General features: G+C 41.0%; 54 protein-coding genes (2 of these 54 running past the window's edge). 30 read left to right on the top strand and 24 right to left on the bottom strand.

Features of this window, described 5'->3' with window-relative positions:
* The 6 genes from pstA to OQE68_RS10015 form a co-directional block, all read left to right on the top strand.
* Positions 1-1,623, top strand: the 3' portion of a protein-coding gene (gene pstA / locus OQE68_RS10040; RefSeq protein ID WP_266195878.1) for a phosphate ABC transporter permease PstA. The gene continues 48 nt to the left of window position 1, outside the view; only the last 1,623 of its 1,671 coding nucleotides appear in the window; its start codon lies off the left edge, out of view; the stop codon is at positions 1,621-1,623.
* A gap of 180 nt (positions 1,624-1,803) precedes the next feature.
* Positions 1,804-2,604, top strand: a complete 801-nt coding sequence (gene pstB / locus OQE68_RS10035) for a phosphate ABC transporter ATP-binding protein PstB (RefSeq protein ID WP_219339892.1) — start codon at positions 1,804-1,806, stop codon at positions 2,602-2,604.
* Positions 2,605-2,804: 200 nt separating this feature from the next.
* The gene (phoU, locus tag OQE68_RS10030) at positions 2,805-3,527 is read left to right on the top strand and encodes a phosphate signaling complex protein PhoU (protein WP_180566431.1); all 723 of its coding nucleotides are present in this window, start codon (positions 2,805-2,807) and stop codon (positions 3,525-3,527) included.
* A gap of 210 nt (positions 3,528-3,737) precedes the next feature.
* Positions 3,738-4,802, top strand: coding sequence for an ABC transporter substrate-binding protein (locus tag OQE68_RS10025; protein ID WP_180566430.1), 1,065 nt, complete (start codon positions 3,738-3,740; stop codon positions 4,800-4,802).
* A 228-nt stretch (positions 4,803-5,030) separates the two neighbouring features.
* Positions 5,031-7,472, top strand: coding sequence for an EAL domain-containing protein (locus OQE68_RS10020; RefSeq protein ID WP_180566429.1), 2,442 nt, complete (start codon positions 5,031-5,033; stop codon positions 7,470-7,472).
* 107 nt (positions 7,473-7,579) lie between these two features.
* A complete protein-coding gene (locus OQE68_RS10015) occupies positions 7,580-8,497 on the top strand; it encodes a response regulator (RefSeq protein ID WP_180566428.1) in 918 nt (305 codons plus the stop codon).
* Positions 8,498-8,772: 275 nt separating this feature from the next.
* On the opposite strand, the gene phoR is transcribed toward OQE68_RS10015, so the two are convergent.
* From phoR to OQE68_RS09995, 4 genes are all read right to left on the bottom strand, one after another.
* Positions 8,773-10,098, bottom strand: coding sequence for a phosphate regulon sensor histidine kinase PhoR (gene phoR, locus OQE68_RS10010; RefSeq protein ID WP_180566427.1), 1,326 nt, complete (start codon positions 10,096-10,098; stop codon positions 8,773-8,775).
* Between the two features lie 2 nt (positions 10,099-10,100).
* The gene (gene phoB / locus OQE68_RS10005; protein ID WP_180566672.1) at positions 10,101-10,790 is read right to left on the bottom strand and encodes a phosphate regulon transcriptional regulator PhoB; all 690 of its coding nucleotides are present in this window, start codon (positions 10,788-10,790) and stop codon (positions 10,101-10,103) included.
* A 210-nt stretch (positions 10,791-11,000) separates the two neighbouring features.
* Positions 11,001-11,876 carry a 4-hydroxybenzoate octaprenyltransferase gene (gene ubiA / locus OQE68_RS10000; protein ID WP_180566426.1) on the bottom strand — a complete coding sequence of 292 codons (876 nt, stop codon included), beginning with the start codon at positions 11,874-11,876 and terminating at the stop codon, positions 11,001-11,003.
* A gap of 27 nt (positions 11,877-11,903) precedes the next feature.
* Positions 11,904-12,467, bottom strand: coding sequence for a chorismate--pyruvate lyase family protein (locus OQE68_RS09995; RefSeq protein ID WP_180566425.1), 564 nt, complete (start codon positions 12,465-12,467; stop codon positions 11,904-11,906).
* Between the two features lie 135 nt (positions 12,468-12,602).
* Here OQE68_RS09995 and OQE68_RS09990 point away from each other — a divergent pair, with 135 nt between their 5' ends.
* The 4 genes from OQE68_RS09990 (at position 12,603) to OQE68_RS09975 (ending at position 14,618) form a co-directional block, all read left to right on the top strand.
* A complete protein-coding gene (locus OQE68_RS09990) occupies positions 12,603-12,770 on the top strand; it encodes a rubredoxin (protein ID WP_180566424.1) in 168 nt (55 codons plus the stop codon).
* Positions 12,771-13,296: 526 nt separating this feature from the next.
* The gene (locus tag OQE68_RS09985) at positions 13,297-13,572 is read left to right on the top strand and encodes an HU family DNA-binding protein (protein ID WP_180566423.1); all 276 of its coding nucleotides are present in this window, start codon (positions 13,297-13,299) and stop codon (positions 13,570-13,572) included.
* Positions 13,573-13,609: 37 nt separating this feature from the next.
* Positions 13,610-13,993 (top strand): SCP2 sterol-binding domain-containing protein, encoded by a 384-nt coding sequence (locus tag OQE68_RS09980; RefSeq protein WP_180566422.1) that lies wholly within the window; start codon positions 13,610-13,612, stop codon positions 13,991-13,993.
* Between the two features lie 109 nt (positions 13,994-14,102).
* Entirely contained in the window at positions 14,103-14,618 is a 516-nt protein-coding gene (locus OQE68_RS09975) for a hypothetical protein (RefSeq protein WP_180566421.1), read from the top strand.
* Positions 14,619-14,629: 11 nt separating this feature from the next.
* Here OQE68_RS09975 and OQE68_RS09970 read toward each other — a convergent pair whose 3' ends face one another.
* Positions 14,630-16,012, bottom strand: a complete 1,383-nt coding sequence (locus tag OQE68_RS09970; protein ID WP_180566420.1) for an HDOD domain-containing protein — start codon at positions 16,010-16,012, stop codon at positions 14,630-14,632.
* A gap of 138 nt (positions 16,013-16,150) precedes the next feature.
* On the opposite strand from OQE68_RS09970, the gene OQE68_RS09965 reads away from it, so the two are divergent.
* From OQE68_RS09965 to nadS, 5 genes are all read left to right on the top strand, one after another.
* Complete coding sequence (locus tag OQE68_RS09965) at positions 16,151-16,342, top strand: type II toxin-antitoxin system VapB family antitoxin (RefSeq protein WP_180566419.1); 192 nt, start codon at positions 16,151-16,153, stop codon at positions 16,340-16,342.
* A complete protein-coding gene (gene vapC / locus OQE68_RS09960) occupies positions 16,342-16,746 on the top strand; it encodes a type II toxin-antitoxin system VapC family toxin (RefSeq protein ID WP_180566418.1) in 405 nt (134 codons plus the stop codon). Before OQE68_RS09965 ends, vapC begins: the two co-directional genes overlap by 1 nt.
* A 185-nt stretch (positions 16,747-16,931) precedes the next feature.
* Complete coding sequence (locus OQE68_RS09955; protein ID WP_180566417.1) at positions 16,932-17,189, top strand: hypothetical protein; 258 nt, start codon at positions 16,932-16,934, stop codon at positions 17,187-17,189.
* Between the two features lie 51 nt (positions 17,190-17,240).
* Complete coding sequence (locus OQE68_RS09950; protein WP_180566416.1) at positions 17,241-17,432, top strand: hypothetical protein; 192 nt, start codon at positions 17,241-17,243, stop codon at positions 17,430-17,432.
* Positions 17,432-17,716, top strand: coding sequence for a NadS family protein (gene nadS, locus OQE68_RS09945; RefSeq protein ID WP_180566415.1), 285 nt, complete (start codon positions 17,432-17,434; stop codon positions 17,714-17,716). Before OQE68_RS09950 ends, nadS begins: the two co-directional genes overlap by 1 nt.
* An 8-nt stretch (positions 17,717-17,724) precedes the next feature.
* On the opposite strand, the gene OQE68_RS09940 is transcribed toward nadS, so the two are convergent.
* Positions 17,725-17,937 (bottom strand): FitA-like ribbon-helix-helix domain-containing protein, encoded by a 213-nt coding sequence (locus OQE68_RS09940; protein ID WP_180566414.1) that lies wholly within the window; start codon positions 17,935-17,937, stop codon positions 17,725-17,727.
* 892 nt (positions 17,938-18,829) lie between these two features.
* On the opposite strand from OQE68_RS09940, the gene OQE68_RS09930 reads away from it, so the two are divergent.
* Positions 18,830-19,294: a pilin gene (locus tag OQE68_RS09930; RefSeq protein ID WP_180566413.1), complete on the top strand. Its 465-nt coding sequence runs from the start codon at positions 18,830-18,832 to the stop codon at positions 19,292-19,294.
* 118 nt (positions 19,295-19,412) lie between these two features.
* On the opposite strand, the gene OQE68_RS09925 is transcribed toward OQE68_RS09930, so the two are convergent.
* Together OQE68_RS09925 and OQE68_RS09920 are read right to left on the bottom strand one after the other, a co-directional pair.
* A complete protein-coding gene (locus OQE68_RS09925) occupies positions 19,413-22,145 on the bottom strand; it encodes a calcium-binding protein (protein ID WP_266195595.1) in 2,733 nt (910 codons plus the stop codon).
* 573 nt (positions 22,146-22,718) lie between these two features.
* A complete protein-coding gene (locus tag OQE68_RS09920; protein WP_180566411.1) occupies positions 22,719-23,747 on the bottom strand; it encodes an Rpn family recombination-promoting nuclease/putative transposase in 1,029 nt (342 codons plus the stop codon).
* Positions 23,748-24,105: 358 nt separating this feature from the next.
* Between OQE68_RS09920 and OQE68_RS09915 the strand changes: the two genes are divergently transcribed.
* Entirely contained in the window at positions 24,106-26,631 is a 2,526-nt protein-coding gene (locus OQE68_RS09915) for an esterase-like activity of phytase family protein (protein ID WP_180566410.1), read from the top strand.
* A gap of 740 nt (positions 26,632-27,371) precedes the next feature.
* Positions 27,372-27,887, top strand: a complete 516-nt coding sequence (locus OQE68_RS09910) for a hypothetical protein (protein WP_180566409.1) — start codon at positions 27,372-27,374, stop codon at positions 27,885-27,887.
* Here the strand turns inward: OQE68_RS09910 and OQE68_RS09905 are convergent, their stop codons facing one another.
* Positions 27,888-28,958 (bottom strand): IS630 family transposase, encoded by a 1,071-nt coding sequence (locus tag OQE68_RS09905; RefSeq protein ID WP_266195515.1) that lies wholly within the window; start codon positions 28,956-28,958, stop codon positions 27,888-27,890.
* 250 nt (positions 28,959-29,208) lie between these two features.
* Between OQE68_RS09905 and OQE68_RS09900 the strand changes: the two genes are divergently transcribed.
* Positions 29,209-29,388 carry a hypothetical protein gene (locus tag OQE68_RS09900; RefSeq protein ID WP_180568924.1) on the top strand — a complete coding sequence of 60 codons (180 nt, stop codon included), beginning with the start codon at positions 29,209-29,211 and terminating at the stop codon, positions 29,386-29,388.
* 105 nt (positions 29,389-29,493) lie between these two features.
* Positions 29,494-32,625 (top strand): calcium-binding protein, encoded by a 3,132-nt coding sequence (locus OQE68_RS09895; protein ID WP_180568923.1) that lies wholly within the window; start codon positions 29,494-29,496, stop codon positions 32,623-32,625.
* A gap of 82 nt (positions 32,626-32,707) precedes the next feature.
* Here the strand turns inward: OQE68_RS09895 and OQE68_RS09890 are convergent, their stop codons facing one another.
* Complete coding sequence (locus tag OQE68_RS09890) at positions 32,708-33,520, bottom strand: Fic family protein (protein ID WP_180568922.1); 813 nt, start codon at positions 33,518-33,520, stop codon at positions 32,708-32,710.
* Positions 33,521-33,837: 317 nt separating this feature from the next.
* Here OQE68_RS09890 and OQE68_RS09885 point away from each other — a divergent pair, with 317 nt between their 5' ends.
* On the top strand, positions 33,838-34,695 hold the full coding sequence (locus OQE68_RS09885) for a hypothetical protein (RefSeq protein WP_180568921.1): 858 nt from the start codon (positions 33,838-33,840) through the stop codon (positions 34,693-34,695).
* On the opposite strand, the gene OQE68_RS09880 is transcribed toward OQE68_RS09885, so the two are convergent.
* Together OQE68_RS09880 and OQE68_RS09875 are read right to left on the bottom strand one after the other, a co-directional pair.
* Positions 34,662-35,369, bottom strand: a complete 708-nt coding sequence (locus OQE68_RS09880) for an alpha/beta fold hydrolase (RefSeq protein WP_180568920.1) — start codon at positions 35,367-35,369, stop codon at positions 34,662-34,664. The genes OQE68_RS09885 and OQE68_RS09880 overlap by 34 nt on opposite strands.
* Before the next feature lie 227 nt (positions 35,370-35,596).
* Positions 35,597-36,160: an HD domain-containing protein gene (locus OQE68_RS09875; RefSeq protein ID WP_255490879.1), complete on the bottom strand. Its 564-nt coding sequence runs from the start codon at positions 36,158-36,160 to the stop codon at positions 35,597-35,599.
* Positions 36,161-36,960: 800 nt separating this feature from the next.
* Here OQE68_RS09875 and OQE68_RS09870 point away from each other — a divergent pair.
* The gene (locus tag OQE68_RS09870) at positions 36,961-38,463 is read left to right on the top strand and encodes a ricin-type beta-trefoil lectin domain protein (protein WP_180568919.1); all 1,503 of its coding nucleotides are present in this window, start codon (positions 36,961-36,963) and stop codon (positions 38,461-38,463) included.
* 47 nt (positions 38,464-38,510) lie between these two features.
* On the opposite strand, the gene OQE68_RS09865 is transcribed toward OQE68_RS09870, so the two are convergent.
* From OQE68_RS09865 to OQE68_RS09855, 3 genes are all read right to left on the bottom strand, one after another.
* Positions 38,511-38,879 (bottom strand): hypothetical protein, encoded by a 369-nt coding sequence (locus tag OQE68_RS09865; RefSeq protein WP_180568918.1) that lies wholly within the window; start codon positions 38,877-38,879, stop codon positions 38,511-38,513.
* A gap of 149 nt (positions 38,880-39,028) precedes the next feature.
* Positions 39,029-39,487 carry a macro domain-containing protein gene (locus OQE68_RS09860; protein ID WP_180568917.1) on the bottom strand — a complete coding sequence of 153 codons (459 nt, stop codon included), beginning with the start codon at positions 39,485-39,487 and terminating at the stop codon, positions 39,029-39,031.
* 228 nt (positions 39,488-39,715) lie between these two features.
* Positions 39,716-40,318, bottom strand: coding sequence for an FMN-dependent NADH-azoreductase (locus tag OQE68_RS09855; RefSeq protein WP_266195594.1), 603 nt, complete (start codon positions 40,316-40,318; stop codon positions 39,716-39,718).
* A gap of 180 nt (positions 40,319-40,498) precedes the next feature.
* Here OQE68_RS09855 and OQE68_RS09850 point away from each other — a divergent pair, with 180 nt between their 5' ends.
* Entirely contained in the window at positions 40,499-41,392 is an 894-nt protein-coding gene (locus tag OQE68_RS09850; protein WP_180568915.1) for a LysR family transcriptional regulator, read from the top strand.
* Positions 41,393-41,399: 7 nt separating this feature from the next.
* Here the strand turns inward: OQE68_RS09850 and OQE68_RS09845 are convergent, their stop codons facing one another.
* The gene (locus OQE68_RS09845; protein WP_180568914.1) at positions 41,400-42,209 is read right to left on the bottom strand and encodes a membrane-bound lytic murein transglycosylase MltF; all 810 of its coding nucleotides are present in this window, start codon (positions 42,207-42,209) and stop codon (positions 41,400-41,402) included.
* A gap of 238 nt (positions 42,210-42,447) precedes the next feature.
* Between OQE68_RS09845 and OQE68_RS09840 the strand changes: the two genes are divergently transcribed.
* Both OQE68_RS09840 and OQE68_RS09835 read left to right on the top strand, forming a co-directional pair.
* Positions 42,448-42,888: a hypothetical protein gene (locus OQE68_RS09840; protein ID WP_180568913.1), complete on the top strand. Its 441-nt coding sequence runs from the start codon at positions 42,448-42,450 to the stop codon at positions 42,886-42,888.
* A gap of 284 nt (positions 42,889-43,172) precedes the next feature.
* Positions 43,173-43,523, top strand: coding sequence for an STAS domain-containing protein (locus tag OQE68_RS09835; protein ID WP_180568912.1), 351 nt, complete (start codon positions 43,173-43,175; stop codon positions 43,521-43,523).
* A 40-nt stretch (positions 43,524-43,563) separates the two neighbouring features.
* On the opposite strand, the gene OQE68_RS09830 is transcribed toward OQE68_RS09835, so the two are convergent.
* Positions 43,564-44,262, bottom strand: coding sequence for an alpha/beta fold hydrolase (locus OQE68_RS09830; RefSeq protein ID WP_180568911.1), 699 nt, complete (start codon positions 44,260-44,262; stop codon positions 43,564-43,566).
* Between the two features lie 124 nt (positions 44,263-44,386).
* Between OQE68_RS09830 and pdxH the strand changes: the two genes are divergently transcribed.
* Entirely contained in the window at positions 44,387-45,025 is a 639-nt protein-coding gene (gene pdxH, locus OQE68_RS09825) for a pyridoxamine 5'-phosphate oxidase (protein ID WP_180568910.1), read from the top strand.
* A gap of 22 nt (positions 45,026-45,047) precedes the next feature.
* Here the strand turns inward: pdxH and ntrC are convergent, their stop codons facing one another.
* The 6 genes from ntrC to glnA form a co-directional block, all read right to left on the bottom strand.
* The gene (gene ntrC, locus OQE68_RS09820) at positions 45,048-46,475 is read right to left on the bottom strand and encodes a nitrogen regulation protein NR(I) (protein ID WP_180568909.1); all 1,428 of its coding nucleotides are present in this window, start codon (positions 46,473-46,475) and stop codon (positions 45,048-45,050) included.
* Complete coding sequence (gene glnL, locus OQE68_RS09815) at positions 46,462-47,589, bottom strand: nitrogen regulation protein NR(II) (protein ID WP_180568908.1); 1,128 nt, start codon at positions 47,587-47,589, stop codon at positions 46,462-46,464. Before glnL ends, ntrC begins: the two co-directional genes overlap by 14 nt.
* Positions 47,590-47,859: 270 nt before the next feature.
* Complete coding sequence (locus OQE68_RS09810) at positions 47,860-48,459, bottom strand: DUF4124 domain-containing protein (protein ID WP_180568907.1); 600 nt, start codon at positions 48,457-48,459, stop codon at positions 47,860-47,862.
* Between the two features lie 178 nt (positions 48,460-48,637).
* The gene (locus OQE68_RS09805) at positions 48,638-49,192 is read right to left on the bottom strand and encodes a DUF4124 domain-containing protein (protein WP_180568906.1); all 555 of its coding nucleotides are present in this window, start codon (positions 49,190-49,192) and stop codon (positions 48,638-48,640) included.
* A gap of 116 nt (positions 49,193-49,308) precedes the next feature.
* Positions 49,309-49,938 (bottom strand): DUF4124 domain-containing protein, encoded by a 630-nt coding sequence (locus OQE68_RS09800; RefSeq protein WP_180568905.1) that lies wholly within the window; start codon positions 49,936-49,938, stop codon positions 49,309-49,311.
* A gap of 279 nt (positions 49,939-50,217) precedes the next feature.
* Positions 50,218-51,624, bottom strand: a complete 1,407-nt coding sequence (glnA, locus tag OQE68_RS09795; protein ID WP_180568904.1) for a glutamate--ammonia ligase — start codon at positions 51,622-51,624, stop codon at positions 50,218-50,220.
* Positions 51,625-52,158: 534 nt separating this feature from the next.
* Between glnA and thiI the strand changes: the two genes are divergently transcribed.
* Positions 52,159-53,610 (top strand): tRNA uracil 4-sulfurtransferase ThiI, encoded by a 1,452-nt coding sequence (gene thiI, locus OQE68_RS09790; protein WP_180568903.1) that lies wholly within the window; start codon positions 52,159-52,161, stop codon positions 53,608-53,610.
* A 197-nt stretch (positions 53,611-53,807) separates the two neighbouring features.
* On the top strand, positions 53,808-55,622 hold the full coding sequence (gene typA / locus OQE68_RS09785; protein ID WP_180568902.1) for a translational GTPase TypA: 1,815 nt from the start codon (positions 53,808-53,810) through the stop codon (positions 55,620-55,622).
* A 51-nt stretch (positions 55,623-55,673) separates the two neighbouring features.
* Here typA and OQE68_RS09780 read toward each other — a convergent pair whose 3' ends face one another.
* Positions 55,674-56,132, bottom strand: coding sequence for a hypothetical protein (locus OQE68_RS09780; protein WP_180568901.1), 459 nt, complete (start codon positions 56,130-56,132; stop codon positions 55,674-55,676).
* 56 nt (positions 56,133-56,188) lie between these two features.
* Between OQE68_RS09780 and pip the strand changes: the two genes are divergently transcribed.
* Positions 56,189-57,163, top strand: coding sequence for a prolyl aminopeptidase (gene pip, locus OQE68_RS09775; protein WP_180568900.1), 975 nt, complete (start codon positions 56,189-56,191; stop codon positions 57,161-57,163).
* Positions 57,164-57,451: 288 nt separating this feature from the next.
* Positions 57,452-57,671, top strand: partial view of a hypothetical protein gene (locus OQE68_RS09770; protein ID WP_180568899.1) — the 5' portion only. 203 nt of this gene lie beyond the right edge of the window; only the first 220 of its 423 coding nucleotides appear in the window; the start codon lies at positions 57,452-57,454; its stop codon lies beyond the right edge, outside the window.

The following is a 57,671-nucleotide window of genomic DNA, read 5'->3' as shown; positions in this document are numbered from 1 at the left end:
TGGTTGAACGCCGGTGCCGTCTCCATCAGCATTGTTATGGTGGTGGGGTTATTAGCATTAATTGCCGTAAGAGGCATGGGGCATTTTTGGCCTGGTGCTATTATGCAAGCCAATTACGAGTTACCAGGCTCTGAAAGCCGATTAGTTGCAGGCGAAGAAGTTGATCACGAAGAAGTACCCATAAAGCAGCTTAAAAATGCAGGTGTACCCATCATAGAGGGTATTGAAACCATGCAACGGACGCTGTTAAAAGTGGGTAACCGCGACTTAACGAATGCTGATTTTCAGTGGGTAGTGGCCAATTATTTAACCAACATGGAATACCCTGAAGAGATTATGGCGATAGAGCGCCGAGAGTGGGGTAATTTTTATGGCTACTTAAGAGCCGTTAAGCAAGACGGAGAATTAATAGCAGGTGCCAATGATGCAGAACTGTGGAATATTTTTCAGCAGCGGATTGAGCGGGCATTAACGATATACAACGATATTTATGAAATTGAAAAACATGATATTGGCGCCATAAACTCTGAACTGGAAAGGTTAAGGTTACAACAGCGTCGATTGGAGCTGAATGATGAATTAACGTCCACTCAATTAGCTGATATCAGAGCTCAGGAAGCAGAGCTACAAGCACAATATAAGCAGCTTGAGAAGAAACTAGCTAAATTACATATTTCTTTTCAGCGTGACAGTATTGTTGTTGATTCTGTTGATGGAAATACCACGGAAATATCACTGGCGAAAGTCGTTCGGGCATATCAACCTAATGCCATGAACCTTTGGCAAAAAATAGCCTTTTATGGTGAGAAAGTGTGGGAGTTTGTCAGCGATGAGCCCCGTGAAGCTAATACCGAAGGCGGCATTTTTCCGGCCATTTTTGGCACAGTGATGATGGTTATTCTGATGTCAGTTATGGTAACGCCATTTGGCGTTATCGCTGCAGTTTACTTACGAGAATATGCTAGCCAAGGTGTAATTACCCGAACGATTCGAATAGCTGTGAATAATTTGGCTGGTGTGCCATCTATTGTTTATGGCGTGTTTGGTTTAGGCTTTTTTGTTTATTTTCTTGGTTCTAATATCGATCAGATATTTTTTGCTGAGGCATTGCCTTCGCCAACATATGGTACCCCAGGGTTGCTATGGGCTTCTATTACTTTGGCGTTACTTACTTTACCGGTTGTGATTGTTGCAACGGAAGAAGGCTTATCACGCATTCCACGAGCTGTGCGTGAAGGTAGCCTGGCATTAGGAGCAACCAAGGCCGAAACTTTGTGGCGAGTTGTACTACCAATGGCTAGTCCTGCTATGATGACGGGCTTGATCCTAGCTGTAGCAAGGGCTGCAGGCGAGGTGGCACCGTTAATGTTGGTGGGGGTGGTAAAATTAGCCCCTTCACTGCCGCTGGATGGCAACTATCCTTATTTACATCTCGACCAGAAGTTTATGCATCTGGGCTTCCATATTTTTGATGTAGGCTTTCAAAGTCCCAACGTGGAAGCAGCCCGTCCATTGGTATATGCCACAGCGTTGTTATTGGTCATTGTGATTGCTGTTTTAAATTTATCAGCTGTCGCAATTCGTAATCATTTACGTGAAAAATATAAAGCGTTAGAAGTTTAACTGTCGCATTCTTAAATTATTATTGGATACGACACTGGCTATATGAAATTAATTTATATATAGCTAGTATTAAAGCATTTATTATTAAAATAGTGAGAGTATGTTATGACGGCCCTCGCAACCCTTGAAGTACAGAAAACTAACCAACAGGGAAACCAGCCATTGACTCATGGTGTAGATATGGCAACCCTCGGGCGTGGGAGGCAAAGTCTTGATTTAAGTCAGGAGCAGCTTTGTCTTGAAATTGCCAATGTAAATTTATTTTATAGTGAGAAACAGGCGCTATTTGACATCAATATGTCAATTCCGCAAAAAAGAGTAACCGCTTTTATTGGCCCCTCTGGTTGTGGTAAATCCACGCTATTAAGAAGCCTAAACCGAATGAATGATTTGGTTGACGGCTGTCGGGTAGAGGGTCGCATAGCTTTAGATAATCAAAATATTTATGATCGCTCTGTGAATGTGGCGGATCTTCGCAGACGAGTGGGAATGGTGTTTCAAAAGCCTAATCCATTTCCAAAAAGTATTTATGAAAATGTTGCTTATGGGTTAAGAATCCAGGGCATTAATAAAAAACGGGTGTTGGATGAAGTGGTTGAATGGGCTTTAAAAGGCGCTGCATTATGGGATGAAGTGAAAGACCGACTTCATGAAAGCGCCTTAGGTATGTCAGGTGGGCAACAACAGCGATTAGTTATTGCCAGAACTATTGCGGTAGAACCTGAAGTATTGCTGCTGGATGAACCTGCATCAGCGCTAGACCCTATCTCTACATTAAAGATCGAAGAGCTGATTAATGAGTTAAAGTCAAAATACACTATTGTGATTGTTACTCATAATATGCAGCAGGCTGCTCGAGTTTCCGATTACACTGCATTTATGTATATGGGTAAATTAGTAGAATTTGACGACACAGATACACTGTTTACCAACCCAGCACAAAAGCAAACAGAGGACTATATTACAGGGCGTTATGGCTAATTTTTATGCCCTGAGAATTAATATAAAGGACATAAACATCAAGTGTCGTTTTTGAGGAATGATCTCAGCTATTATTAAAGTAAGCTGTGTAATGGTAAAGTAAACTTACCAAGCTGACATACCATAAGTATTCATAAGTATCGCCTAGGCTGTTTAACGAGCCTGGATGCTACTGAACCACAACAAGGTTGCAAGCAGTAATGGACATCAATTCAGACGCGCACACTCAACATATTTCCCAGCAATTTAATGCCGAACTTGAAGAAGTAAGAAATAGCTTGCTGGCAATGGGAGGCTCCGTTGAAAAGCAAGTAAGTGATGCAATTAGAGCGCTTATTGATGCGGATAGTGAGCTAGGCAAACAAGTGCGTAAAAATGATGACCAAATCAATGCAATGGAACTCTCCATTGATGAAGAGTGTGCACGTATTTTAGCGAGAAGACAGCCAGCAGCTAGTGATTTACGGCTAGTTATAGCCTGTTCAAAAATGTCGACGGACTTAGAACGTATTGGTGATGAAGCAGCTAAAATTGCTGGCCATGCGATTGAGCTAACCGAGGAAGGTGAAGCGCCAAAAGGGTATATTGAAACCCGTCATATTGGTGCCCGGGTACGCCGTATGGTACAAGAATCACTAACCGCTTTTGCCCGCTTTGATACCGAAATGGCTTTGAGAGTGGCGCAAGAAGATAAATCTGTTGATTTAGAGTACCAAAGTGCCATGCGAGAGTTGGTTACTTTTATGATGGAAGACCCAAGAAGTATTACCAGGGTATTAAATATTATGTGGGTACTAAGGTCTTTAGAGCGTATAGGCGACCATGCTAGAAATATAGCCGAGCATGTTATTTATTTAGTCAAAGGGACGGATGTTCGGCATATTGGTTTAAAGCGGATGAAAGAAGAAGTAATGGAAAAGTAGTTTTTCTTCATTTCACTCTTTCTCTCAGAGGATGTTGCAGAAGTACTCTAAGCTAAGCCCCTTCTAAAGTAAATATACCCTCACCCCAGCCCTCGCCTAGAGGGAGAGGGGGCTAAAGCGACATCCTACTTTGAATGAAGCTCTCCCCCTTTAAATAAAATACTAATAAAACCTGCTACTTAACTTATTGAAAGCTATTATTAACACATAATGCGATTCAATATATTCTGCCTAATCATTATTTTGCTTGGTTGTAACTATGGTATTTTAGCTCGTGCTGCAGTCAGTAACACAGTTAAAACAGAGCAGACTGAGTTGAGTGTTCTTATTCGTTATAATTATCTATCTCCTGCTGTATATAAGCGGTTTGAGCAAGAATATAATGTAAAAATTAAGTTGGTATATTATAACAGTGATGATGATAGGAATTTGTTATTGCTGGAGAGTGATGGGCGAGGGGTCGATATTGTTTGTGTTGACTCAACAACAGCAACAGCTTATATCGCAAGTGGCTGGATAACTCCGCTTACCCGTTTTCAGTTAAAAAATACTCAACATATTGATGGTCGCTGGTTAACACAGCATAATTTGCTAGAAAAATTTGCAGTTCCCTATTTTTGGAAGGTATTAGGAATCGCTTTTCATAATGAAAGGTTAAAAGAGCCTATTAGGCATTGGGATAATATTATTAATCCAACCCCTTCGCTTTATAGTAAAATTTTAATGCCACCTACGGCTCATGAAACGGTGGCAATTACTTTGCTTAGTTTAGGATATTCAGCTAATAGTACCAGTATCAATGCTTTACAAAAAGCAGAATTAACGTTAACCAAACAACGGCCGTTTGTGTTATGGACGAGTGATATTCGTTTTCCTGCTACAGGTGCTATCAACGAAAACTTATGGGTAAGTGCGGTTTATAATGGAGAAGCCTATGCGTTAATGCGTAGTGGTATGCCTATAGATTTTACTATACCAGCTGAAGGTTCAGTGATGATATTAGATTATTTAGCAGTGGCTGAGGAATCTGAACAAAAACAACTAGCAGCTAAATTTATCGACTTTCTAAATGAGCCACATAATGCGGCAGAAAATGCTCACTATGTAGCGTACTCCAGCCCAAATGCTGCCGCGAAAACATTGCTTCCAGAGTCCATGCAACGGAGCCCATGGCTATATCCATCTCTTCAAGTAATGAACAAGCTTGAGTTATTATTGCCGTTGCCAAGCACTGCAACAAAGAAAATCAGTCAGATTTATTTCCATTTACAATAAACGGGCTTTTTAACAGAACACCTGCATACCTTCAAAACAGCATCTTGATTGCGAATTTACCAGAAGGCTTGGAGCTGTAAACAATTATTAGAGGTGTCCTATGTCTAAAAATGATATGTTCTGCTGAAGTATTCGGGCTAATATACTGAATATAATGTTTTTTAATAGTTATTTTAGTAAATAGTACCTGTCAGTATGAAGTTAAGGGCGAAAATAATTCTGTTGCTGATGCCCACGGTAGTTTTACCCGTTCTACTGCTGGGCTTTTTAGCTTATAAAGAAATAAAGCGGCTTTATGAGCATCAAACCCTCGATCAAATGACCCTCAAGATTAAAGAGGTAAAAACTCAGGTTAATCATTTGCAACGAGTAAGTATCGGCAATATCAGTTTATTAGCTTCCACCAATTTACTAAAGCGGTATTTTCAGTTGGATGAAAATAAGCGTTATCAATTGCTTTACCGCCCGTTATTACAAGTTTTTCAAAATTATCAAAATACATACTCAGATCATTTTGAAATTCGTCTGCTGTTGCCAGATGGTTATGAGGATGTGCGATCTACCTGGGAGCCAGTGGCTAACCAAACTGACCAGGAGGGAGGGGAGCCTTGGTTTCGTCGCTTAAAGGAGAGTGATCAGGAAACCCAGGCATTTTTCATGCTCCACCCAGATACTGAAAGCCTGACATTATTAGTGTCTAAAGCGGTACGGTTAGCTGACCAATCGATGGATCCCTTATTTGCAGAAGCTAAATTACGTGGCTATTTAGTCATCTCAGTAGATACCAGCGAACTCTTGCAATATTTGCAGCAGGCGCGGATTGGCAACAATGGCTATATGTTTTTGGTTGATAGCCAGGGACAAACGTTATTTAGCCCAAAATCAGATAAAATAACAATGGATAAAGCGTTATTCAGTCGACTGAATAATCAGGTTAATGAAACCCTGAAAGCACCATTTAATAATAATGAGTCTTACCTGTCGTTAGTTCCACTGGCGGAAAACTTAAGTCTTGTAGCTGTCTGGCCAGAGGCTGATGTTCATGTGATTACTGAGCGAGTTGAAGTCGTGGTGGCAGTAATTACTTTTGGCACTATGTTGGTGGGTGGCTTTTTACTGTATTGGATTTTAAATTCATTAATTGTTAACCCCATTGTCTATCTCAAACAAGCGGCTTTAGATATTGCTGAAGGCAATATGAAAGTGGCCATTGATACCAGGCAGTCAGATGAAATTGGTGATTTAGCCAAAGCTTTCAATGATATGCGTGATAGTTTGCGAGAGACAGGTGTTGCGCTACATAAAATTGCTTATCAGGATAGCCTTACTGGGCTTTCCAATCGCAACATGTTTATTGAATCGTTAAATAGAGCCATAGCCCACTGTAAGCGGCAAAAGCTTTGTTTTGCATTACTCTTTATTGACTTAGATGGGTTTAAGGTGGTTAACGACACCTTAGGGCATGATGCGGGAGATGAGCTGCTAAAAACTTTTGCTAATCGACTACGGCTTTGTTTACGTACAGAAGATTTAATTTCTCGCAATATTGCAGACTTTTCTGATAGCACCATTGAGCCTGATGAAGGAGTTTCTCGACTGGGTGGAGATGAATTTACCATTTTGCTTAATGGGGTAGCCAAAGGAGAAGATGCTAGCCTGGTTGCAGAACGGATTCTGGAGGCTCTATCTCACCCATTTATATTAAAAGGCCAGCGTTATCACTTAGGGGCAAGCATTGGTATAACGGTTTATCCTGATGATGGTGAAGAAGCTGGGGAGCTATTAAAGCACGCAGATACAGCGATGTATCACGCTAAAAATGTGGGTAAAAACACTTATCAGTTTTACCATAACGCAATGACAACCAAGGCAATGGAGCGCCATGAACTATTAACCGACTTACGTAAAGCCATTGAGCAAGGGCAAATGGTGCTCCACTATCAACCACAGCTAGAACTCAAAACAGGTGAGCTAATTGGTTGTGAAGCACTGGTTCGTTGGGAGCACCCAGAAAAAGGTTTGATTCCCCCTTTCCACTTTATTCCATTAGCTGAGGAATCTGGGCTAATTGTGCCGTTAGGTGAGTGGGTGTTAGAAGAAGCTTGCCGCCAAGCAAGGGAGTGGCAGTTAGCAGGCTTTAAGCCGCTTAAAGTGGCAGTAAATGTATCAAATATACAATTTAATCGGATGGACATATGCCAACTAGTAACGAACAAGTTGTTGTTAACAGAACTAGAAGCTAAATACCTGTCAATTGAGTTAACTGAAACCAGCATTATGCAGTCTGGTGATGTGTCCTTTGAGATGCTGCAGGCTATTAAGGGCCAAGGAGTAGGGATAGCCATGGATGATTTTGGTACGGGTTATTCATCGCTAGGCGCACTAAAAAAACTACCTATTGATAACCTGAAAGTAGATAAAAGCTTTATTGATGAAATTCCTGAGAACAGTGAAAGTAAGGTGATTTTTAAGGCGATTGTTGCAATGACCAAACAGTTTGGTATTAGCCTAACGGCAGAGGGAGTAGAGACAAGCGAACAGTGTGACTTTCTACAAATTCATGGTTGTGACTTTATTCAGGGGTATTTGCTGAGCAAACCACTCCCGCCTAAAGAAATGGAACAATTTTTGGCTAAACATAGTGAGCCTATGTTGATTAAGTCTGGCTAAGATTTTTAATTATAGACAGGCCATTTCATTCAATGGTCATTGACTATTTAGTCTATATTCTCATTAGACAAGCTTTTTGGGTGTAGCCCAAAGGGGCTGGCATAACGATGAAAAAAGTAAAGCTATTAGTTGTTGATGACGCATCCTTTATCAGGGACCTGGTAAAAAAAGCAGTGAAAGACCGCTTTCCTCACTTTATTTTTGAAGAAGCGATTAATGGCAAAAAAGCCATGTCCATGCTAGAGAAAAGCGAATACGACTTGGTGTTGTGTGACTGGGAAATGCCAGAGTTAAGTGGGCTGGAGTTGTTGCAGTGGATGCGTAATGAGTATCAGTACAATAAAACGCCTTTTATTATGGTGACCAGTCGGGGCGATAAAGAAAATGTTGTCCAAGCGATTCAAGCGGGTGTGAGTGAGTACATTGGTAAACCATTCTCTAATGACCAGCTGGTGAAAAAAGTCATTAAAGTACTATCCAAGCGACTACCCCGTGATGTGCTAGAAGGGAAAGCCACCAAAAGTGCCCTTGAGAGCAGTGTTTCCCAAGGCTCAATATCTGCACTCGGCGCTAAAGCAGTTGGAGGGGCACCAGCTAAGGCACCTCCTCAAAAAGCCGCTCCTGCTCAATCAGGCTCTGTTGCAGCTTTAACTGGAGGTACATCAGCAGCAGCTAAGCCTCAGGCAGGTAAAAAACCAACAAAAGGCCCTGCACAGTTACGAGTGCACGATAAAACCATCCCTTGTGAAATTCAGGATATTAGCTTAAAAGAAGCAAAAGTCATTGCTAGCCGTGAGCATGGTATTCCCCAGTTACTGGATACGGCGGTTATTGATTTGCAGCAAAATGATAGTGCAGGTGATGTAGCCAGAATCAACTGTCTGATTCATACGCTGCAGGCACCTGAAAAAAATATCAATGCAGGCAATATTGTCATTTCAGTGGTCTTTGTGGATGAAGACCCACAGAAATTTGATTATTTATCGAAGTTTATTGCTTCAGGGTCTGGAAAAAAATACTGGTGATATACTCTTCGCGAATGATTTTTATACCCCTAGGGCACAAGGGCTTTGTTACCGTCGTTAAGCACCAAGGATGGTGTGAATGCAGTTTATGCAGGAGCAATAAACTGTCTTCACCCCAGTCATTTAGTTTATCTAAACTCCTGGGGCTTCATCGCTCGGTGGCCTCGCCTAAATAATCCTTCGCTTTGAGTATATACCACTTTATTTTTACACCTAAAAGTGATTCATCCCTTCGCTTTGGGTATTATTGTTTATTACGAATTTCTTTTAGGGGATTATTCCACTAGCTCTGGGCTGTTTTCGCTAGCGATTATTGTGGGAGGGAAGTGACAAATAAAACAGCTGCCCTTACCGAGTTCACTTTGTATTTCTAAGTGAGCGTTATGTCTGATCAGTACATGCTTCACAATAGCCAGGCCAAGCCCTGTACCACCAGTGTTAATTGAGCGACTAGGGTCTGCTCGATAAAACCGCTCGGTGAGACGTGGGATATGCTTGGGATCAATACCAATTCCATCATCCATCACCGAAAGGTGCCCGCCATCCTCATCTTCCCACCAATGTACATTAATTTGCCCAGCAGCAGGTGTGTATTTAACGCTATTAAAGATTAGGTTCGAGATAGCACTATGCAGCTCGCGGTCATGTCCTAACAGTGTTGCACCTTCTGGACAAACCAATTGGATATGATGGCAACGGTCACCACTGAGCGCCTTGGCATCACTAATGATGTTTGACAAGATCTTCTGTAAGTAAATTGGCTTTAAGTCAGCCTGTCGATCGCTGGTTTCTAGACGTGATAACAGGAGTAAGTCACTGACCAGATTTTCCATTCGATCTGACTGCTGCTGCATTTGCTGCAAAGCACGTATCCAGCGTTCAGGTAAAATATCAGCGTTATCCAGCAAGGTTTCCAGATAACCTCTGATCACTGTGAGAGGGGTTCTTAGCTCGTGGGACACATTTGCTACAAAGTCTTTTCGCATTTGCTCCAGATTATGCAGCCGGGTAATGTCCCGTACTAACAACAAGCGATCATTGCGACCAAACAGCGTAATATTGAATTGTAAGATGAGCTGGTCATTGATGGGGGAGGGAACTTCCAGCGCTTCTTGGTACTCTTTTCTGTCGAAATACCTGGAGAATGCTGGCTCTCTGATCAGGTTTGTGATTAGCTGCCCTTGATCTACAGGGCTCTTAAAACCGAGCATGGTTTCAGCAGCTTGGTTCCACCACTCCAGGTTGCCCTGATTATCAACCATAATCACAGCATCATTCAGTGCTGCAGTAGACTCTTGAACACGGTCAATCACTGCTTGTAGCCGGGCACGCGCTTTTTGGTCGCGGCGCTGCAGCCGGTAGATAGCATCAAAAATATCTCCCCAGATACCACGACTTTCTGGTGGCTCTAGGTGATTGTGCTCACTCTCTTGAAGCCAATGGCTGAGGCGAAAAACCTGTAACAATGTCCAGCTAAGGTATCCAGCTAAGACAATTGCTAAAACCCAGGCTACTTCTCCGATAGCTACTCCAAACAACACACTGACTATTACAGTGATAGCGAGTCGCTGAATAATTTCGCCTTGCCAGTTAACTTTCACCGCTAAGCCTTAGTTGAGAACCTATAGCCAGTGCCCCTAACAGTCTGAATAAAGCGGTCATGGCCGGTGCCTAATGCTTTACGCAGCCGCCTGATATGGACATCAACGGTACGCTCTTCAACGTACACATTGCCGCCCCACACTTGGTCCAATAACTGGCCTCGGGTATAGGCTCGCTCTTGATGTGTCATAAAGAACTGCAACAGACGGTACTCAGTAGGTCCCATTTCAGTCGGCTTACCGTTAATACTTACCCGGTGACTGATTGGGTCCAGCTCAAGTCCTTCAACCCTGATGGGCTCTTGAGGTTCGTGAGCGCCAGAACGTCTCAATACTGCTTTCAAACGGGCAACCAGTTCTCTGGGGGAGAATGGTTTGGTGATGTAGTCATCTGCTCCCACTTCCAGGCCCTGAATTTTATTATCTTCTTCACCTTTGGCGGTTAACATGATGATGGGAATATTGGCCGTAATTTCATCACGGCGGAGCCGTCTAGCCAATTCAATCCCACTGGTTCCTGGTAGCATCCAATCAAGCAAAATCAGATCGGGTTTCTTGTCGATCATGATGCTATGAGCATCTTGCGTGTTATCTGCTTCCAGACATTCGTAGCCAGCCATTTCGAGTGCGACTGCAATCATTTCTCGGATGGGGGCCTCATCGTCCACTATGAGTATTTTTTTGCCAACCATTTTCAAGCCTTCTCTCGCTTTCAAGTTGTCAGCAGAGCATTACACAGTCTTTATGTTACATTTGAATGACATTCGTGTGGCTCTGCCCTGAAAGTGTTTCCAATCCATGAGTTTTATGACTGTGGCTCAATACCACAGTGAGAAGTTTTCCTAGTGATTACCTGCTATTAATTCCTCCTTCCTGAGGAAGAGGGAGCTAATAAGGTAAAACTAAGAAACAGCACTATCACAAACTATTCCAACAAAGACAAACATGCCTGCCCAGTGATTGTTTAAAAATGCTTTAAAGCATTGGGACCGGTCACGATCTTTGATTAAGTACTGCTGATAGATAAACAGCCCAGCCATTAAACCGATGCCAATAAAGAACAGCCAACCACGCTGAAATAAATAGCCTACCCCTGATAACAAAGCTAGAGTAATTATTTGTAATAAGCCAATCATAAGTTTATCAGCTTTCCCAAATAAAATAGCAGTAGATTTGACGCCTATTTTTAAATCATCGTCTCTATCTACCATGGCATAAGCCGTATCGTAGGCTACTGTCCATGCTAAATTAGCCCAGAAAAGTAACCAGATAGCGTGGTTTAGCTCTCCAGTTTGAGCAGTATAGGCCATAGGAATCGACCAGGAAAAAGCAGCCCCTAATACAATTTGTGGAAAATGAGTGTAGCGCTTCATAAAGGGGTAACTAATGGCTAAAGCCAAGGCACCAAAGCTTAGTAAAATCGTCAGCTGATTGGTAAATAGCACCAGTATCAGCGCAATAATACAAAGGGCTACAAAGCAACCCATTGCTTCCTTCAGCGTCATCGCACCAGTAACCAGTGGCCGATTTTGGGTTCGCTTAACATGACCATCAAAGTGACGATCAGCAATATCGTTAATTACACAACCTGCGCTGCGCATCACTGTGACACCTAAGCAAAAAATAATAATCAGGTGCCAATCTGGCAGGCCATCAGCAGCTAGCCATAAACTCCAAAGGGTTGGCCAAAGCAGCAAGTAAATACCAATGGGGCGGTTTAAGCGGGTGATACTCAGAAATGCATTGAGTTTGTTAGAAGAGCTACTGGTTAGTTCCATCCTGTTAGTCACTATCAATAAGCATTGTTATGTTAGTTGCTGTAATGAAAAAATCGTAGGTAAAAATAGTTCGCTTACAGCTAGTTGCCGCTGGTTAATGATAAATACAGATTGCCTGCCCCAACAGTCTTGATTAATAGTTGAGTGCGTTATTGTTGAGGGTATGGGTAATGTTTGCAATTGCTCATGACTAAAGTGAGCGTACTGAAAGTTAGGGTTACGTTTGCTACTGGCATGAGTAAACAATAGTTTACCGAGTGGCTCTGTATCGAGGCTGAGCAGTGGCCGGCAGCTTAGTAAACCAGTAAATGCGGGTATCACGGTGCGTGCATAGATCACTGGCTGCTGGCAGGCACAAAGAATCACTTCACGAACAAATGCTGACTGCTGTTTTGGAATACCCAACAACTTTTGTTCAGAAAGAAGAGCAGGTTGCCACTGTTGGCTGATCAACTTGACTGACAGGGATTGAAAGGTATCCTGCAAGCGTTGTGAGAGAGAGCCCGTGAATGTCAGCCAGTCATGCCAGGGTGTAGGTATGTTAAGATGAGGCTGCCACTGAGCAGTTTCAAAGATAGATAGTGCGCTCACAATGAAGTTTTTACTTAATACTGATTAGTTGTCTGGCGCGCAGAATGCGATATCTTGCTATCAGTTGCAAGTTTTGAGTAAAGGTAAGTGAACTATAACTGATTAGCCCTTATTGGTGAGTGAGGAGCCTGATACATGAAAAAATGGCAATGTGTAGTTTGTGGATTTATTTATGATGAGGCAGCAGGCTGGCCCGAAGAAGGAATAGCGCCAGGCACCCGCTGGGAAGATGTACCAGAAGACTGGTTATGTCCAGATTGTGGTGTGAGTAAGCTGGATTTTGAAATGATTGCAATTGGCTAGTGTTTGCTCGCCAATGGTTGGGTGTCATTGTGAGCTAAATGTAATCAAACGCTTCCGTTTTTACGATATGAAATAAATTATAAAATAGCCGACTTATTTGAAAAAATTTGCTAGGGTGAACGTTTGTTTAAACTTCATTGATCTAAAGTTATCAGGAATTGAAGAAAACAAGCAATAAAGTAAGTGATTACTAGAAATATGGTTTAAAAAAATATAAGTATAAGGCGCATAGAGATTTAATAAGTACGCAATAAATAAGAAATAAAAACAATTGATGTGAAAAACAATTGGTGTATAAGTAAAACACCTTTCTGACTGATCAGACATATTAAAAGGCAGTTGCAGGCTATTATTGCGCAACTAATTCTGATAATCAGTAAGCCTAATTAAGTAACAGTCTGTTCTAGGACTTGCTTCCATTTGTCTGAAATAGTACTTAGCAGTAATTTTTATACAAATAGCAGCAGGCCTAAACTTGTACTTTTCTTCAACGTGCACTGAATAACTATTGAGTTAGGGGGGAACCATGCGCAAACCAGATCTTGTTGCCGCAATAGCTGATAAAGCAGATTTAACTAAAGAGCAGGCAGGCCAGGTATTAACATCCATTCTTGATGAAATTACCCACGCCCTTAATCGACAAGATAAAGTAACACTTATTGGGTTTGGTACGTTTGAACAACGTCACCGTGGAGCTAGAACAGGAAAAAACCCACAAACAGGTGAAACCATAGAAATTAAGGCCAGTAATACGGTTGCATTTAAACCAGGTAAAGCGTTTAAGGATGTAGTTAACGGGTAACTAGTCTGGATGGTCTGAACCAGCCACAGGAGCGGCTATGAAATTTAGGTTTCTGCTCTGGATGATGGGGTTTTTAATGGCGAGAGCCAGTAAAAAAGAACAAAAAATGCGAGAAAAAATAGCTGATAAACAGCTTAGTTTTCAAATTAAAACCCGTGATGGTCATGTTGCCAGGCATTTTATTGTAAGTAATGGCTTAATTAAGAGTCATGCTGGAGAGTGCGAAACACCAGCCTTTACCCTGGAGTTTGCTGATCCCAATACAGGTTTTACTACATTTACTGCTGCAAATGCCCAAGAGGCATTTATGAAGGCAATTCAAAAACAGACCTTGAGAATTACTGGCGATACCAAAGAAGTGATGTGGTTCCAAGGGTTAACGAAATACTGGATGCCTAAGGGTAAAAAGAAGCAGTCCTAAGTGTCTAGGAAGTAAGAATTTCAGGCTAAGCTGTGACAGGCTCAGCGGGTAATGCTGGCCTGTTGTTTTAAGATGAAGTCAAATTAGCGGTTGGTATTTTTACGACACGATGACTTCATTGCCAAAACTCATCATAGCCTTGTTGTTGGTGGCTTGTATCAGCTTGGTCAGCTTTCCCTACTTGATGTATTGGTATGGTTTGCTGCAGTTGCCTGAGCTCCCGAAGCCCGTCACAAAATCTCTATCTGCAGCAGCTAAGGCAAGTGTTTGGCGACACTATAATGGCAAAGGGCAAGCCCATGTTAAGCCTTTTGGCCCCTACGATTATTTAGAAATTTTAACCTGTATTGCTAATATCCCCAGCACTGATGAAAAGCCTGCTGTTATTTCTGGTTGTTATCAGCAGTTTTCAGGGTTTGAGCATGTTATGAGCTTGGTTGAACAGTCGATGGGAAAGCCTTTGCAGAAAAATGCAAAAGCCAGGGCTTCCAAGTCAAGTCAAGTGAAAGGGCAAGAATGGCTTAAATTCAACGATATCAGACAAATTATAATGTTTTCTTCCCAAGCAATTTGGATTAGCCAAAACTGGACCACTGACCAAATTCTGGCTGCTTTAAAAAAATAGACCTACAAAGGCTAGCCTAGAGAGTTAAAAGACTTATACAGGTTTTCAACGGCTTCGCTTTTCTCAATTAAGCTACTGATAGCCTCTTCAGCTTCACCTGGCGTTAACGACAGGGTTTCGTACATATTCTCAGGTATTGGCTCATCCATCCCCTCACCAATCCCATGCTTGCACAATAGTTGTGAGGCAATATAAAGCAAGTAGGCATATTCAGCATGTTGAGAAACATATTCAATATCGTTCTGATAGCGAATAGCCTTAGCCACTTCATCAGGCATGTCCCATATCTGCATCAACCAGCCACCAATTTGATCTCGCGAAACTCCTAGTACATGGCGTTCAATATCCACATAGCTGACATGAGGGTTGGCTTCACGATACCGATTAATCAGCTCTAAATGTGGCGGAAATACAAAGGACAGCACCAAGTACCCAAAGTTATGTAACAACCCAGCTAAGTAAGCTAACCCTAGTTCTGGCCGCTGTTTGGGAGGAATTTTTCGAACCATAGCCTCAACCCCCAATGAACAGTAAGCGGCTTGTTTCCAATAGGGGGTGAACCCTTCTGGCTCATTTTTGGGAGGGGTTAAGGTTTTACCGAGTGATAGGCCAATAGCCAGATTTATGACCAAGTCAAAGCCAAGTACTCTAATCACGGCATCTTCAATCGAGCGAATTTTTCCAGGGGCCGCATAATAGGGAGATGCTGCCCAGCTGACTACCTGTGCTGCTAAGCTTGGGTCTTTTTCCACCACTTCAATTAAATGGCGGATATCAGCATTAGGATCTACCCGCAGCTGAATAATTTTCTGTGCGGTTTCTGGCAAGGGCGGAATCTCAATAGTTTGCTCTAACCGTTGTTTAATTCTTAGGGAAGTGAAGTTTTCAACCGCGTTGGTTATATCCTGTATATCATCCTCAGCATTAGAGTTGCGCTGATGGACTTCACTGAGTGGTAACGTAATGTCCAAATAGGTTGCAGTGCCGGTGATGCGCTTGAACTCATCATTTTTAACCCGGATATATTGATGCTGGATGCCTGAGTCAATATAAATAGTTTCGTTTTTTAGCAAGCTGTTTTCTACTAGAGTTGGTAAGCCGGTTAGTTGGGGAATAGCGGGTAATGCTTGCAGGCCATGATTGCTGTAAAGCTTTTGCATATTTCGATAAGAAGTAGCTACCAGCTTACGCCCTAGCTTTTCATTCATCTTTTCCAGATCAATCATATGGTCACGAGGACAGATAATCTGCAGCTGACCAGCATCATCTTCTAATACAACAGAAACAGCAGTAGCACTTTTGGGAGGATGCTCATGGTTATCACTAACACTGGAAAGCCGGTAACGGATTTGCTCGTTATCCAAGATTTGCTGCACCTGTTGCGGAATAGCCATGTTTGATCCTCTTGCTAGGTAGTGATCTCCAGTAACATAAGTGTAGACGGGTATAAGGCTCAGGTTATGGGGAGTTTACTTGCGGCAGCTGCGATGTGTATAATTTAAAATATTTATACACATGAAAGGGTTGTAAACATGAGAACAAATATCAATATTGATGATGAATTAATGAGTGAAGCTTTAAGGCTGACGGGGTTGACAACCAAGAAAGATGCTGTTGAAGCTGGTCTTAGGATGCTGGTTAAGCTTAAAAAGCAGGAAAAGATTAAACAGTTTCGTGGCAAGCTAGCATGGGAAGGAGACCTTGATGAGATGAGAGCAAACTAGTGGTTCTTGTTGATACAAGTGTTTGGATTGATTATTTTAATGGAAAAGAGACTGCTCATACAGATAGACTAGATAGCCTGTTATCAACAGATATAGTGGTAATAGGCGACTTAATTCTTGCTGAAATACTTCAAGGCTTTCGTGAGGATAAGAGCTTCAAAAAAGCTAAAGAGCTGTTAACAACACTTGATGTTTGTTCTATTTGTAGCCCAGAACTAGCAATTAAAAGTGCTCAAAACTATCGAGTTTTAAGAAAAAAAGGCATTACTGTCAGAAAAACAATTGACTGTATCATTGCAACTTACTGTATCGAAAACAGCATACCTCTACTTTATTCAGATAAAGATTTTGAAGGTTTTAAATCCCATTTAAAGCTAAAGCCAGCTATACAGCTGCCCAACTAAAACTCTCCTTATTGACATATAGCCAAAGTGAATGGCTTTTAGAGAAGGCCGTCGAGAGCTGGGGTCCATGAGTTTATGGTTTATAAATGATTGGAGCTAAGCGCGAAGACAACAAACCCTAAAAGTCATTCGGAAAGGCTATATGCTAAACTTAAAGAAGTTGCGCCGCTAAGGAGGTAGTCGCGATGATGCTGAAAACACTGGCCACAATGATCTTGCTATTTGGCGCATTGGCACTATTCCAAGGAGCATCATGGGGGCTACCGATCATTTTAGTCTCTCTGGTTATATTTCAAACCGCAGGCGAAATAGGCGATAAATTCAATAATCTACCCAAATACAACCTGGCCAAGCTAAAAGGCGCCTGGGTGCAACAGCCCACTACTAAATCAAGCCCCAAACGGCAGAAAAGAAGAGCAGCCAAGCCTGTCCATGCGCATTGAATGTAAATTTGGTTCCCTTTAATTAGCAGCAGGATGCTTAGTCTGTGTCATATGCAGACGATTGTTGAGCTACCAGAATTCCAGCGTAGAGCTTCTAGCTTACTAAGTGATAATGAGAAAGTTAGTGTTATCAATTATTTAGCTAGTCATCCTGCAGCTGGAGATATTATGAGTGGCACAGGTGGTATTCGAAAGCTTAGCGAAGCTGACAGACCTGTAGCTAAAAACATATGGAGATTGTAATGAGTGATATATTTGAAAGTATTAAACAAGGCTTAGAAGAGGCTATTGAGTTTTCTCAAGGCAACCCCCAAAAAGCTGTTGTACATGAGTTTACGTCAGTTGATGTAAAAAGAATTCGTGCTGATATTGGTATGAGCCAGGCAGAATTTGCCACAGCTTTTGGTATTAGTGTGAGCACATTACGCCACTGGGAGCGAGGAGATAGAAAACCTCAAGGTCCGGCATTAGTTTTATTGAACGTAGTGGCTAAAGAACCGCAAGCCGTATTAAGAGCATTATCTTAAAGCAACTATCAGTTGATACGCTCAAAATCTTCATCCTTCCTAATATTTGGCATGGAATCCAAAAACTCAATAAAACACTTTTTTTGAGGCTCAGCTGGTTTTAGTGCTGCTTCTAAAATTCTTCGGTGCTCAATTTCTGGACTAGTGCCGTTTTGCTCTGCTAAGTTACCGAGAGCTCCTACTATTTCTTCATCAACATCGTGAATCACTAAACTACTCATAAATCACCTCCTGTGTACTTCAAGTCTGATGATAGTAACAACCTTAGACTAATTGGTTAATTATTACTAACAAAAACCGCTCAGCTGCTAAAAACAAGTTAAAAAATAACCGAGAATACGCCGAGATGAGTGTTTGATAACCAAATAGGATGGATTCTGCCGTATTTTTATACAACAAAAAATGTACAGCTTAAGTAGAATGAATGCCAGCTAGTTCATATTTGCTTTAAGAAATGCTTCAACAAATTGCAAAGCGTGAGTTAATTAATGCATAATAATTGGCACGTGTTGTATAAATGATAGGCAGTTGTAGGACAGGTCGACACTATCCTTTTGTCGGAAAATAATTGTGCTAGAAAACTGTGAACTATTCTACATTTTCTGTCGTATATTTCAACATGTATGGTATTGAATAGGTTAAATAAGTATTAGGTGATCAAAAATAAAGCAAAATTAACACAAGCTGATGGGCTAACAGGTTTTTGTTTATATCTTTAACTGGTTAAAGGCTATACAAATTAAGTTTCCCCTTTTTTATGGAGGAGCTTGAGTGTAGTACTGTGCTGGTCCCTTCTCCCACTTGGGGGAGAAGGAATTTGTTGTAAGCAGCATGCGAAATCATCAACCACAAAAGATGTACAAAACACACCGTTAATCTTGCTAAAAAATAATCACCACAAAAATGGCTTATTAACTATAGCCAAAGTGTAGGGTTTTTAGAGGCGGCGCCAAGTGATAAAGCCTAGGAGCCTATAAAAATAGGTGACTAGGGTGAAGAGTGCAGGTAACAAACTCTAAAAAGCATTCACAAAGGCTATATTCAATCCGTTGTAGTGCATAAATGCACTTATAAAAAAGATGTTGGTTGTTTATTAAACGGAGTGAGACTCAAATGAAAAAACAGCAAAGTGGTTTTACGCTGATTGAATTAATGATTGTAGTAGCGATTATTGGTATTTTGTCTGCAGTTGCTATTCCTGCTTACCAAGACTATACGGTTAGAGCAAAAGTAACAGAAGGTCTTTCAGTTGCTCATGCTTTAAAATTAGGGGTTTCAGAAGCATTCAATGATAATGGATTAGCAGCAATTGCAACATATAAAGGTGAGGTTACAACTAATAAAGCAAATATTTTAACAGACAAAGTCACTGACATTGCTATTGGTGATGCAGGGGATATAACTATAACTCTTGGTGGTATTGCAAAGCTTGCTTCAAATAATGTAATCGTATTGAAGCCAACTATTAATGATGGAGTTCTTACTGATACAGTTTCAGCAGGTACTATAGAATGGAACTGTAAGGCCGCTGCGGGTACAACAGTCGAATCACGTTATCTTCCTGGTGCTTGTAAGTAAAAATACTAGAGGACAAACAAGATAAGACTTGTCAATTAAAAAGCATAATTTAAATTTTCAATGATTGATTAGTTTTATTTTTACTTTAGAGCTCCCCTGGCAAGGGGAGCTTATTTAATCAGCTATTTAAGCTAGGGGCTACCATTGTTATAACCGAAGGTCTGTTTTCCAAAGTTACCTCTAAACTTCCATCATTACTTCCAGCAAACCCTGCCATAGCATGTATTAGTTCATCAACTTGACTAGCACTAACTACTCCATCACTGGTTTTAATTTGATCTAACTGGTTACTTTCTCCTCCAAACCAGTTTTCAACACTAACTTGATCAGAACCGTCTTTTACATTAATAACTAAAGTGTTGTCTTTGCGGGAAAAGCTAAGTTCATCTTTAGCAATATTGGACAATACTAATTGATCAAACTCTTCAGGATTATACTGGTTGTTAACAATGGTATCTTTTCCATCGCCTTTACCAAAAATATAAGTATCGTTGCCTTCTCCACCATTTAGTGTGTCATTGCCAGTGCCACCGACTAAAACATCATTGCCTTGGCCGCCTTCTAGGAAATCATTCCCAGCCATGCCATACAGCTTGTCATCCCCTTCATGGCCATTGAGGGTGTCATCGCCTTCGTGACCGGTGAGCACATCGCGGTACGGGGTACCAGAGCCATGACTACGGGTTTCATAACGCTGACGCATGTCTTCATAGCTCAGCTGCTCATCACCAATTTGGAAAACTTGGATCGCATCGTGGTTAAAGCTGATGGAATCACTGGAGTTACCAAAGTGAAGGGTGTCTTGGTCATCAAACCAAGCGCCTTTGGCGATCAATTTCGGGTCAAGGACTAGCGTGTTGATATTGGCCTCTTCACCGGGATAAGGTGCGCTCGCGAGACTGCCGCTATCATCAATTCGGTCATGACCATCGCCTTCACTAAAGTAGTAAGTGTCGCTGCCCGCACCGCCATTGAGGTGATCATTGCCAGCACCACCGACTAAAACATCATTGCCTTGGCCGCCTTCTAGGAAATCATTCCCAGCCATGCCATACAGCTTGTCATCCCCTTCATGGCCATTGAGGGTGTCATCGCCTTCGTGACCGGTGAGCACATCGCGGTACGGGGTACCAGAGCCATGACTACGGGTTTCATAACGTTGACGCATGTCTTCATAGCTCAACTGCTCATCACCAATTTGGAAAACTTGGATCGCATCGTGGTTAAAGCTGATGGAATCACTGGAGTTACCAAAGTGAAGGGTGTCTTGCTCATCAAACCAAGCGCCTTTGGCGATCAATTTCGGGTCAAGGACTAGCGTGTTGATATTGGCTTCTTCACCGGGATAAGGTGCGCTCGCGAGACTGCTGCTATCATCAATTCGGTCATGGCCATCGCCTTCACTAAAGTAGTAAGTGTCGCTGCCATCACCGCCATTGAGGTGATCATTGCCAGCACCACCGACTAAAACATCATTGCCTTGGCCGCCTTCTAGGAAATCATTCCCAGCCATGCCATACAGCTTGTCATCCCCTTCATGGCCATTGAGGGTGTCATCGCCTTCGTGACCGGTGAGCACATCACGGTACGGGGTACCAGAGCCATGACTACGGGTTTCATAACGCTGACGCATGTCTTCATAGCTCAGCTGCGCATCACCAATTTGGAAAACTTGGATCGCATCGTGGTTAAAGCTGATGGAATCACTGGAGTTACCAAAGTGAAGGGTGTCTTGCTCATCAAACCAAGCGCCTTTGGCGATCAATTTCGGGTCAAGGACTAGCGTGTTGATATTGGCTTCTTCACCGGGATAAGGTGCGCTCGCGAGACTGCTGCTATCATCAATTCGGTCATGGCCATCGCCTTCACTAAAGTAGTAAGTGTCGCTGCCATCACCGCCATTGAGGTGATCATTGCCAGCACCACCGACTAAAACATCATTGCCTTGGCCGCCTTCTAGGAAATCATTCCCAGCCATGCCATACAGCTTGTCATCCCCTTCATGGCCATTGAGGGTGTCATCGCCTTCGTGACCGGTGAGCACATCGCGGTACGGGGTACCAGAGCCATGGCTGCGGGTTTCATAACGCTGACGCATGTCTTCATAGCTCAGCTGTTCCTCACCAATTTGGAAGACCTGAATGCTGTCTCTATCTAACGTAATGGCATCGCCAGTATTACCAAAGTGGATGGTTAACTCAGGCCCGCCTTGGTTTTGTTCCAGCCAAATATCTTCAGCTAGCAAACGCTTATCAATAACCAGCGTATTGGTATCTTGGTTTTCGCTAGACATGCTAGAACTAGATGGTGTGTGATCAACTATGGTGTCGTGACCATTTCCTTTTCGGAAAATATAGGTATCACTGCCTTCGCCACCATCTAAGCGGTCATTACCTGAGCCACCAGATAATAGGTCGTTGCCTTGCTCGCCTCTTAGTTCATCATCACCAGAGCCACCATATAACTTATCAGCGCCTTCACCACCTTGTAATGTATCATTACCACGAGAGCCGTATAGTTTATCGCTGGCTACTGTGCCAACTAGGATGTCATTATCACGAGTGCCACGGTATTTAATTTCGTAGCCTGTTAAAAACTCTTCAAACTCCATTTCATTGCCGTTGGCAAAAACAAATAAGGTTTCTGGCATTAAGCCTTCAAAACCATGAATTGCAAGAGAGTCTTGAGTACCTTTTAGTTTTATAAATAACGTATCGCCTTTTCTTTCAAGCTTTAAATCGCTTTCGCTAATGTCTTCTGCAAAGACAATTTCTTCTTGTCCTTGGAAAACAACTTCGCCACTACCACGGTTAAATTCGAGGGTTGAATCAAATTCGTTAAAACTGTCCATCTACTTCTTCCTGAATTCATTTGTTGAACGACTAATAATGTATAGTGTTCCAAAAAAAATCAAGAGATGTTTGTAGGTGAAATGTGTTTGACGAAAAATATGATTAAAAATGGTGAATGATGGCAGATTGTGTTATCAGATTAGTAAATGAAAAGCATTAATATACAATGCTAGCAGTATTATACAGCGATACTATTTACTTAAAATTAACGATAAAAATAGTGGAGTTGCTATTGGTTGGCTTGGTTTAACTAGTTGTGATACTTGTCACAAATCGGCGTTTTAAATATAGGCCTAAATTAGAATACAAAAACTATTGTATTTAACTGATAATTTACGCAAGTATTGAAATTATAAAAAAATAAGTCGTATAGCTAAAAATAATGATTTTTTAGGGTTTCATCGTTTCTAGACAGCTCTTGGAGACGCGGTACCAGGTTAAATGGAAAAGTTGAGGTGATTACCTCGTACGTAAAATAATTATTAGATGCAACAAAAACAGCGTTCAAACCTGTACAGACAAACTCTTTTACCAAAGTGGTCTATTGCCAGTTAGGTCTGAGTCACTAAATTTTAATTAAATAAATGATCTAACTGGTCGACTTGATAAGCATTTAATAACCAGCGCTTTAATGTTGATTGATCAGCTTCAAGCAGCTTCTCATCAACCCAATCTGGTAGTTCACCAAACCGGTGTTGTAGAACAAAGCGAAGAGAGTTGACTTGTTCTAGCTGCTGGCCTTTGGCAATGCCTATTTGAATGCCTTCCTCTCTACCTTCCAGCCTACCTTCCAGTTTGCCCTCTGCTCTACCTTCAGCTAAACCGTCAGCTTTCCATTGTTTTATCCATTCATCAACACGTTTCGAAAGCATCTGCTGTACCTCATGCAAGTCTTTTAATGCATCTAGTTTTGGCTCACTTTCATGACTTAGCCTCTGCAGTGGGCCTTGCTTTAACCACGCCACAAACGCCTGTCTTAGGCTTGATTGCTGTGGTTTTTCTATCCATTTTACCAGGGTTCCAATAACTTGTGCCAGGTGTTCTATGGTATCAACGTTTTCTAGTCTGAACAGCGTCGCTACAAGATTTTTCAGTGGCTTTAACTCCTCATCAGAAAACTGGTGCTCTTCAATCAGCATAAACTGCTGTTGAGGTTGCCACTGTTGCAATGGCTCAGGCATTGCTTGAACTAAGTCCGATAATTTGGTTGGAGCTCGCCAGCGACGTTCTCCATTATATAACACAATTGGAAATACAGGAGGTAGAGTACGAGTTGTTGGCAATTGTTTAGATTTTATCAAATCTTGGTAAAGTAGCCCAACATAAGTCATTAAGCGTACACTCATCCAGTGGTCAACAGTCGATTGAAACTCTAACAGCAAGTAGATATACAGCCACTCGTTTCCTTCACCGTATTTTACCCGCCAAATCATGTCATTTTCTCGTTCCCTCAAGTCGTCAGATATGTAGCTGCCACTGACACGTTCTAAAGTAGCAAAATCTAACTGAGCAACCCAGGACTCATGAACAAACCCTGTTAAAAGGTCTTCAACCATTTCAGGGTGTGAGAAGAATTGCTTGTAAGCGTGATCATGGGGCATAAAAAACTCAAACAGCGGCTGATAATTAGGCGTTTATTATACTACAAAAGTTAAATTTTAAGACAACTGCAGTTGTGTGGTTGTTTACTTATATATCCATAACCTATTCCTGCCAATTAATCCCTGTTAAAATTACTGTCATCAAGGATTCATATAGTGGCACATGGGTAAAGTTGGGTAAGAATCTTCAAAGCCATTTATTTTCTGGCAAGGCGCTTTTCTGCAGTCATAGTGGAGCTATGTCAAAGAGAAGCAACGCAGTCAGGAGGTAAATGGAGAAGAAGAGGTTACCTTAACTTTACGGATGTGCCACTTGTTGCTTATTTTAGCAACAAAATTAGAAAGGGATGTGTAAGCAATGACTTATCTAAAACACTCGACTCTCGTTTTATCTGCCACTTTGGGTTTGGCTGCTTGTCAGCAACCTGCTCATTTTACGACTAATAGCGAAGCCAATGGGCAATCCAGTGCTATCACTCAACCTACTTTGGTAGGCTTTGCTAAGTTGCCGGCTGATAGTTTTGCGGATGGGCCGGTTTCGGGTGGTCAGCTGGGTAGTAATAATATCAATGGTCAGCAGTTACCGTTTAAAAAGCAGCCTGTTCAAGGCTTTTCGGCAGTGTTAAAGGAAAAGGATGGGCGTTTATTAGCACTTTCCGATAATGGCTATGGCACTTTAGAAACCTCAGCTGATTATTTGTTGCGCTTATATACTTTAAAGCCAGATTATAAAACTCAGGTAGGCAAAGGTTCTGGCAAGGTGAAGGTGGATGGGTTTATTAGTTTGAGGGACCCTAATAAACAAGTACCGTTTGCTATTGTTAATCAATTTACTGAAGAGCGGTTATTAACCGGTGCTGATTTTGATGTGGAATCTGTGCAGCGCGCACCTGATGGCTCATTATGGATTGGTGATGAATTTGGTCCGTTTTTACTCCATTTTGATAAAGACGGCATATTGCTAGAGCCTCCTTATCGCTTACCGAATTTTGCGAGTGATTTAACTAACAAAGCGAAATATTTAAATTCCCCACAAAACCCTTATCTAGAAGAAGGTAGTGCAGTACGGGTAATGAATGCGGTTGCTCAACATGCTAAACAACAGGGCGCTCAGTTTCGGCCGGTATTTTCCCCTTATCATGTCATGTTGCAGGACAACAATCCTAAAGTTACTCATTATGCCCGTGATAAGGGCACACCAGAAGGATTAAAGTTGGCAGCGAGTGGTGTGTTTAGTGTGTCGTCTATGCAAAAAGCCGGTTATCCAGTAGTAACCTGGACGGTAAATGATAAGCCCCGGATGTTAGAGCTAATGAAATTAGGGGTAGATGGTATTATCTCTGATCGGCCTGACTTATTACTGCAAGCAGTACAAGAGTTTGATGCCAATCATGATGGCAAACCAGGTGACTATTTAACTAGAGAAGGGTTAATTGATAGCAGTAAGTTTGATGCCCAAGGCCATCGTGGCGGGCGCAATTTACGACCAGAAAATACTTTACCTGCCATGGAAGTAGCGCTCGATAATTTAATGACCACGTTAGAAACTGATACGGGCATTACCAAAGATGGTCAACTTATATTAAATCATGACCCTTATATTGAAGCAGCTAAATGCCGTAGAAGAGACAAATCAGAATATACGGAAGATAATCAAGCATTAATAAAAGACTTAACAGCTAAACAAATACAACAGCAGTTTATTTGTGATAAAACCTTCCGTGGTGATAGTCAGCAAAACAACCCAGCCTTATCTCCAGTAACGGAGACGTTTGTTAAAACCAAGCGTTTACCTAGTGTATATGTAATGCCAACATTACAGCAGCTGTTTGATTTTGTAACATTCTATCAAGACTATTACACCAGTGGTCCTGGTAAATACCATCCACAAGCGGTTAAACGACGTAAAGTGGCAGCAACAGCACGATTTAATATCGAAACTAAAATAAACCCTCGCAGTGATAAAGATAAACATGGCTACGTTTATAAAGATCGTACAGTAGATGCTAAAACTTTTGCTAGTAATCTAGCTCGGTTAATTAGAAAAAATAACTTAGTTGAGCGAGCAGATATTCAAAGTTTTGATTTTAGTACTTTATTGGAAGTACAGAAAAATTACCCTGCTATTCGCACGGTTTATTTAGTAGGCGATTTTCCAAATGTAGGACCTGATGCTGATGATGGTACTAATTTACAGGATGAAAATGGTAAAAATACCCCTTGGTTATCAGGCCTGTATTGGCCATACCGTAATACTGCCTTAGTAGATGGTATTAGCATAAAGCGCAGTGGAGGGTTTGAAGGGCTTGCCATTTCTAAGGACGGCAAACGTTTATTGGCAATGCTGGAATTACCGGTATTAAGTCATAATAATAATGAAAATAAAAAACCAGCTGATAACAAAAAAAGAAATTTATTAATAAGCGAATTTGATTTGTTGACTAAACAGTTCACTGGTAAACAATACTATTACCCGATGGATCATAAAAGTGTTGCAATAGGCGCGTTTAAAATGATCAATGCAACTCAAGGGCTGGTAGTAGAAAGAGATGCCAGTCAAGGCGATTTAAATGGTTATAAAAAAGTCCATTTAATAACTCTTAAAGAAAATGGTCAGGTTGAAAAACAGGAGCTGGTAGACTTACTCACTATTGCAGACCCGCATAACTTAGCTATGGGTGAAACTGGTGATGTAGGTATCGGCAATAACCAATTTGCTTTCTCCTTCGAAACGATTGAAAACATAGTTATTTTAGACAAAAACCATATTGCCTTGCTGAATGATAATAACTATCCATTTAGTGTTGGTCGACATGTAACTACTAATAAACCAGATGATAATGAGATCATTGTTATTCAATTACCGGAGGGATTGTTGCAGTAGCTTTTGAAGAATAAATATGGAGTAATAGACTGTTCTTCCACCGCTCTACAAGGCCATCCATAGCCTTTAGAGCTTTAGCTGTTCCCAACAGCTGTTTCAGAACACCCTATCACTCCATATTTTCAGCTTTTGCGACAGCCTTGGAGGCTCGGAGAGGGCTGGGGTAAGGGTAATAACTCTGGCACAATCCAACTTCCCCCTTTGAAAAAGGGGGATTGAGGGGGATTTAATAAAACTTATTCAAAATACTTTAAACAACCTGCTCTCCTGTTACGATAAAATTAAAATCCCCCTGGCCTCCTTCTTCTTCAAAGTAGCTGTCGCGAAAGGGTGTTGGAAATAAGTCTTGTGTTCGATATGGGATAACAGGCTATTCCTCGCCGCTCTTGAAGTGCCATCCTTGGTTCCAGTAGCGCTTTTATATCAATTAAAGACGCTACCGCAAGTTTCACAGTAGTAAACTTGCCCATCAAGAGTTAAAGCGACAGAATACCCCATATCCACTTGCTTTTATGACGACCTGCTGAGGAGGACGAAGCTGAATGAGTTTTATACGACAATAGCTTTCAAAAGCTCCTCTAACAAAAAATTTGTAACATCTTGTAAAATACGCTAACTGTTGGCTGATAATTAATCTGTTTGCTGTTGTTTATTATATGGCACAAGTAGTATTAATCTACTTATTTTGGTATCATCCATTGCTTATTTAAGAGTATTTGTCAGGCAAAAGGTAGTCAAATTTGCTGAAAAGTTGTTTGAGGGTAATTGCACTATTTTCAATGGTAATTGGCGGCTTCTGGTGTCTGAGCCTTTTCCCTTCCAGTGGTGAATTGGGTGATAGTCACCGAGAGCTTAAGCTAATAGTAGATATTATTTTTTTCTTTTCCCCCTATTTTAAATCGTTGCTTGAGGCAACTAACTATACCATCTTAAGTTTTGTTATTACCCTGATGTTCTATCCAGTTGTCGTTATTACAATACTGAATTCAAAGGGTAAGGATTACTTTATTGAAAAAAGAGGTAGTGACTGGAAAGCTAAAACTAAGTCATTACTACAAAGTACTTTCTTAATTATAACTCTTAATTGCTTGCACTACTTCCCAGTAGATGCTGCACGTAATGCTGCAGATACTACAGAAAACATTTTTAGCTTATTAGCTGTAGAAAATATTTTGTGTCAAGCATTTGTTATGTGGGTGTTTGGTAGCTGTTGTGCTATAGCTTTCCAGAAAATTAAATTGCAACGAAAATTCTGATTATGCGTCCAATAACTCGTCGTATAATCCAAATAAATTTAAAATCTCTTTGGGTGCATTTTCAAATTTCACTAGCATCTCATTGACCTTACCAACCAAATCTTCAAATGTTGGGAAGTATTGCAAATGGGTCCCTTTTTCTTTTATCTTCTTCCACAACATCTCAATTGGATTATAATCGGGAGAGTAGCTGGGTAAATTGTATACACTAATCCTTTTTTCATGTTTCTTGATAAAATCCTTCACAACTGCCCCTTTGTGGTAGGGAGCCCCATCTTGTATAAGAATAATTGGTTTTCTGGTATTTTTTAAAACTTCCTTTAAAAATTCAATATAGCACTCTCCATTCAGGCGACCTTCTACACCCTTTGAAAAGAATCGGCCTGTAAAATAGTCAATGAGTCCAAATACTTTATACCCTTTCCTTTTACCTGTGGTTTCAATCACAGGCTGTTGCCCGATAGGTGCCCAGGTATAGCTTAAAGTTCCCCACTGCGGAAACGAACATTCGTCACCAAACAAAACATAAGCATTCACTTTACCTGCTCGCTTGAGTATTTCTGGCCACTGCCTCTCAAGCCATTCCTGACGCTTTTCTTTATTCTGCTTGCTGGCCACGAACTTGGCTTTTTGGAACGAAAAACCAAGGCTTTTTAATAACTCACTAAGGTATTTGGCGCTATAAAATACGTTGAATCGCTCTTTGATTAAGTGCTGGATCATAGGCGATCGCCAGCAGGCTCCTGGGAAGCCAGATTTACCCGGACCGTCTTTAATCAACTTACAAAGCTCTTTTCTCTGGCTCTTTGTTAGTTTTGATGGTCTTCCTGATCGATGTTTGTCCAGCAAACCTTTTATTCCACTACTCAGGTAAACATTCAGCCATTGTCGTACAGCTTCTTTGCTTACTTTCAACACTTGAGCAACTATCTCTTTACAATGGCCATCTGCCAGTGAAAATAAGGCTAGTATTCGCTTTATTTCATTAAACTTGCCTTTTTTCTCTGACTTTTTCAGCTCGCTATCGAACAATTTTTTTTGTGCGTTAGTGAGTTTAAGTAAAAAATCCATTTTGTTCCCCCCATGCACATAAAGCCGCAAACTTTATGTGTCTTATATTCTTCTTGCTGAGGGCATATTATAATATTTCTGTAATAAGCTCTAACTTATTTATTGCCAACTTACTTTTCTGGAAGTCTATATATCACTTATATTTTTTTATAGCACTGTTCTTGTAAAAAAAATAGTTAAGTAACACTGTGCTGGATATATATATATAGGGTTAGTTTATCACTATATGAAGATTAGTTAGGAATTAAGAATGAAGGCTTGTGTGCTTATCGTATTACTTATTTTGGTTGTTTATTCGATATTTAATGGCTTTTTTGAGCTATTGATTTTGGTACTAGCTGGCTCTGTTTCATTTTTTTATAAAGGTGAGAATAAAACAGCTGGTGGAGGGTTTAGTGATTCAGGAGGATGTAATGGAGATGGTTGTTAGAGAAAGTAAATAATGTAAGAGTGTCTAAATAACAAGTTATATATTTAATTATTTTGGCTCTAATGTTGAGCAAATTTACTGTTTAACTTATATCAGGTTGTATTCATGAGACAAAGAACAAGACAACAGCTTATAAATATTTCATTAAATCAAATTAACTCATTAATGACAAAGAATGGACGTGCCTTAGGGGCTTACATTAAGCCAACCACTGGCTCAACCTTACTTAATAATATATCAAAGCTGTCATCAGTTTTAGATAGTATTACAGGCGGTAGATATTCAACCTATAATAAAGTTGCAACTCTTGAAGCTATTGTTCTTAGAGCGAAATATGAAAGAAGCCAAGAAATAGATGTATTAAATAAAAGACTAGAAGTACATGGTCACCAGCCTTTGTCTGATCAAGAAACAAACTCTCTTCTTAAGCATGGGCTTACCTCTTTCAAGGATGGTTATAAAGACTATATGGAAGAAAAAAATGCGGATACCAATGATGATAATGATATACCTGTAGAGCCAGCTGAAAGTCCTGAACCTAGTGGCCCAACAAACTCTGAGTCTGCATCAGAGACAGCGCCAGGTGCAACAAATAGTAGTTCCTCTTCTTCTAACTCATCAAGTGAACCAAACACGAATTCTAATAGTAGCAACTCAAATACCTCATCTAACAGTAGCAATTCAAGTAATAGTAGCTCGTCTAATGATGATGGAATCAAGCTTCCCCCTAACATACGACGAGATGGTCCTAACAGTTTCACTGGTGGAACACCTATCAAACCAGGTGGTGAAAGCACAGATTTAACGGGTAGCCCATTACCCGACGGTACTCGTGTAAACCCGGATGGTAATAGTTTTGCTGGGCCTGGTGCGGACTTATTAAATCCAGACGGTGATAAACCAAAGGAACCAACAGAGCCTGCTGCTCCTGGCGAGCCTGGTGGCCCTGCTGAACCAGAACCAGGTAATTCTGAAGGAGGTAATGGCGGTGAAGGTGCTGAGCCTGCTGGCGAAGGTAATGGTGGTGCTAATGAGCGTATTCCCCGTGACCCTTTGATTTTAGACTTAGATGGCGATGGTATTGAATTAACAGAATTAGCCAATAGCCAAGCGTACTTTGATTTGGATGGAAATGGTTTTGCTACTAAAACGTCATGGGTAAGTAAGGATGATGGCCTTTTAGTTTATGACCGTAATGAAGATGGCAAAATTAACGATATTTCTGAGTTATTTGGTAGCTTAGAAAAAGGTGGTTTTGAAGAGCTATCAGAACTTGATTCAAATAATGATGGTGTAATTAATAACCAAGATGAAGCATTTGAGAAATTGCAGATTTGGCAAGATGCAAATGGCGATGGTAATAGCCAAAAAGATGAACTAACGGCAATTACTGATAAGGAAATTAGTAGTATTAAACTGCATTATAGTGACGTCATTAACCAGACAGATACTGATGGCCGTGTCGTTCGTGAAAGTAGCTTTGAATATGCCAATGGTGAAGAAGGTAAACTAGTTGAGTCTGGATTAGTTGGTGATGTTGAGTTTGCTATTCGACCAGAGTTTAGTCGTTATGTTGGCGATGTTGAAATTACAGATGATGTGAAGCAAGTTGCTAATATAAAAGGCTATGGGCTGATGCCAGACCTGCAAATAGCAATGGCTTTGGATAATAATCTAAAACAAAGTGTTATTAATCAGGTAAACGATGGGGAAATATTATCCAACCCACAAGCATTTGAAGCGCTGCTATATCAGTGGGCCAATGTTAACGACATAGCCATTACTGATATTGATTCAGAACCACAGTTGCAAGCAAATGAAGATACACAATCAGTTAAGTTTTCATTAGCTGGCGTAGAGCTGACCTTAAAACAATTAGGTGTTATTAAAAAATATACGGGTATTGATCGGCTACGACTAGGTGATGGCCAGTGGCGAGAAAATGGAGAAATTAAAAATACAGGAAAATTATACCAGCAAGCTTGGAATGAAATTTACCGGAACTTATCTGTTAAATTTGCAGTAGCCAACGGTGTGCTTGAAGATGTTTTACCGCAGCTGACATATAATTTCGATAAGGATGTATTGGTTGCAGCATTTGATGTTGAAAAAAGTGCAGAAAAACTCTACCAATATTACACCCAACAAATTGAAGCGAATAAAACAAACGAAAAAACCGTTAATAAACTGTTATTGGTATTAACGGCTTTAGTTGAAATATCACCTTCAACCACAGAAACTTTAAAACAAGCTTTTATTGATAATGGATTATCAGAGCATATTTTTTCTAACCCAATATTTAAATCCCTAGGCATCATTGATATTGAAGGCTCTTCTTCAAACGATAATCTGCATGGCTCTAATAAAAATGATTTTATTGTAGGGATGCAGGGGAATGATGAGCTGAAAGGTGGTGCCGGTAATGATGAACTGTATGGTGGTGAAGGTAATGACTACCTGGAAGGGGGGGCTGGCAATGACATCTACCACTTTGGCCGCGGCGATGGCCATGACACCATTAATAACTATGACGGCCAGTACAAAACCAGTGTAGATACTTTACAGTTTGGGCCAGATATCCAACCCGCGGATATTAAGGTGAGCCGTAATCAATCAAACCTGTACCTGGAGATTATTGGTACGGATGACCGCATTACGATAAGGGATTTTTTCCATAGCAGTAGCTACCAGTTAGACCAAGTTAAGTTTGCTGAGGGGAGTGTTTGGACGACAGCCGATTTGCACGACAAGAGTCGGTATATAGAGGGGACGGATGGAGTGGATCAGCTGTCAGGCTTTGGTACAAATGATGAGTTAACTGGTCATGCTGGGAATGACTATTTAGAAGGTAAGTCAGGCAATGACACCTACCACTTTGGCCGGGGCGATGGTCAAGACCGGATCAATAACTACGACAGTAACAAGGAAAGCACCGATACCTTAAAACTAACCCAATTAACCAAAAACGATATTTGGTTTAGAAAACAAGGTAACAATATGATTGTTGATGTTATTGGTTCTGCTGATCAAACCACTATCCAAAATTGGTTTTCTGGTGCTAATTATCAGCTTGATAAAATCGAAACTGAAAACTCAGTGCTTGATTTGTCTCAGCTAGATAACTTGGTGCAGGCCATGGCGGCTTTCAATGATTATGAAACGGCTGATGGTAATTTAACGCCAGAAGCTCTGGCTGCTATATCTCCACTATTAGCAACGGCCTGGCAACCAAAATAATAAAATAAATGATTGATTAGTAATAATTGATCATTTAGGTGGCATAAGGAAGTGCCACTTTTTTATTTAAATTTTAAAAAGATTATTTTTTAGCATCCCGCTTTTTCTGCTGTTTCTTGGCATTTGCAATTAAATCTAATGTGGTTTGATAGCTTGTTTTGCAGAAATCAATAAATGGTTTTAGCAGGCTTTCATCTGGCCATAGGTCGGTGTTTTTATCTAAGGTACCTATTTCAAGCTGGTATTCGGCTAGAACTTCTATGTACTCTTTTCTATTAGTTGAGTCGATGACCATGGGCGCATGGCCGGATTTTAATAAGGGTAAATTTGCCAGTAATCTGGCTATTCGGCCATTACCATCCCAAAATGGATGCACATGAACAAACCCCATATGAATTTTTGCATAGGCTTCAATTACGGTATCTAAAGATAGATTTTCACTGTTGTATTGATTGATTGTTATTAACCATTGGTTCATCAATGATGGAACATCGCTGGGAAAAGCATATTCGATGAAGGTTTGTTTACCCTCTTTATTCACTGCATAGGTGCCATTGGGCTCTACTTTCCAAGCGCCATGTGGCTTATAAATATCACTCACTATTTCTGTTTGCACAGCTTTATGCAGGTCGAATAAATCTTGTTCGGTAACGGGTTTATCCAACAAGTTATAAAGGATTTCGATGGCTTTGGCGTGGCCAATCACTTCCTGGTGATCTTTGATTGGTTTGCCGGATACGGTTAAGCCTTCTTCAATGACAAATTTGGTTTCCCCTAGAGTCAGGGTGTTGCCTTCCAATGCAGTAGATGTATGGGTCCACAGGTCACGCAGTTGTTTGAGCAGGTTCTCTTGAAGATCTCTATCAAGCCCCTGTAGAAATGCGAATGATCTCATTGCGCTGGTTTTCCTATAAAGCAAATGAAGTAAGCCCCATCAATTATACCTCTAATGATGCTCTACAGCCTCATTGAGTCGCTACGGTCTTGCATTGACGAACTTATAACCAATTTGTGTTATAACTAACCTCAATTACTAGCAATATTGGATGTTGCGAAAAGTGTTGGTTAATACATATGAGCTAATAGGTTGTTCTTCCGCCGCTCTACAAGTTCATCCCTGGCCTTTAGAGTTAAAGCGGTATCCCGACCGCAGCTGCAGAACAGCCTATTACCTCATATTTCCAGCTTTTCGGCTGTCATAATGGGGGAAGTATGAAGGCTCGTTGGAAGTGTTTGATTAGTTTGTTAGTGATCTTGATGTGCTCTGTCTCCTGGTTGACTTGGGTGGATAAGGAGGCATCGGAGTTAACGGATCAGCAATTGAAACAGGCGGCGGTGACGTTTGCGACTGCGCGTTTACTGAATGGGGTGATCTCGGTTATTCAAGGTACAGAGGTTTCTATTCAGCCAGTTGGAGTGGGGGTAACCATTACTGCGGGGGAAATTTTAGATCCAGTTAATGATTTGGTTGAACGTTTTTCTTGGGTGATGTTGGTTAGCACCACCTCGTTGGGGATTCAAAAACTGATTAATGAATTAATTGCAACGGGTTTAATGAGCGTATTGTTGGCAATCAGTGGGGTTCTTTATCTTTTTGCGTTATGGTTTATCAAAGACATTGGCCTCAAATGGTGGCTGGTGAGTGCAAAATTATTTGCTTGTCTATTCATACTGCGTTATGCGGTGGTGTTAATGGTGTTATTTAATCAAGCGTTGTATTTAGGCTTTTTTGCAACAGAACAGCAGGCTGCTACCCAACGTTTACAAGACACAACAGAACAAATTGAAGCTTATCATCAGGCACAACAACAGGCTTTACAAACTCAACCAGAATCATTTTGGGAAAAACTGAAAAATAATATGGAGCAATTTACAACTCAATTTAATCCTGTTGAGAAAATGAAACAATTAAAAGTAATTTCTGAACAAGCGCTTGAGGATATTATTAAACTTATAGCCAGCTTTATACTACAGACAATTTTATTACCACTGTTGTTTTTGTGGATGATTGTTAAGATGTTAAAACTGGTATCAAGCTATTCTCCGGTAAAGACATCTCCATCTTCCTGACAGGTGTACTCTTCGCGAATGATTTTATAAACAACTTCTGCACATTTTTCTGGATTGGTTTGCAGTAAGAAATGAGTGCCTTTAATTGGGTAGCAGATGCTTTTATTAAACAGCTGACTTAATTGGTGAATAGCTTTATTGCTAACGAATAGGTCAGACGTTGGCTTTAAATAGTGACAATTGTTTTGTCCAGATTTTATATTTAACCGTTTGATTTGGATAAATCGCGATGCTATTACATTTGCATCAACTTGTTTAATCGCGTTACTTAGCTTTGCTTTGATGATATCTGAACAGCTTTTATTCAGTAATACAGATATAGCCAACTTTCTTAGTAAACCCACTTTTTGTAGTAGTAACCAACTAGCTTGAATCAGTAGTGTTGGAGTTAGTTTTAACAAGAAAAAAGGTGGAGTCAAAAAAGAGGCAACCAAAATCAGTCCATTTACTTTTTCTGGGTATTGTTGGGCGAGTTGATAAGCAAGATGCCCCCCAAATGACTCACCAATTAACCAAACAGGTCTATTTTGTTGCTGCAGGGCAGAGTCTAGTTGATTTAGGAGTTCTGGTTGGGTTAATACCTGATTTGTTGGGTAGTGAAGAATAGTTAGGTGGATATTTAGATGTGCCAGAGACTGCTGGAAGTCATTATATATAAGCCCAGTACCATCCATACCAGGAATAAGGATGCAGTGCTCTATAGCTGAATTAGATATGGGGAGCTATCCTTATATGAAAGCGGCTTCTAAATACTCCCTATACCCTTCGCGAATGACTTTTAGGAGTTGTTGTCGTCGAAAAACATAAACTCATGGAGCTTCATCGCTTGGCGGCTGCCCCTAAAAACCATTCACTTTGGCTATATTGTTGGGAGTACTGTGAATTAGTATTTTTACAGTTTTTAATAATCTTTGTAAAGATCACCAAACACTTTGTAAAGCTCTCGCTCACATTGCTCAAGTACGGTGGTTGCACGTATATATAAGGTGTTGTCGCCTTCTTTTAATAAAGGCAATAACAGAGCTTTGTCTGGAACATATGATTTGGCAAACTCTGGGGCCGATTGTACAACAGAAGTTAAATTATCAATCATATCAGCTAGTTTGATAGTTTTTCCCCTGGGTGAAGCCTGAGCAAAGTGATCGCGATCAAGTGCTTTTTTCAAAACCTTGTCACCAGCCACATCACCACTAACCTTGCTGACTTCATAGACCAGCTGGGTGATGTCTTCTCCAAATTGATTGCGTAAATCGGATAGAGTAACAGGGGTGTCTTCAACGACATCATGTAGCCAGGCAGCAGCAATCATGACTACTTCATCGGTAACTTCAGCAACTAGTTTTGCAACTGCTTCTGGATGGACGATATAAGGATCGTCCGTAAAGCGGCGACGTTGATTAATGCTTGCATGGGCTTCTGTAGCAAATACTCGAGCCTGTTCGATGAGTGCTAAAACCATAGCCATACCTGTCACTGCAGTGCTTACAACAAATAATAATGATTGACTGATTTTTATAGAGCTACAGTTGTTTTGACACTATTATTTTATTACTGTTCGTATCCGGCAACTGTTCGCTTTGGTTCAAATACTTGCAGAGCCTTCTGCTGATTGTCTGATTCGTATTATTATTGAATCAGGCTTATTTGATGCCTGTAATTATTGAAGCGTTTACGCTTCTGTATGGTCAGCACCTTTCCTGTACTATTACTGTAAATTAGCTTTAACAGTAATACCTTTAGATGATGAGGCTAGTCAGCCATCTTATTTATTACCTTAGCTGTTGATAATGGGATAGTACAGCAAATATTACGTAAAAATGTCACTAAAAATTAACTGTTGTAAGTCGATAAAGTGTTATTTAAAACCATATCACTTCCATGCTGAAAACCGCTTACGGATTATCTGTTGGTTAATAATTGGTTGTTACTGCTTTATAGTGATTGGCAGAATAGAGAGGGCAGAAGGCACTGTTGGTTTTATATATGACTTAAGCAATTAAAGCGCCACAGCGTGCGCCACTTCCAGCTATTGCTCGTTATTTTTTTTATCATTTGTGTTTTGTATGTTCAAGCTAAAGGTGCTTATTTCTTGAGCAGCTAAGCGGTTAACTCCGTAGCAAGTATTTGAATAAAGCAAGATCTACGCATAAAAGGCGCCTTTGTAAAAAATAGGATTGTTGTTATTTGCTTGAATGAAATTCTATCAGGTAAGCGCTATCAGCTCTCGTAAAGCGGTAGTTTTTGTGTTGTTTAAATGGAATAAGTATGCGCTACAAGATGTACCCTGTTCTCGGCTCTTTATTTTTGGTTAATGGTTTTTTATCTGCTGTAATAGTCATTTGGTTTTTATCACTGGTAACACCAAGCCAATTGGTAGCTGCAGACGAGCGACTAAGAACAGAGGTTTCATTATCTGCTTTTGCAACACAACCAGTTATCCCTAAAAATAATCCACCTATACCTACGCAGCCTGAAAAAGAGATTGTTCTGCTGCAGTTTGCAAATGGTTTATGTTTAGGGGTGTTGTGGAGTAGTAGTGATAACTATACGCCAGTAAAACTGGAAAGCTGTATTAATGCAAAATATCAAAAGTGGTGGTTTGATGAGCAAAACCGACTGCATAGCCAGCTGGCCGATGACAAATGTTTACAATATTTAGCTGCAACCAGCATTAACCCTGTGGGGCGGGTGTTTATCAATGAGTGTTCAGATTCACCTGCCCAGCAGTGGCAGTTACAAGCAGGACAACTGATTGCTGTAGCTGAGAATAAGCGACTCATTGTCACTGATAACAATGCAGGTAGCCAGTTGTCTCTGGTAACAGCTGAGGAAGCTCCAGATCGACAGCGGCAATTGAAAGTCATCAACCATCAGCAACCGTCATCTAAACAGGTGCAATCTGTTGATAAAGCAAACTTATCATCAGTAACGGACTTTGTACCAATAAAGTTCAGAGGTGACTTATGTTTATCCGTCGCTGCTGGATTAGTGAATGTTGATGCCCCTGTAGTGATTGAACAATGTGATAACAGCTCAAATCAGCAGTGGCAAATAGACCACTTCGGGCGGTTGCGACCTCAACATTCTGTGGATATGTGCCTTGATCCAGGTAAGAAAAGTACACTATCCGCCGTAATGGTGGCAATGCAGCTTTGTAACCATCAGTTATCACAACGCTGGCGAATAGAAAATGGTGTAATCAGTAACTTGGCTAATAAGCAACTGGTGTTAGATGTAGAAAGTAATAAAGCGAATGCCAGAGTTTTGGCCAGAGTGAAAGGCAGCTGGCAGTGGCAGGCTCCCACAGCACAACAACTCAAACAGAAGCCTTTGAAAGGCGAAAATATTATCGAGCAGGCGAAAGATTTCTTGTCTGATAAGTTCTATCAAGCAATTCAGTTTGGTGACAATTTGTGTTTGGACTTGTATAGAGAAGCTAACCAAAAAAATATTTTGCAGTTATGGCATTGTAATGAACCAAACTTGCAACTTTGGTGGCTTGATAGTGATGGGCGACTACACCCTCAAAGGGATAAAAATAAGTGCTTGAGCTTGGCTGATGAGCAGGGCAGTCAACAGAAGGTTACTTTGCAAACCTGTAATATGAATAAGCAGCAGCTTTGGCGAATTGCTAAGGGGGATATGGTGAGTCAGCTGGCCCCTGCTTTGGGCTTAACTGCGCTAGGTATTCATGGTGGCGCAAAAGTAACAGTAAAAGTATTACCGTACTGGAATGTGTCTTTTACTACGGAAACTTTAACTAATTAATCAAAATCTAGAAATCACTGGTGAAGGGAGAATAACGAAGGAGCGAGTTAATTTTCTTGCTCCTTTATACTGTTTACCAATAGTTCGGCCTCTTTTTTGTTTAGATTAGTAATTTGAATTCTATCAGTATAACTGTATTCCAGTTTTTTAGGTTTACCCACAAGCGTACCAAATGCTTTTATAGTAAGGGGTTTTCCCAGGTTTTTAGAAGTAAACAGAAAAAGGTTTCTACCAAACTCAATGGTAAACTCTAGGTGAACAACATACTCTTCGGCTCTTGAGCGACCAAGGGCTGCATCAAGAATGTCAGCTTTATTTGCAACAATAGAGCTATTTCCAGCTTGAAAAATAATATCTGCGGAGAGGAAGGCAGGTAAGCTTAAAAGCGCTATCAGCAAGAGAGGTCTGATGGGCATGGTGGTCTTTTGTACCTTTCGTACTATTTAAAAGTTGTGACATTAATAAATGTATAAGTTTGATAGAGATAGTGCCAGTAGCTAAAAATATAGATAGGGATAGTAAGAACTAGTTGTTATAGGGGGCTTTTTTTTAGAATAAAATATGCTTACTTATTGGTGTTTACGACAAGGGTATGATCTTCTCCTTCTAGTTCTTCAGAAAGAATAATTTCAATCACTTCCCAGTCACCTTTCGTGAGCCCGATACCAAATAATGGATAGCCAATTCTCATGCCACTAAATTGATGTTTTACTTCGTGAATGGCAGATCGAACGGCGTTATAGTCAGTTCTGATCTGAGGGCCACGCCAGTCATACTGAATATAAGCATTGACAACAGTTAAAGTATGGCTGAGAAGCTCAACGGTTGCGTAAGATATTGTGCCAAGTTTGCTTCTATCCCCTTTGGTAGTGGCACAGTCTGCATAGTAGGCTTCTGGGAAAATATTCTTGATTGTTTTAGCTATGCCTGCTGCCATAGTACACTGACAATTACAACCATGAATAATTACATCAAAATATCCATCAGCAACTAATTTAATTAAATCACCAGTAATCACTTTCATTTTACAGCCTGGAAGAAACAAAAAACACTTCTAGATTACCCTATATTTAATTATATCATACTGTTGTAGAATAAACTGAAAAAGTTCTTAAAAAGAATTCATGTGTCTTCATGTGTAATGAGGTGTGAATAATATATGACAAAATAATTTTTTTCGAACAGTGTTGTTTTGTAAATGAAACATTAATTTTGAGTGCTCCTGAGTAAGGAGTACTCAAGAATAATCATTTTAATTTAGTAAAAGCTCTTTTAATTGATTTCTTGCTTCAGTTAATGCTTGAGCTTTAATTTTTTCACCCATATTAAGTCCTTCAGCATAGATAAATGAAACATTGGTGATACCAATAAAAGCTAAAAAGCTTTTCACAAAAGGTGTTTCAGTGTCCAGAATAGTATCTTTATGGATACCTCCTCGTGTCGTTATAACAATTGCCTGTTTATCTGTTAGTAAACCCTCTGGACCGTTTTCAGTGTATCTAAAAGTAACACCAGCACGAGCGATATGATCAAACCATGATTTTAGGGTTGAGGGAACACTAAAATTATACATGGGGAGTCCAATAACTAATATGTCACTAATTTGTAGCTCTTCAATCAGTTGATCTGCAAAAGCCACCTTGCTTGGTTGCTCTTTATATCTGGTATTTGCCGGTGAGCTTAATGCCTGAAGAAAGCCTGCATCCTGATGAGGTATGGGGTTGGAAGAAACATCTCTAACCATTACATTAGCTCCATGTTGCTCGGCTAGCTGGCTCACTAACTGGTTGGCTAATTGAGTAGACTCTCCTTGGCTACCAAAGACACTACTGTTAATTTGCAGAATTTGTTTCACTAAGGTATCTCCTGGTTTCATGAATATGCTTCAATCTTACATTTAGAAAACTGATTAATAGTTGGAATTAATAGCCCTGTTTGATTAAATTATTAGATGTGTTTAAGTGGATGCTAGTTAGCAAACCCAAACAAAAGCAACGGCGGTGAAGCAGAGTAGTCGCAGATAGGGTAGCAATAGATGAAGGTTCCTAGAGTATCAATAGAGTACTGGTTAGCTTTGCAGGCTGTAGTTGAGTATGGCGGTTTTAATCAGGCAGCTGAAGCGCTGAATAAAAGTCAATCTGCCATTAGCTATAGTATTAGCAAGTTACAAGAGTTGTTACCAGTCAGGATTGTTGAGCAGCAAGGGCGCAAAGCGGAGCTGACTAACGCGGGAAAGTTACTATATCAACAAGTGAAGCAACTTATCCAGCAAGCTAATGAGTTAGAAGATCTAGCTCGAACACTGGCTCAGGGGGTTGAGCCAGAATTAAAAATAGCAGTTGACTTGTTGGTGCCTAGGCAATGGTTGTTAGCCGGGCTGAATCAATTTAACAATGAATACCCTACCTGTCGGCTAACACTTTTAGAAACCAGTTTGTCTGGTACCGATGAAGCTTTACTATTTGGTGAGGCAGATATTTTACTATCACCTAGGGTACCCACTGGATTTTTAGGTGCCATGCTATTTCAAATAGACTTTTTAGCCGTTGCGCATAAAGATCATCCGTTACATCAGCAAACATCACCTATCAGTGAAAATGACTTAAAAAAACACCGTCAAATAGTAATTAGAGACTCGGGTTTAAAGCGTAATCAAGATGCAGGATGGCTAGCAGCAGAACAGCGTTGGACAGTCAGTCATTTTGCTACTTCTGTTAGTTGTTTAAAAGAAAAAATGGGGTTTGCCTGGTTACCAGTCAGTTATATTGAAACTGAGTTAGCAGAAGGGGTATTAAAGCCTCTAAACTTAGCTGTTGGACAGCGGCGTCAGCTGCCTATTTATATGGTGGTCAGGTTGGGAGAAAAAGCAGGTCCTGGTACAAAACGGTTAGCCGAAATATTACAGTCAGGTATTAAAAAGAAACATTAATAATCATTTAAGATGGTGGTGTTTTAAGCTTCAGTTCAACTCTTTGATCTAAATTGAGTTGTTTGAATGTATCCTGCCAATATCGATTAACCAATCGATCAATTAAGCCGGTTTGCTTGGCTTTTATCAGGGCAGTTTCTATTAGGGGTTTTAACTGTCTTGAGGTGGGTGATAAGTAAAACTGAAAGTCACGGTCGTAACGAAGTAACAGTTGTTGCTCAATAGATAATTCAGGGTATAAAACTGACTCTGCTAATATTTCATTGACCCCTCTTGAAAAATAATCGATACCACGATTTCTGGCAGCAACCATTAAAAAAATGTCTTGTGAGTCTCCAGAAATGACTCGATAAGGTAGTTGATTATATTTCCAGACTAATACGTCAAACCAGCCTTCACCAAAACCACCAGTTTTTTGTAGCTGTCGAAAGTCGGCCAAGGTTTTTACATGTTGATATATATGCTGCTGACTGTTAGGGATAAGTAATACTCGCTTACCAATTAATCCATTGGTAATACCTATGTTTATTGGAACAAAAGTTTGATCTCTATAAGTTGCTTTAATAAACCAGTGTACTGAAATAACGCCCTGCTTTAAAAAGATCGCAATACGCTTCTGCGATAAATCATGGATGTGGTTAATTGTTAATTGATAACCAACAAGTGTTAAGGATTGCCTTAGCAACTCATGATAATAACGGTGGTTGCCATCCTTCAGTGTGGCAACGGTTAGGGTTAGCTTCTGAGCAGCTAATAAAGGGTAACTAACTACAACAAAAAGAAGTAAAAATATGAAAAAAGTGCCTATACGTTGCATTCAGTAATGCCCAGACGTTGCTAGTTATCGCTAATTGTAGTCAAGAGGGTCGAACTTGAAATCTATAACACTTTAGTATTAAAAGTTAGTTGGTATTTTTATTTTCACACCTTAATTTCTTGATTTGATCTATGTTGATCGAAATTTAACCTGTTGAATAAGCGAAAATGGGTTAGAACTATTTTGTTAAGTAATCTAATCTTCGTTGCGAGGGAAAAAACTGAAAAGGAAATTGAAAATGAATAAAACAAAATTAATTTGTATGGCAGCAGGAATAGCTTATGCATTTATGGGGCAATTAGCGAGTGCTGATGACGGTGAAACTAGTGCTTATGAAGAATTTGATTTTGACGTACCTGCTGAATTAATGGCAACAGGTTGCAAGCTACAAGCGCCTAAAGAAGTAGAAAAAAATAAAAATCATAAAGTGTGGGTTAGATCAGCAGGAGGGACTTTTTCAAAATATACAGTAAAAGTTTTTGAGGTATTGCCTACCACAGGTGGCTGGAAGCATGAACAATTTGACCAACGAACTTCGTCATCAAGTAATGTTTCAGGCACCGCAGCTAATTTTTTCTTACCAGGTTACTCGTATTTCCCTAAGGGAGGAGAAATTAAAGTCCAAGCGATTGTGCTGCCGTATAATGTGACTTGTTCAACCACGATGAAAATTAAGTAACTATAGTCTTCGTAAATGACTAACATTCTTTGTGAATGATTGTTGCTGTTAACCACCAGAGGAAGATAAGAGTTCTTCTGGTGAGTTATTTGATTTTTATTAAAAAATAATGACTATAATTAAAATTTAAGTTCTTAGTATGGGGTTACTTTCAGTAGAGTTACTTCGTGTAGAGTTATAAGCATGCTAAAAACTAGCCGCATTTTTTATAAGTAAAGAAACAATAGCTGCGTATAATTATTATACGATAGTTGATTGAAGATAGTTGGTTGAAAGAGTTGCTGATGGGGCAGGTTTTTAGAGTATCTGAAAAACATAGTTTCTATTTAGTTAAGCTTCATTTTGATCTTGATTATAAAACAAGTAGTCCGCTAATGCTCAGATTAAACAGGTTATTAGCAGACCTGAATAAAGACCTGGTTATCGATTTAAGCACAGTGTCTTACATTGACTCGGCGGGTTTAAGAGTTCTGCTTTGCTTGTGCAAGTTAGTCAGAGGGCAAGGACGTCAGGCTTTTTTAATGGGGTTAAATAGCCAGCCTTATGGTCTAATTAAGTTAACAAAAATGGCTCAACACTTTCATTTAATTGAAAGTGTTGAGCAGTATTACGATATCTGCTCGGCCTTACGATAGCCCAAATAATGTCGTTTTGTCTGTAAATAACTAAGAGGCCTTAAGCTGTAACCCACTGTTGTAATATTTTTGTCAATATTTGTGGCTGCTCTAAAGGTATCATATGGCCACAGTCTTCCAATATATGTAATTCAGAGTGAGGAATTAAGCTAGCCATGGTTGAAATGGCTTTGTGTGGGGCTATTTGATCATGCTTAGCCCCAACAAGCAGTGTTGGTTGCTGAATTCCCGATAATAAAGGCTCACGATTTTCTCTGTTTAAGGTGGCAGTGAGTTGGTTGACAAAAACTTGCTCTCCTGCATCTTGCTCCATTTGTTTGATCAGGTTTAACAACTCTTCATTACTGTATTGATCAGGGTGAACCATCAAGCGTAACCGCTCCTGATTCATGCCAGTATACTGCCCTTGTTGTATTTGGCTTAGCAGTTTGCGGCGCATGTTTTTTTCTGATTCTGGATAGCCTTTTGCTGTGGTACCAATAATAGCCAGCTTACTAAATAGCACTTCACCTTGTAGTGCATATTCGAGTGCAAGATATCCACCCATAGAAAAACCGACAATAATTGATTCAAAGGTACTGGCTTTGGCAATAGCCGATAACATTTGGCCGAATTGGCTATAATTGCGTAAATCGAGAAAGTCTGGTTGGCATATGTCTTTTAAATGATCAATTTGGTATTGCCAAACCCGCTGATCGCAAAGCATTCCAGGTAAAAATAAGACGTGAGGTTTATTCATTTTATAGTCTCGAAAAGTCGATTTTTAGAAAATCCTCAGTAGTATAATGCTATTAACGATTCTACAATAATGAATCCTTTGAATGTGGGTGTACCATTAGTGAAGAGTATATAGGCGTAACATAATGGATATCAGTCAAGAGCGTAGAGAGTATCTAAGAGCAGGTTTATCTGAAGAGCACCTTCGTAATGACCCAATAGAGCAGTTTCGTCACTGGTTGAAGGATGCCATTGATGCTGAGATCTCCACTGATCCAACAGCTATGTGCTTATCTACCGTAGGTGCGGATGGGCGGCCAAGCCAGCGAATTGTATTGTTAAAACAATTTGATGAAAAAGGCTTTGTGTTTTACACCAACCTAGAAAGTAAGAAAGCCAAGCAAATAGCCGAAAACCCTAATGTTTGCCTGCACTTTGGTTGGTTGCCTTTAGAAAGGCAAATCATTATTAATGGAACTGCCAATAAATTATCTGTTACGGAAGCAACCAAGTACTTTTTGAGTCGCCCTAGAGATAGCCAGCTGGCTGCTTGGGCTTCTCAGCAGAGTCAGAAAATTTCTTCTCGTCAGCTGTTAGAACAAGCTTTTTCCCAGATGAAGAGCAAGTTTACTAAGGGTGATATTCCTCTACCTAGCTTTTGGGGTGGGTTTAGGGTAGTGCCTGAACAAGTTGAATTTTGGCAGGGCAGAGCGAACCGGTTACACGACAGATTGGTTTATAGTCAGAGTGAGGCGGGGTGGTCAATAGAGCGGCTACAACCATAGAAGTAAAAAAGAGGGGCGGATGTTAATCATCCGCTAGACTATTTGCCCCTACCTCCAGTTTTAGTTCTTTAATTTTGCGGGTTAAGGTATTTCTGCCCCAACCAAGCAGCTGAGCAGCATCGCGACGGCGACCGCCTGTGTGCTTTAGAGCAACCTCTATCATCGCGCGTTCAAATGCAGGCACAGCAATATCCAAAATTTGTCGGTGGCCGAGGGCTAATTCTTGGTCGATCCAGTTCCTGAGTTGCTGCTCCCAATTTAAATTTTGGATTGGAGTGTTAGGCTGCTCCAGTAATTCTGGTGGCAGGTCGGTTGGTAGAATTTCGCGGCTGGAAGCCATTACGGTTAACCAGCGGCAGGTATTTTCTAACTGCCTGACGTTTCCTGGCCAGTCTAATTTGGATAGTAAATCGGCGGTTTCTGGTTTCAGTGCTTTGGCTTCTACTGCTAATTCTTCTGCGGCTCGGTTTAAGAAATAGCGGGCCAGCAATGGTATGTCTTCGCGTCGATCCTGTAGCTTGGGGATATGAATCCGAATAACATTTAGCCGGTGAAATAAGTCTTCTCGAAAGCTGCCTTTGGCTACCAGCTTTTCCAAATGCTGGTGAGTTGCCGCAATAATTCTGACATCCACTTTAATCGGAGTATGACCACCTACTCGATAAAACTCACCATCAGCAAGTACACGTAACAGCCGAGTTTGGGTATCTGCTGGCATGTCCCCGATTTCGTCTAAAAATAGAGTGCCGCCATTGGCTTGCTCAAAGCGACCGGCACGTTGCTGGGCGGCGCCAGTAAATGCGCCTTTTTCATGGCCAAATAACTCTGACTCCATTAAGTCTTTGGGAATAGCAGCCATATTTAACGCAATAAAAGGCCTGCTTGCCCTTGGACTGTGCCGGTGTAATGCTTGAGCGACCAGCTCTTTCCCGGTGCCTGACTCACCATTGATTAAAACTGTGATGTTTGATTTAGACAACCTGCCGATAGCCCGAAATACTTCCTGCATAGCAGGGGCTTCACCAATAATTTCTGGAGCATCTGGTAACTGCTGCTGAACCGCTTCAACTTCTTGCTCGTGAACATGGGCTAAAGCGCGTTTAACCAGACTAACCGCTTCATCCACATCAAAGGGTTTGGGTAGGTACTCGAAAGCTCCACCCTGGTATGAGGAGACTGCACTGTCTAGATCAGAGTGGGCTGTCATGATAATAACTGGAATTTTAGGGTAGTGAGCTTGCAGATCTTGTAGTAATGACAAGCCATCAATACCTGGCATCCGAATATCGCTAATGATTACCTGAGGCTGTTGCCGCTCTAGCTTAGTGAGAATGTGATTGCCTGAGTCAAAGCTGAGTGACTCAATTTGGGCTTGATGCAACGCTTTTTCTAATACCCAGCGGATGGAGCGGTCGTCATCAATAATCCACACAGAATCACGTACAGTCATGAGCTCTCCTTTTTATTGATGATCGAGTTGTTGATTTGTCAGGTGTTATGGGCTGTGAAGGTACTAATGATTGAATGGGTAAGTACATGCTAAAGCAGGTTTTACCAGGCTCACTTTCACAACTAATCATTCCTTGGTGTTGCTGTAATATCGATTGAGCAATCGATAAGCCCAGGCCTGAGCCTTCTGCCCGGCCGCTGACGAGTGGATAAAAAATATGCTCAAGAATATTGGCAGGTACGCCTGGGCCGTTGTCCATTATGTTTACCTGGCAAACCAGCCGATGGCGATGGTTGCCGATAGTAAACTGACGTAAAACTCGGGTCTTAAAGGTAATCATACCTTCGTTGAGGGGCATTACAGTTTGAATAGCCTGCAAAGCATTGCGCACGATATTTAAAATAGCTTGGATTAACTGCTCAATATCAGCCATTACATCTGGGATGCTAGGATCGTAATCTTTGATAATAGTCAGTTGGTTGTGGGTTTCTGCCAGAATCAGTTGAGCGACACGCTCTAATACTTCGTGAATACTGCAGGGGCCTAGTTTGGAAGGTTTGGTTGGTCCTATCATTCTATCAACCAAGTTAGTCAAGCGGTCCGTTTCTTCGATAATAACCTGGGTATAATCCTGTAGTGCACTGTCTGGTAGCTCCTTTGCCAACAGCTGTGCTGCACCACGAATGCCCCCTAACGGGTTTTTTACTTCATGAGCAACACTACGTACTAACAGCTTGCTGCTCTCTTGTTTTTCTCGCAGCGCTTCTTCCCGCGTTATTTTTAGTAGGCGATCACGAGGCTGAATCTCCATGACTAAGCTATCTCTACCATTGGTAACCGGAGTCACGGCATAGTCCACAGTCAACAGTTGGCCATTGGGTAAGTGCAGGGTGGCCTCTCGTTTGGTAAAAGGCTGGCCACTACTGAGGGCATTTAAAAAAACAGGTTTGTTCGATGGCTGCTCAACAAATAAGGCTTCCAGTGCAGCACCTGTCACTTGACTGCCACTCACTGCAAAAAGCATTTCTGCAGCTGGGTTGATATAAAGCAGGCTAAGCTGCTGATCAATCTCCAATACGGCAGTGGTTAAGAACTCCAATAATTGGTCAGACATTATCTTTATAGTTAATAAATAAAAAAGTTATAAGTGTCAGCAAAATCCAAGCCAATAAAGCTAAACAGTATTGTTGGAGGAGTGCATTGGCTTGTAGGCTCTTCGTATAAAACGTCAACTATTCCTGATTGTTTGTGGCTGTCTGCTGTTGTAGAGGCACAGCTTATATAAGAAGTTGCACTGTGATGGTGCACTAAAAGGAAAGGATAATGCAAGAGGAAGTGAAAAAGTTGGGCATTAATACATGTAGGACATGCCCTAAAATATTCGCTAAAACAATAGCGCCTTAAGCCTGCTAAGCAGGCTGGGGGAGCTATCTCCCCCTTTAGCCTGCTTAGTCTTGTTGCGGTCTAGTAAGGCGCTGGATCGATGAATATGCACAGTAACACTAGCACTGTTTAGTACGCGCCCGTCGGAGTTGAGTACTTTTACTACAATGTTATGAGTGCCGCGGTCGATATTGGTCAGGTTAAACAGCAGCCCTTTTTGTTTGCTGCCATAGGGTTTGCCATCAATATAAAGTTGAACACTATCACCAGGCCTTAGGTTGGGCGAGATAGTTGCTAAAACAGAGAAGTTTCCAGAACCTCTGATGGTTGCATCTTGGGCTGGCTTTTTAATGGTGAGTTCGCGGTAGCTGTACCCTTTGCTATTAATACCAGATGACTTGCCTGGTGGAGGTAACTTGGCAGGGGGCAAAGAAATAGTGTTGCCTTTTTTTAGCTCAACTTCCTCAGCTGGCTTGCCTTCAGGATTATCTGTAAAAACCACTTTGCCATCTTTATCAATGGTTTTATATATTTCAGCGTAACTCGCTGTCCAGGGTAGGATAACAATTAGAGCCCATAGCAATGATGTTGGCTTCAGCATAAAAAGAATTCCATAAAATAAAACTTATTCGCGAAGAGTATATTATTTTTAGTCGTTATTGATTCAGAATACCTTCTATTAGAAAAAGTTCTAATTTGCCTCTGACAGTATCAAAATTTTTACTTTTTAGAATTTACTGCTATTTCATATCGAACACTGAGCTGGCCAGTTACTCAATTTAGGGTGAAGGTGGAACTGGTGTTGGATTTGGCTTGGGTAGTAGTTTACTAGTTTGTTTAAGGTGCACTTTGACACTGGCACTGTTAAGCACTTTACCTTCTTCATTCAACACTTTCACTGATACGTCGTGGGTCCCTCTATCGATATTAGCAAGGCTAAAGCTTGCGCCTTTTTGCTTCTTACCATAAGGCTTTCCATTTAAATAAAGCTGTAAGCTATCACTTGCTTTTAGTTTGGGAGAAATGTCAGTGCTGACTTTAAGGTTGTCTGCATTTCGAATGGTTTCTCCTTCCAGTGGCTGTTTAATCGTAAAAAAGTTATAGCCTCGCTGGCCTTCTGCTTCGGAAACCTGGTTGTTAATTGGTATAACGGGAGGTGGTGAGATAATACTGCTAGGCTTTAACTTTACTGGCTCTGCGGGGTTATCCCCAGGCTCATCAGTAAAATTAATATTCCCCCTTTCATCCACCACTTTATAAATTTCGGCCTGGCTGGCAGTAATGGCAAGCAAGGCAATCAACATGCAAAGCAAAGAAGTTGTTTTTAATAACATAACAGTAAGAGTCCATTCTGTTGGAGAGAAGTATCTGTAAGTCCATTACTGTTATTTTTAGACGCTATTTACCTAAAGTGCTTTGTATTTGGAAAAACACTATTGGTTAAGGAGGGTTATCCTCCTGCAGGGACAGTCGGAGCGTTTGGGGCTCTTGGGGCGGTAGGAGCTTGTGGAGCCATTGGTGCTTGTGGAGCCAGTGATGGAGAACCAGAAGGAGTGGCTGTGTTTTTAATGCCTGATGGGTTGTGTGAATAAACCGTTACACTAGCAGTATTTAATATTTTTCCTTTTGAGTTAAGTGCCTGCACATCAATAGTATGTGGGCCACGTCCTAGGTTTTTGACCTTAAAGCTTAACCCTTTTTGTTTATTGCCATGGGCTTTGCCATCGACAACTAGCTGCAATCTATCTGCTGGTCTTAATCTAGGGCTGATAGTTGCGAGTACAGTTACATCACCATTTAAAGCAATGGTGGCACCACTTACTGGCTTTTTAATCGTGAGAGAGCGATAGCTGAAACTGTCTGCACTGCTAGGTGCCTGAGGGTCGGGTGGCACAATGGTTGGAGGAGAAATAATGGTGCTGGGCTTGAGTTTTACCTGCTCGGCAGGCTTGTCTCCAGGAGCATCGGTAAAATTAACATTACCTTCGTCATCCACGGTTTTATAAATATCTGCGTAACTGGCTGCCCAAGGTAGTGTGGCAGTTAATGCACATAATAGTAATGACGCTGGTTTAAACATAAGAGGGAGTTCCTGTCTGACTTAGAAAGGAATAAGTGCTAAATGCTACTTAATTAGGGTGCAACACTAATTAAAACTCTAAACCCTTAACCATAGACATGCAAAGTTAATAAAGTGGACATCATTTCAGTTTTTGAACTGCAATGAAATTTTCGTTAAGTAAGGAACACCTGAGAAAGCTTTGGTTGGCTTTTGGGAAATGGGTAGCGCTGGTGTAGCAAAGCCCTCAAGCTGAGGGCTTTATGATGATGTGCTGATAGCGTTTAGTGCTACGGCTAGCTACACGCTGTAGTACAAATCAAACTCAACAGGGTGAGTGGTTTGATTGACTCGCTCGCATTCTTCACGCTTAAGCTCAATGTAGCCATCAATCATATCATCACTGAATACGCCACCTTCTTTTAGAAAGTCGCGGCCTTGATCTAAAGCATCCAATGCTTCTTCTAGGCTGGTCGCCACAGTTGGGATCTCAGCAGCTTCTTCAGGTGGCAGATCGTATAAGTCTTTATCTGCAGCATCACCAGGGTGAATTTTGTTTTTAATTCCATCCAGGCCAGCCATTAACATGGCAGCAAAAGACAGATAAGGGTTGGCGGTTGGGTCTGGGAAGCGTACTTCAATCCGGCGAGCCTTAGGACTATTTACATAAGGAATCCGAATAGAAGCTGAGCGGTTACGCGCAGAGTAAGCCAGCATTACGGGGGCTTCAAAGCCTGGTATAAGCCGCTTAAAGGAGTTTGTGGAAGCATTGGTAAAGGCGTTTAATGCTCTAGCATGCTTAATAATACCGCCTATGTAGTACAGTGCAGTTTCAGAAAGCCCCGCATAGCCGTCACCAGAGAAAATATTTTCACCATTCTTAGAAATAGACTGGTGTACATGCATTCCATTACCGTTATCACCTACTAACGGCTTAGGCATGAAAGTAGCCGTTTTACCGTAGTGGTGAGCAACATTGTGCACGCAATATTTCAAAATTTGGGTTTCATCGGCTTTTTTCACCAGGGTATTAAAGCGAGTTCCAATCTCACATTGTCCAGCGGTTCCTACTTCATGGTGATGAACTTCAACAGGCAGGTTCATGGCTTCCATTGAGGCACACATAGCTGCACGCAGGTCATGGAGAGAGTCCACAGGAGGTACAGGGAAGTAGCCCCCTTTTACTCTTGGGCGGTGGCCAATATTGCCCCCTTCAAAGGCTTCAGAAGAGGCCCAATGAGCTTCTTCTGAGTTAACTTCGTAAGAGCAACCTGAAATGTCTGCTTTCCACTTCACATCATCAAATACAAAAAATTCTGGCTCTGGGCCAAAGAAAGCTGTATCGCCAATACCAGTTGATTTCAAGTAATCTTCAGCACGCTTAGCAACAGAGCGAGGGTCTCTCTCATAGCCTTGCATGGTAGCAGGCTCAATAATGTCGCAGCGTAAAATTAAGGTGTTTTCATCAGTAAAAGGGTCGATAACTGAAGTGGAGTCATCGGGCATCAGCATCATGTCAGACTCATTAATGCCTTTCCAGCCAGCAATTGATGAGCCATCAAACATTTTGCCGACCTCAAAAAATTCTGCATCAATTTCACTGGTTGGGATAGAAACGTGCTGCTCTTTTCCCTTGGTGTCGGTAAAGCGCAGATCTACCCACTTTACATCGTTTTCTTCAATTAACTTCAGAGTATTCGCTGACATGCTGTTTTCTCCAGAGGTCTATAAGCCGATTTCGGTCTAACTGGTTGTATTTGGATGACTTCAAGCTATAGGGTTTTGTTTTAATTATTAAGAACTTATTGCTTTAAAGGCTTACTGATGTTGATCAATTAAGCTTGAGAAACAACATTCGTTCGGCAGTCACTGCTTGAATCATCCTTTTGATTAATAAACTGTTGGCCACTCCGGTTGAGATGAATGCACCAAAAAACTTCTCAACGACTATTTCACCGCAGCTTCATCGCGACCAGTAGCAATAGTCATGCCATCACGCTAATTTTCGGCTAAACCAGAAAAATCAGGGTGAGTGCAATTTGGAAGCTCAAAAAAATAAAACAGCAATGCACTTAAGTGGTGCGCTAAAATAAAAACGCACTACTCAAGCGCTTTTTGATAGCAACTTATACTAACGACTGGTGGGACTACTTAAAGACTGCTTTGGTTTAGTGATCATGATAGCTGGTTTTTGTATAATAGTTTGCTACATGTTAGTTGCAATCAGATGAAATCCCCTCCATGAAATTCATTGTTAAATTATTTCCTGAAATCACCATTAAAAGTAAGCCGGTTCGTCAACGGTTTGTTAAACAGTTACGACGTAACATTCGTTGGACGTTGAAGCCAATAGACCCTGAAATTGAGGTGGTAGGGAGCTGGGATAAAATCGAGGTTGTCACGCAACAGGATGATAAAGCTGTTACCCAGCAAATAGCAGAAAAACTCACCCATACTCCTGGTATTTGCCTAGTGCTGGAAGTGGTGGATTATCCTCTGGTTGATCTCGACGATATGCTCGATAAAGTGGCTGCCATTGTTGGAGATTCGTTGGTTGGTCATTCTTTCTGCGTGCGTTGTAAGCGCTCTGGCCATCATGAGTTTACCTCTACAGAGGCAGAACGATATATTGGCGGCGGATTGCACCAAAGAATTGCAGAGACTTCCATTAAACTAAAAGACCCTAATATTACCGTTAAGCTGGAAATAAAAAATAAGCGCTTTTATGTGGTGAAGAGTGCATTACCTGGGCTGGGTGGCTTTCCTTTGGGAACACAAGACGGCGTTTTATCGCTTATTTCGGGTGGGTTTGATTCAACGGTTTCTAGCTTTTTAACCATGAAACGGGGGCTGCTCACCCATTTCTGTTTTTTCAATTTAGGTGGCCATGCCCATGAAATTGGGGTTAAAGAAGTTGCCTATTACCTGTGGAATAAGTTTGGCTCATCTCATCGGGTAAAGTTTGTCACGGTGCCTTTTGAGCCTGTTGTAGCAGAAATTTTGCAAAATATTGATAAATCCTACATGGGGGTGGTGCTGAAAAGAATGATGTTGCGAGCTGCCAGCCAAGTAGCTGAGGGCCTAGAGGTAGAGGCGCTGGTAACCGGTGAGGCGATTGCACAGGTTTCTAGCCAAACCCTAGCAAATTTATCAGTCATTGATGAGGTAACTGATAACCTGGTTATTCGCCCCTTAATTACCATGGATAAGCAGGATATTATCAACACGGCTAGAGCCATTGGCACTGAAGATTTCGCTAAAAATATTCCTGAATATTGCGGCGTAATATCGGTTAATCCAACTACGCGGGCAAGACGGCATAAAGTCGAAGATGTTGAGTCAAACTTTGACTTTACTGTATTGGATAAAGCTGTTGCAGATCGTCGAGAAGTGTTAATCAACGATATTATTCAGGATGACTTAAAAGCGGCTGAGGTTGAGGTGCTGAGTATTCCACTTCCTAATAGTGTGATTCTTGATATCCGCCATCCCACTGAAGAAGAACTAAGTCCGCTAAAAATGGATAAGAATGAAGTAAAAACCATTCCTTTCTATCAACTAAATACTGTATTTAAGCAGCTCGATGCTAATCAACAATATATGCTTTATTGTGATAAAGGCGTGATGAGCCGCTTACATGCCATGCATTTAAAGGACGAGGGTTACGAAAACATCAAAGTTTATCGTCCCTAGTGAACTTTCTTAGTGGATCGGTGGTAAACTACCGCACCAAAATTTTCTGGATTTTCTAGCTGAAGACGTTGAATTGGTAAGACAACTTACTAATTCTGGCATTTACTATAGGAATGCCCCTACTAACATGCTTGTTTCTAGGGTGCTGCTCTTAGGCCACTTCAGATTGTAGTTGTTTTACTGTAGAGGCACCCTCTGTGATTGAGAAGTTAAGAAATATTGCCATTATTGCTCACGTAGACCATGGCAAAACTACTTTGGTAGACAAGCTATTACAGCAGTCTGGAACCCTAGAACGCCGTGATATCGGTACTGAGCGGATCATGGACTCCAACGACCAAGAGCGTGAGCGTGGCATTACCATTCTGGCCAAAAATACTGCGATCACCTGGCAAGATTACCGCATAAACATTGTGGACACCCCAGGCCACGCCGACTTTGGTGGTGAGGTTGAGCGGGTGCTATCGATGGTTGATTCCGTATTGCTGCTGGTTGACGCTGTTGATGGCCCAATGCCACAAACTCGTTTTGTTACCCAAAAAGCATTTGAGCAAGGATTAAAGCCAATCGTAGTAGTCAATAAAATTGACCGCCCTGGCGCCAGACCTGACTGGGTAATTGATGAGGTATTTGACTTATTCGATCGTTTGGGGGCTACTGAAGAGCAACTAGATTTCCCCATTATTTATTGCTCAGCACTAAATGGAGTTGCTGGTGATGACCCAGAGTCATTACAAGATGACATGACACCTCTGTTTGAAATGATTGTTGATAAAGTGCCTGTGCCTACCATAGATGTTGATGGTCCTTTTCAGATGCAGATTTCAGCACTGGACTACAGTAGTTACCTGGGTGTTATCGGCGTAGGCCGAGTGACTCGTGGACAGTTAGCACCAAATACACCTGTTGCAGTCGTTGGCCGCGAAGGTAATCAACGTTCTGGCCGTATCTTGAAAGTAATGGGCTATCAAGGCTTGGAGCGGGTTGATATTGAAAAAGCAGAAGCGGGTGATATCGTTTGTATCACGGGTATTGATGGCTTAAATATTTCCGATACATTGTGTAACCCAGAAAAGCCAGAAGCGTTACCAGCACTGACTGTAGATGAGCCTACAGTGAGCATGACCTTCCAAGTAAACGACTCACCGTTTGCTGGCCAAGATGGTAAATATGTCACTAGCCGTAATATTAAAGAGCGTTTAGATCGCGAGTTAATCCATAACGTTGCGCTACGGGTTGAGCAAGGTGATACAGCAGATAAGTTTGTTGTTTCTGGCCGTGGTGAGTTGCACTTGTCTGTATTGATTGAAACCATGCGCCGTGAAGGTTTTGAGCTAGGGGTTTCTCGACCAGAAGTTATCACTAAAGAAATTGATGGTGAAATGTGCGAGCCCTATGAGCAAGTAGTGGTAGATGTGGAAGATGCACATCAAGGCGCCATTATGGAAGAAATGGGTAACCGTAAAGCTGAGCTTACAAATATGGTACCTGATGGCAAAGGCCGTACTCGATTAGAGTTTATTATGCCTGCTAGAGGTTTAATTGGCTTCCGCTCGCAATTTTTAACTATTACTTCCGGTAGTGGTATTTTAACCCATATTTTTGATCATTTTGGCCCCGTTAAGGCCGGTGAAGTAGCCAAACGGCCAAATGGTGTGTTGGTCTCAATGGTTAACGGTAAAGTATTGGGTTATTCACTGTTTAATCTGCAAGACCGTGGACGTCTGTTCCTAGAGCCAAATGTAGAAGTTTACGAGGGAATGATCATTGGTCTGCATAACCGTGACAATGACTTGGTCGTAAACCCAACCAAGGGTAAGCAGCTGACTAACGTTCGGGCATCAGGCACTGATGAAAATATCATCCTGACTCCGCCAGTTAGGCATTCACTGGAACAGGCGTTAGAGTTTATTGAAGACGACGAGCTGGTAGAAGTAACCCCTAATCATGTTCGGCTGAGAAAGAAATTCCTCAAAGAGCACGAGCGTAAGCGAGCTTCCAGAGCGAAGTAGTCTTGTTTTCCCCCTTTGAAAAAGGGGGAAACTTATTCCATATCAAGCATTTCACTCCCAACTCACACTACTCACCAACCACTCACCATCCTCTCTAACCCATTCTGTTTTGACTTTATAAATACCTGACTGATTAGGCAGAATACTTTCTGCGCCAGTGACTGTCACCGCAGACTCTGAGGTTGCTACGTTGGGGTAGGCGGGGTTATATGAAATGTTATTGTTAGTAATATAAATTTTTATATTTTTATGACGCAAAAAATAAGCTAATAAAAGTCGTTTTACTCCTTGGCGATCCATTCCTTGAGCAGAATTAAAGCTTTCACTAAGTGTTTTCAGTACTTTTTGACTATTCTTATTCTCTATAGCTGTCTGTATTTTCTCTATTTGCTCGGCAATAGCTGACTCTGCAGGTACTTCTGTACAGCCAGAGAGTAAGGGAAAAAAACTTAGGAGGAATATCAACTTTAGCATGAACTTAGTGTAATGTTTAAAAGTAGCTTTACTCATAAAAGGCCTAACATAGATAGTAAATTAACATAGCAGGTCTAACTGAAGGACAAAATATGTATACCCTTTATCCTGCAATAAAACCTTATGCGCGACACACTTTAGAAGTTGATGAGCCACACCAGCTTTATTTGGAAGAGAGCGGTAACCCAAATGGTATACCTGTCTTATATCTTCACGGTGGGCCTGGTGCAGCATGTGATAAATTTAGTCGCCGTTATTTTAATCCTGAAATTTATCGGATTATTTTATTTGATCAGCGTGGTGCTGGTCGTTCAACTCCCCATGCTTGTATAGAAAACAATACAACACAAGACTTAATTGCAGACATTGAAACGATCAGACAGTTTCTCAATGTTGATCAGTGGGTGCTGTTTGGGGGCTCTTGGGGAGCAACCTTAGCGTTGTTATATGCTGAGCAATATCCACGACAAGTATTGGCGATGATTCTGCGAGGTGTCTTTCTCTGTCGGGAACAGGATATTAGTTGGTTTTATCAAGAAGGGGCAAATAAAATTTTTCCTGATTATTGGCGGGATTTTACTTGCTGGATTCCAGAAGCTGATTCTAATGAAGTTATTAATGCTTATTACAAAAGGCTGACTGGTAACGATGAGCTGGCTCGAATGGGGGCTGCTAAAGCTTGGGCGTTGTGGGAAGGGCATTGTGCAACGTTAAGACCTAATCAGGCGGTATTGGATGCGTTTATTGATCCACATAAAGCAAGAGCACTGGCAGCCGTTGCTTGCCATTATTTCAAAAATAAGGGTTTTTTAGAACCAAACCAAATTTTAGATAATCTGGAAGTTATTAGAGATATACCTGGGATTATCGTCCACGGTCGTTATGACATGGTGTGCCCTCTGGAAAATGCTTTTACCCTGCAAGTGAAGTGGCCTGCAGCAGAGCTGCATATTGTTAGAGATGCGGGGCATTCTGCGGCAGAACCCAGTATTTCAGATGCCTTGATTAGAGCAACGGATGAAATGGCTAAGCGGTTGAAGCCTGATCTAATGCCCGATGAAGGTTAGCCATTCATTTTGAGCTAAACATTTTTCGCAAATGTTATATGGGAGCTGTGCTGAGATAATTAAGCGCAGCTTTTCTCATTTATCCCCTGCCCATTTTAGACAGCATATTAGTGTTGTCTATTTATTAATCTTATAGTACTAAAGTGGTAACTTTTTTTTGCAAAAAGTGGTAATAAACCCAATTAAATCAGCTATAACAATATTATAAATCTGCTGCCGTTTATGTACTGGGTAGCAGGTTTATTATGAGGGGGATAAAACCATCTTATTATTAAAACAAGGACGAACATGAAAAAAATTACAATAGTAGCAGGATGCGCATTATTGATAGTCAATTTTGCGGCTGCTGAAGTTACAACACCTGGCGTATATGATATGCACTTTGATTGGGGGTGTGATGGTACTTACTCTATATCAAAAAACTTTACCTTAAAAAGTGATGGCACATTTGAGTCTGGTAGTTTGAAAGGCACCTGGAAGGAAATAGATAGAACACTCACATGGAGAT

This window comes from Spartinivicinus marinus, from assembly GCF_026309355.1.
GTDB lineage: Bacteria > Pseudomonadota > Gammaproteobacteria > Pseudomonadales > Zooshikellaceae > Spartinivicinus > Spartinivicinus marinus.
Note: the sequence above shows the minus strand (reverse complement) of the source record. Positions and strands in the feature narration are given on the sequence as shown.

Bases quoted from the DNA above. Each gene is read 5' to 3' on its own strand.
- OQE68_RS09885 (WP_180568921.1), top strand. From the start codon at position 33,838: ATGAAGGCTCGTTGGAAGTGTTTGATTAGTTTGTTAGTGATCTTGATG.
- OQE68_RS09875 (WP_255490879.1), bottom strand. From the start codon at position 36,160: ATGGCTATGGTTTTAGCACTCATCGAACAGGCTCGAGTATTTGCTACA.
- OQE68_RS09845 (WP_180568914.1), bottom strand. From the start codon at position 42,209: ATGCAACGTATAGGCACTTTTTTCATATTTTTACTTCTTTTTGTTGTA.
- OQE68_RS09840 (WP_180568913.1), top strand. From the start codon at position 42,448: ATGAATAAAACAAAATTAATTTGTATGGCAGCAGGAATAGCTTATGCA.
- phoU (WP_180566431.1), top strand. From the start codon at position 2,805: ATGGACATCAATTCAGACGCGCACACTCAACATATTTCCCAGCAATTT.
- OQE68_RS09985 (WP_180566423.1), top strand. From the start codon at position 13,297: ATGCGCAAACCAGATCTTGTTGCCGCAATAGCTGATAAAGCAGATTTA.
- OQE68_RS09955 (WP_180566417.1), top strand. From the start codon at position 16,932: ATGATGCTGAAAACACTGGCCACAATGATCTTGCTATTTGGCGCATTG.
- OQE68_RS09850 (WP_180568915.1), top strand. From the start codon at position 40,499: ATGAAGGTTCCTAGAGTATCAATAGAGTACTGGTTAGCTTTGCAGGCT.
- thiI (WP_180568903.1), top strand. From the start codon at position 52,159: ATGAAATTCATTGTTAAATTATTTCCTGAAATCACCATTAAAAGTAAG.
- OQE68_RS09905 (WP_266195515.1), bottom strand. From the start codon at position 28,958: ATGGATTTTTTACTTAAACTCACTAACGCACAAAAAAAATTGTTCGAT.
- ntrC (WP_180568909.1), bottom strand. From the start codon at position 46,475: ATGACTGTACGTGATTCTGTGTGGATTATTGATGACGACCGCTCCATC.
- OQE68_RS09830 (WP_180568911.1), bottom strand. From the start codon at position 44,262: ATGAATAAACCTCACGTCTTATTTTTACCTGGAATGCTTTGCGATCAG.
- pstB (WP_219339892.1), top strand. From the start codon at position 1,804: ATGGCAACCCTCGGGCGTGGGAGGCAAAGTCTTGATTTAAGTCAGGAG.
- phoB (WP_180566672.1), bottom strand. From the start codon at position 10,790: ATGGTTGGCAAAAAAATACTCATAGTGGACGATGAGGCCCCCATCCGA.
- OQE68_RS09895 (WP_180568923.1), top strand. From the start codon at position 29,494: ATGAGACAAAGAACAAGACAACAGCTTATAAATATTTCATTAAATCAA.
- OQE68_RS09865 (WP_180568918.1), bottom strand. From the start codon at position 38,879: ATGCCCATCAGACCTCTCTTGCTGATAGCGCTTTTAAGCTTACCTGCC.
- OQE68_RS09880 (WP_180568920.1), bottom strand. From the start codon at position 35,369: ATGGATGGTACTGGGCTTATATATAATGACTTCCAGCAGTCTCTGGCA.
- OQE68_RS09980 (WP_180566422.1), top strand. From the start codon at position 13,610: ATGAAATTTAGGTTTCTGCTCTGGATGATGGGGTTTTTAATGGCGAGA.
- OQE68_RS09870 (WP_180568919.1), top strand. From the start codon at position 36,961: ATGCGCTACAAGATGTACCCTGTTCTCGGCTCTTTATTTTTGGTTAAT.
- OQE68_RS09805 (WP_180568906.1), bottom strand. From the start codon at position 49,192: ATGTTATTAAAAACAACTTCTTTGCTTTGCATGTTGATTGCCTTGCTT.
- OQE68_RS09925 (WP_266195595.1), bottom strand. From the start codon at position 22,145: ATGGACAGTTTTAACGAATTTGATTCAACCCTCGAATTTAACCGTGGT.
- OQE68_RS09915 (WP_180566410.1), top strand. From the start codon at position 24,106: ATGACTTATCTAAAACACTCGACTCTCGTTTTATCTGCCACTTTGGGT.
- OQE68_RS09860 (WP_180568917.1), bottom strand. From the start codon at position 39,487: ATGAAAGTGATTACTGGTGATTTAATTAAATTAGTTGCTGATGGATAT.
- OQE68_RS09930 (WP_180566413.1), top strand. From the start codon at position 18,830: ATGAAAAAACAGCAAAGTGGTTTTACGCTGATTGAATTAATGATTGTA.
- nadS (WP_180566415.1), top strand. From the start codon at position 17,432: ATGAGTGATATATTTGAAAGTATTAAACAAGGCTTAGAAGAGGCTATT.
- OQE68_RS09920 (WP_180566411.1), bottom strand. From the start codon at position 23,747: ATGCCCCATGATCACGCTTACAAGCAATTCTTCTCACACCCTGAAATG.
- OQE68_RS10025 (WP_180566430.1), top strand. From the start codon at position 3,738: ATGCGATTCAATATATTCTGCCTAATCATTATTTTGCTTGGTTGTAAC.
- OQE68_RS09835 (WP_180568912.1), top strand. From the start codon at position 43,173: ATGGGGCAGGTTTTTAGAGTATCTGAAAAACATAGTTTCTATTTAGTT.
- OQE68_RS09780 (WP_180568901.1), bottom strand. From the start codon at position 56,132: ATGAGTAAAGCTACTTTTAAACATTACACTAAGTTCATGCTAAAGTTG.
- OQE68_RS09970 (WP_180566420.1), bottom strand. From the start codon at position 16,012: ATGGCTATTCCGCAACAGGTGCAGCAAATCTTGGATAACGAGCAAATC.
- OQE68_RS10020 (WP_180566429.1), top strand. From the start codon at position 5,031: ATGCCCACGGTAGTTTTACCCGTTCTACTGCTGGGCTTTTTAGCTTAT.
- OQE68_RS09890 (WP_180568922.1), bottom strand. From the start codon at position 33,520: ATGAGATCATTCGCATTTCTACAGGGGCTTGATAGAGATCTTCAAGAG.
- glnL (WP_180568908.1), bottom strand. From the start codon at position 47,589: ATGTCTGACCAATTATTGGAGTTCTTAACCACTGCCGTATTGGAGATT.
- OQE68_RS09965 (WP_180566419.1), top strand. From the start codon at position 16,151: ATGAGAACAAATATCAATATTGATGATGAATTAATGAGTGAAGCTTTA.
- OQE68_RS09810 (WP_180568907.1), bottom strand. From the start codon at position 48,459: ATGCTGAAGCCAACATCATTGCTATGGGCTCTAATTGTTATCCTACCC.
- OQE68_RS09900 (WP_180568924.1), top strand. From the start codon at position 29,209: ATGAAGGCTTGTGTGCTTATCGTATTACTTATTTTGGTTGTTTATTCG.
- OQE68_RS09990 (WP_180566424.1), top strand. From the start codon at position 12,603: ATGAAAAAATGGCAATGTGTAGTTTGTGGATTTATTTATGATGAGGCA.
- OQE68_RS09940 (WP_180566414.1), bottom strand. From the start codon at position 17,937: ATGAGTAGTTTAGTGATTCACGATGTTGATGAAGAAATAGTAGGAGCT.
- pip (WP_180568900.1), top strand. From the start codon at position 56,189: ATGTATACCCTTTATCCTGCAATAAAACCTTATGCGCGACACACTTTA.
- OQE68_RS09800 (WP_180568905.1), bottom strand. From the start codon at position 49,938: ATGTTTAAACCAGCGTCATTACTATTATGTGCATTAACTGCCACACTA.
- OQE68_RS09950 (WP_180566416.1), top strand. From the start codon at position 17,241: ATGCAGACGATTGTTGAGCTACCAGAATTCCAGCGTAGAGCTTCTAGC.
- ubiA (WP_180566426.1), bottom strand. From the start codon at position 11,876: ATGGAACTAACCAGTAGCTCTTCTAACAAACTCAATGCATTTCTGAGT.
- glnA (WP_180568904.1), bottom strand. From the start codon at position 51,624: ATGTCAGCGAATACTCTGAAGTTAATTGAAGAAAACGATGTAAAGTGG.
- OQE68_RS09975 (WP_180566421.1), top strand. From the start codon at position 14,103: ATGACTTCATTGCCAAAACTCATCATAGCCTTGTTGTTGGTGGCTTGT.
- pdxH (WP_180568910.1), top strand. From the start codon at position 44,387: ATGGATATCAGTCAAGAGCGTAGAGAGTATCTAAGAGCAGGTTTATCT.
- OQE68_RS10015 (WP_180566428.1), top strand. From the start codon at position 7,580: ATGAAAAAAGTAAAGCTATTAGTTGTTGATGACGCATCCTTTATCAGG.